The organism is Rhodococcus ruber (assembly GCF_016804345.1).
Lineage (GTDB): Bacteria > Actinomycetota > Actinomycetes > Mycobacteriales > Mycobacteriaceae > Rhodococcus > Rhodococcus ruber.
Genome location: NZ_CP044211.1, coordinates 340,352 through 398,022, shown reverse-complemented (window position 1 = coordinate 398,022; position 57,671 = coordinate 340,352). Strand labels below are relative to the sequence as shown.

Genomic DNA, 57,671 nt, shown 5'->3' with positions numbered 1-57,671 from the left:
GTCCCCGACGTTCTCGAGCGTGCCGGTCACCGTCACCACCGGCTCGCTGCTGGTGGACACCGTCGTCGGCGTCACCGAGTCGATGCGCAGTTCGAGGAAGCGCGGCGCGTCGGACCCGTCGCTGCGCGGCTGGGCGACGGACACGCCCGCCGTCGTCAGGACGAGCGCGAGCACGGCGAGAACGGCCGCCGCGGCCCGGCGAGCTGCCGACGTCATCCGAGACGGGCCTCCGGTCCGCCGGGTCCGAGCAGCATCGACGGATCCATCTCGGCGATCAACTGGTCGGCGACGTCGGCGAGCCTGCGCTCGTCCGCGTACGCCAGGCGCGAGCGCAGCTCCGGCAGCGGGACCCAGGCCACCTCGGTGACCTCGACGTCGGCGTCGGAGAGCTCGCCGTCCAGGTAGCGCAGCAGGTAGTGGTGCACGGTCTTGTGGACGCGCCGGCCCTCGGTGACGAACCAGTAGTCGATGCTGCCGAGGGTGGCGAGGACGGTGCCGTGGATGCCGGTCTCCTCGTGGACCTCGCGCATCGCCGTCTGCTCGGCGGTCTCACCCTTCTCGATGTGTCCCTTCGGCAGCGACCACAGCAGCCGGCCCCGACGGTCGGTGCGTCCGATCAACGCCGCGCACAGTTTCTCGGGGGGTCCGCCGAGGCCGTCGACCACCAGTCCCCCGGCCGAGGTCTCGCGGACCGTGCGCAGGTGAGGCTTCGACGTGTCGGAGGTGGACCGGCCACCGGACTTGGCGCCCGCGCCACGCCGCCGCGAGGTGCGGCGGTTGCGGTTGGCACGTTCTGCGGGCGACACCCCATCGATACTAGTTGGCGGGACGCGCCCGGCGGTTCAACCAGGCACGTCCGGAGCGCGCACCGGTGCGTTCGGCCACCTCGGTAAGGTTCGAAGACGTGAACTCTCCCTCCACCGACACCGAGCGGCGCGCCCGACTGCTCGCCGGGGCCGACGCGACGCTGCGTGCGCTGTCGGACATCCTGGCGCCGCTCGGTGCGCGCTTCACCGCCGCCGGTCACGAGCTCTACCTGGTGGGAGGGAGCGTCCGGGACGCGGTCCTCGGTCGCCTCGGGACCGATCTCGACTTCACCACCGATGCGCGGCCCGAGCAGGTGCAGGCGCTGCTGCGCGGCTGGGCCGACCACCAGTGGGACACCGGCATCGACTTCGGCACGATCAGCGCGGTCAAGGGACCGGAGCAGATCGAGATCACCACGTTCCGCAGCGACGCGTACGACCGCGTCACCCGCCATCCGATCGTCGAGTACGGCACCCGCCTCGAGGACGACCTCGTCCGGCGCGACTTCACCGTCAACGCGATGGCCGTGCGGATCGGCCCGACCGGCGCGGAGGACTTCGTCGATCCGCTCGGCGGAATGGATGCCCTGCTCGCCGGGGTCATCGACACGCCCGCGCTGCCGAGCGAGTCGTTCCACGACGACCCGCTGCGGATGCTGCGCGCGGCGCGGTTCGTCTCCCAGCTGGGGTTCGGGCTGGCCGAACGCGTGCACGACGCGATCGTGGCCATGGCCGACGAGATCCTGCGGATCAGCGCCGAGCGGGTGCAGGCCGAACTCGACAAGCTGATCCTCGGTGACTACCCCATCGAGGGCATCGACATCATGGTCGAGACGGGCCTCGCCGAGCGAGTGATCCCGGAGATCCCCGCGATGAAGCTCGAGATCGACGAGCACCATCAGCACAAGGACGTGTACTGGCATTCGCTGACCGTGCTCCGGCAGGCCATCGACCTCGAGGACGGCGACCCCGACCTCGTGCTGCGCTGGGCGGCCCTGCTGCACGACATCGGCAAGCCCGCGACGAAGCGCAACGAGCCGGGCGGCGGCGTCAGCTTCCACCACCACGAGGTCGTCGGCGCCAAGCTCGTCCGCAAACGGATGCGGGCCCTGAAGTACTCCAAGCAGATGATCGACGACGTCGGTCAGCTCGTGTTCCTGCACCTGCGGTTCCACGGCTACGGCAAGGGCCAGTGGACGGATTCGGCGGTCCGTCGCTACGTGCACGACGCCGGTGACCTGCTGCCCCGGCTGCACAAGCTGGTCCGGGCGGACTGCACCACCCGCAACAAGCGCCGGGCCGCGGCGCTGCAGGCCACCTACGACGATCTCGAGACGCGCATCGAGCGCATCGCCGAGCAGGAGGACCTGGCGAAGGTCCGGCCCGACCTCGACGGCAACGCCATCATGGAACTGCTCGGCCTCAGGCCCGGCCCGCAGGTGGGGCAGGCGTGGAAGTTCCTCAAGGAGCTGAGGCTCGACCGTGGGCCCCTCGATCGCGACGAGGCCGAGGCCGAGCTGCTGAAGTGGTGGTCGCAGCAACCGAAGCCCTAGCGCCCGGTAGCCGGGGCCGCCCCGCACGACCCGGTAGCCCGGACCACCCCGCCCAGCTGTGGGCGGCGCCCGGGCATGCACCCGAACTCTGATCATGCTGCGATTGCGTCAAAGTCGGGACTCATTCCAGAAAAGTGCGTCATAGTATCCCCGTGCCCTCGACGCAGGAATTCGTGGAGCAATTGCGTACGGCGGAGCTGCGCGTGACCCGGCCCCGGATCGCAGTGCTGGAGGCGGTGCACGAGCACCCGCACGCCGACACGGAGACGATCTTCGGAACCGTGCGTACCGGTCTGCCCGACGTGTCCCGGCAGACCGTGTACGACGTGCTGCACGCCCTGACCGGTGCCGGTCTGGTGCGCAGGATCCAGCCGTCCGGTTCCGTCGCACGCTACGAGTCGCGGGTCGGGGACAACCACCACCACCTCGTCTGCCGGTCCTGTGGGGCCATCGTCGACGTCGACTGTGCCGTCGGCGAGGCGCCCTGTCTGACGGCGTCCGACCACAGCGGCTTCCACGTCGACGAGGCGGAGGTCATCTACTGGGGCACGTGCCCCGACTGCTCGGCAGCTCACGCTTCGCGGTCACATCCGTGATCACCGTCAGATTCACCGCATCCGGAAGGAAGGGCCGACGTGTCCAACAGTGAAAGCGAAAATCCGGTAATCCCGTCTCCCGAGCCGAAACCGCATCGGCCCAGGACCAACCGGGACTGGTGGCCCAACCAGCTGGATCTGCAGGTCCTCCACCAGCATTCGCCCCTGTCCAATCCGATGGGACCGGACTACAACTACGCCGACGAGTTCGCAAGCCTCGACGTCGAGGCCCTCAAACAGGACATCTTCGCCCTGATGACGACGTCGCAGCCGTGGTGGCCGGCCGACTACGGCCACTACGGCCCGCTGTTCATCCGGATGAGCTGGCATGCCGCGGGCACGTACCGCATCGCCGACGGCCGGGGCGGTGGCGGCAAGGGCGCCCAGCGCTTCGCTCCCCTCAACAGCTGGCCCGACAACGCGAGCCTCGACAAGGCGCGCCGGCTGCTGTGGCCGATCAAGCAGAAGTACGGCCGCAAGCTCTCCTGGGCGGATCTGCTGATCTTCGCCGGCAACTGCGCGTACGAATCCATGGGATTCGAGACGTTCGGTTTCGCCTTCGGCCGCGAGGACATCTGGGAGCCCGACGAGGTGTTCTGGGGCCCCGAGGACACCTGGCTCGGGGACGAGCGGTACAGCGGCGAGCGGGAACTGTCCGGCCCGCTCGGCGCCGTGCAGATGGGGTTGATCTACGTCAATCCCGAAGGGCCCAACGGTAATCCGGATCCGCTCGCCGCGGCCATCGACATCCGGGAGACGTTCGGCCGGATGGCGATGAACGACATCGAGACGGCGGCACTCATCGCGGGCGGGCACACCATCGGCAAGACCCACGGTGCCGCGACCGCCGACCACGTCGGTCCCGAGCCCGAGGCCGCCCCCATCGAGCAGATGGGCCTGGGCTGGAAGAACTCCTACGGCACCGGCGTCGGCGGGGACGCGATCACCAGCGGGCTCGAGGGTGCCTGGACCCCCACCCCGCGGCAGTGGGACAACACCTACCTCGAAACCCTGTACGGCTACGAGTGGGAGAAGACCAAGAGCCCCGCCGGCGCGTGGCAGTGGATCCCGAAGGACGGGGCCGCCGCCGACGCCGTCCCCGACGCCCACGATGCGTCCAAGCGTCACACACCGGTGATGCTGACCACGGATCTGTCGCTGCGGTTCGACCCGATCTACGGGCCGATCACTCGTCGCTGGCTGGACAACCCGAAGGAGTTCGAGGAGGAGTTCGCCAAGGCCTGGTACAAGCTGCTGCATCGCGACATGGGGCCGGTCACGCGCTACCTCGGCCCGTGGGTCCCCGAGGCGCAGCTGTGGCAGGACCCGGTTCCCGCGGTCGATCACGAACTGATCGGCGCGGACGACATCGCCGCCCTGAAGACCAAGATCCTCGAGTCGGGACTGTCCATCCCGCAGCTGGTCGCCACCGCGTGGGCGTCGGCGGCGAGCTTCCGTGGCACCGACAAGCGCGGCGGGGCCAACGGTGCCCGCATCCGCCTCGAGCCGCAGAAGAACTGGGAGATCAACGAACCCGGCCGGGTGGCCGAGGTACTGCAGGCCCTCGAGCAGATCCGGCAGGACTTCGACAGCGGTCAGTCCGCGAAGAAGGTCTCGCTCGCCGATCTGATCGTCCTGGCCGGCTGCGCCGCAGTCGAACAGGCGGCGAAGAACGCCGGTGTAGAGATCACGGTCCCGTTCTCGCCGGGCCGCACCGATGCCTCGCAGGAACAGACCGATACGGAGTCGTTCGCCGTACTCGAGCCCCGGGCCGACGGGTTCCGCAACTACCTGCGCGACGGTGAGAAGCAGCCGCCGGAACGGTTGCTGCTGGACCGGGCGAACCTGTTGACGCTGACCGCTCCGGAGATGACGGTGCTCGTCGGCGGACTCCGGGCCCTGAACGCCAACTTCGGGCAATCCGCCCACGGCGTGTTCACCGATCGGCCCGAGGCACTGACCACCGACTTCTTCGTGAACCTGCTCGACATGCGCACGGAGTGGAAGGTCTCCGAGTCGACCGAGAACGTCTACGAGGGCCGCGACCGGGCCTCGGGTGAGGTCAGGTGGACAGCCACGGCCGTCGACCTGGTCTTCGGTTCGAACTCGCAGTTGCGTGGAATCGCCGAGGTCTACGGCAGCGCCGACGCGCAGCAGAAGTTCGTCCAGGACTTCGTCGCGGCATGGAACAAGGTGATGAACCTCGACCGGTTCGACCTCACCTGATCCTCGAGGATCGGCCTTCCCCGGCCGATCCTCCACACCTGGGGCGGCATCCCGCCGGCTCTGTCAGCCGGCGGGATGCCGCGCGTTCGGAGTGCGCGCGCACCCTCTCACCGGTCCGGACGGCGAATCGTGAGCCAGATGTCACCGGGGACTCACCACGGTTAATGCCCACGAAACACGGGGTCGGGAGCATGAGACCCGGCCGGAGGAACGTGGCCGACCCAGGTGAGGAGCGGTTCGATGCAGGGCGAGATCACGAAGGTCAAGACCGCCTGCTCATACTGCGGCGTGGGCTGCGGCATGGTGCTCGAGGTCGGCCTCGATCCCGCGAGCGGTGCCCGCCGCGTGCTCGACGCGTACGGCGACAAGGACCACCCCACCAACTTCGGGCGCCTCTGCACGAAGGGGGCGACCAGCGCGGAGATGATGGCCGCCGGCGGACGCATGGAGACCGCGTACCGTCGCACCGAACGCGGGGCCACCCCGGTGCCCGTGGACGTCGACGCCGCGATCGCCGAGACCGCCCGCCGGTTGCGGGGGGTGCTCGACGAGCACGGCCCCGACGCCCTGTCCTTCTACGTCTCCGGACAGATGTCGCTCGAGGCGCAGTACCTGGTGACCAAGCTCGCGAAGGGATTCGTCGGTACCAACAACATCGAGTCCAACTCCCGGTTGTGCATGGCCGGCGCCGGCACCGGCTACAAGCAGTCGCTCGGCGCGGACGGCCCGCCCGGCTCCTACCAGGACTTCGACCACGCCGACCTGTTCTTCGTCAGCGGCGCGAACATGGCCGACTGCCATCCCATCCTCTTCCTCAGGATGATGAACCGGGTCAAGGCCGGTGCCAGACTCGTCGTCGTCGACCCCCGGCGCACCCCCACCGCGGAGAAGGCGGACCTGTTCCTGCAGATCGCGCCCGGGACCGATCTGGCGCTGCTCAACGGCCTGTTGCACCTGATCGTCGAGAACGGGCACGTCGACCGGGCCTTCGTGGCGGAGTTCACCGAAGGCTGGGAGGCCATGACGGCCTTCCTCGGGGACTACACACCCGAGCGGGTCGCGGAGATCACCGGACTGGCCGAGGACGACATCCGCACGGCCGCGCGGTGGATCGGCGAGGCGGGCAACTGGATGTCGTGCTGGACGATGGGCCTGAACCAGAGCACGCACGGCACCTGGAACACCAATGCGATCTGCAACCTGCACCTGGCCACCGGCGCGATCTGCCGCACCGGCAGCGGCCCCTTCTCGCTCACCGGTCAGCCCAACGCCATGGGCGGGCGCGAGATGGGGTACATGGGACCCGGTCTGCCGGGGCAGCGGTCCGTTCTCGACGACGCCGAGCGAGCCTTCGTCGAACAGCAGTGGGGGCTGCCGGCCGGTGCCATCCCCACCACCGTCGGCAAGGGCACGATCGACATGTTCGAGCAGATGGCCGCCGGTGACATCCGGGCCTGCTGGATCATCTGCACCAATCCGGTTGCGTCCGTAGCCAATCGACGCACCGTCGTCGAAGCGCTCGAGCGGGCGGAGGTCGTCGTCGCACAGGACGTCTTCCTCGAGACCGAGACCACCGCGTACGCCGACATCCTGCTACCGGGAGCGCTGTGGGCGGAGTCGGAGGGGGTGATGGTCAACTCCGAGCGCAACCTGACGCTGTTGCGACAGGCGATCGACCCGGTCGGGCAGGCCCTGCCAGACTGGCAGATCATCGCGCGCGTCGCCTGCGCGATGGGCTACGCCGAGGCGTTCACCTACTCGTGCTCCGAGGAGATCTTCGAGGAGATCAGGCGCTTCCGGAACCCGAAGACCGGATACGACCTGCGCGGAATCAGCTACGACCGGCTGCGCGAGACCCCCGTGCAGTGGCCGTGCCCGCCCGAGGGCGCGACCGACCGGAACCCGATCCGCTATCTGAACGACGGCGTGAGCCAGACCCTGCTGAGGTCCGGGGACGGCTCCCTCCCCCGGCTGCGGTTCGCCACCGCCAGCGGCCGGGCCGTGTTCCATCCCCGCCCCCACATGCTGCCGGCCGAGATGCCCGACGACGACTTCCCCGTCGTGCTCAACACCGGCCGCGTCCAGCACCAGTGGCACACCCTCACCAAGACGGGGAAGGTCGCCAAGCTCACCAAGCTGAACCCCGGACCCTTCGTCGAGATCAATCCTGCCGACGCGCAGAGGCTCTCGATATCGGACGGCGACCAGGTGGAGGTCGCGTCCCGCCGCGGCCGGGCGGTGCTGCCGGCCGTGGTCACCGACCGGGTCCGGCCGGGATGCTGCTTCGCCCCGTTCCACTGGAACGACATGTTCGGGGAGTACCTGGCGGTCAACGCGGTCACCAACGACGCCGTCGATCCCGCGTCGCTGCAGCCGGAGTTCAAGGTGTGCGCGGTGTCGCTGACGAAGGTGGCGACGGCGGCCGGGGACGACGCGCCGGCGGACCGTCTCGCCTCCGCGCTCGGACTGGCCGACACGGCGCGGCCGGTACTCGACGAACTCGAAAAACACTATCTGACCGGATTTCTGGCGGGATTCCGGGAGTCCGGGCAGGCGGGTGTCCCCGTGCTCCCGGCGTCCGCTCCGCTGCCGGCCGCCACCCGCGCCTGGGTGGACGGGATGCTGGCGGGACACTTCTCGCACACCGCGCAGGACCGCGACGAGTCCGACGGGGTGGCGCCGGTGGTGGTGGTGTGGGCCTCGCAGACCGGCAATGCCGAGGAGTTCGCCCGGTTGTGCGCCGAGCGGCTGCGCGCCGCGGGCAGGCCCGTCACCCTGACCGGGATGGACGACGTCGACGTGTCCACGCTGACCGGGGTGCGCGATCTGCTCGTCGTCACCAGCACGTTCGGCGACGGCGACGCCCCGGACAACGGCACCGCGTTCTGGAATGCGCTCGACCGGGACGACACACCCCGCCTCCCCGACACCCGCTACGCCGTGCTGGCGTTCGGCGACTCGAGCTACGACGACTTCTGCGGCCACGGTCGCCGCATCGACGAGCGCCTCGCCGAACTCGGAGCCACCCGGCTCACGCAGCGGGTGGACTGCGAACCCGACTACGAGGGACCGGCCGGCGAATGGCTCGCCACGGTCGAGCAACTCGTGCGTCTCGACGGGGCCGTGCCGGCTCCGTCCGCGCCGGGACCGCCGGCGAAGTCCGAACCCGCCTACAGCCGGAAGGCGCCGCTCGTCACGCGCCTGACCCGGAACGTGCCGCTCAGCGGGTCCGGTTCGTCGAAGGATGTGCGCCAGTTCGGATTCGAGTTGTACGACCCGGATTTCGTGTACGAGGCGGGCGACGCGCTCGGCGTGATGCCCACCAACGGACCCGAGGCGGTCGACGAATGGCTCCAGGTCACCGCGCTCGATCCCGAAACACCCGTGGAATTCCCGGATCTGCCGACCATTCCGCTGCGCGAGGCCGTGACCCGGCACCTCGAGATCGCTCGGGTGACCCCCGAGCTGCTGCGGTTCGTCCACGAGCAGACCCAGAGCGCGGAACTGGCGAAGCTGCTGCGCCCGGGCAACAAGATCGAGTTGCAGCGGTGGTTGTGGGGCAAGCAGGCGATGGACGTGATCGCGGCGTATCCGTTCAAGGCGCCGATCGCGGAATGGCTGCCCGTGCTCAAGCGGTTGCAGCCCCGCCTGTACTCGATCTCGTCGAGCCCGCGGACCAACCCCCGCGAGGTGCAGCTGACCGTGTCGGTGGTGCGGTACAACTACGAGGGCATCGCCCGGGCGGGGGTGTGCTCGAGCTTCCTCGCCGACCACAGTCACGGCGTCGACATTCCCATCTTCGTCCAGCGCAGCACCCACTTCCGGCCGCCCCGGACTCCGGACACCCCGATGATCATGGTCGGGCCCGGCACCGGTGTCGCACCGTTCCGCGCCTTCCTGCACGATCGCCGCGAGATGGGCCACACCGGCCGGAACTGGCTGTTCTTCGGTGATCAGCGGTCGTCGACCGACTACCTGTACCGGGACGAGATCGAGGCGATGCACGCCGACGGCTTCCTGACCCGGCTCGATCTCGCCTTCTCCCGCGACCAGCGACAGAAGATCTACGTGCAGGACCGGATGCGCGAGCACGGAGCGCAGCTGTGGAAGTGGTTGCAGGACGGTGCCCACTTCTACGTGTGCGGCGACGCGAGCCGGATGGCGAAGGACGTCGACGAGACGCTGCGCGAGGTGGTTCAGGTGCACGGCCGGCTCGACGCGGTGGACGCCGAGGCGTACGTCGAGCAACTCGCCGCGGAGAAGCGCTACGTGCGCGACGTGTACTGAACCGCAGATTCGTCGATTTTCGGTTGATAGGTCCGCAGACGCGGAACTAGTGTCTGCATTGTGACGCAGATTCGCATCAAGGATGCCGCCCGGCTGCTCGGCGTCAGCGACGACACCGTGCGACGGTGGATCGACCAGGGCGCTCTGCCGGCCGGCAAGGACGGCGCCGGGCGCAAGATCGTCGAGGGAGCCGAGCTCGCCGAGTTCGCCCGGCGGCAGGCGGACGAGGCACCCGATCTGCTCGGCGTGGGCAGCTCCGCCCGCAACCGGTTCGCGGGAATCGTGACCCGGGTGGTCGCGGACACCGTCATGGCGCAGGTGGAGATGCAGTGCGGCCCGCACCGCGTCGTCTCGCTGATGAGCCGCGAGGCCGTCCGGGAACTCGGCCTCGAACCGGGCAGTCTCGCGGTCGCCGTCGTCAAGGCCACGACGGTCATCGTCGAGACCCCCGGAGGGGCATCGTGAAACCCGCTCTCGCAGTCGCCGTCGCCGCGCTCGTCCTCGCCGGATGTGCCGGGGAGGCCGGCGGCGGCCCGGGGTCGCCGTCCGGGGCCGCGGGTGAGCTCACGGTGTACGCGGCCGCGTCGCTGCAGGCGCCCTTCCGCGAGATCGGCGCGGACTTCGAGGCCCGCAATCCGGGCACCCGCGTCGTGTTCGACTTCGCGGGCTCGTCGGACCTCGTCGCCCGCCTGTCGCAGGGTGCCGAGGCGGACGTCCTCGCCACCGCCGACGCCGCCAACATGACCAGGGCCGTCGACGCCGGTGTCGTCGCGGGCGATCCCGTGGCCTTCGCGGCCAACACCCTCACCATCGTCACCGAGCCGGGCAACCCGCTCGGCATCACCGGTTTCGCGGACCTGGGCCGGCCCGGAGCCGACGTCGTCGTGTGTGCGCCGCAGGTGCCGTGCGGCGCGGCGTCGGCCCGCATCGAGCAGGCCACGGGGGTCGACCTCGCTCCGGTCAGCGAGGAGTCGTCGGTGACGGACGTCCTCGGCAAGGTGACCAGCGGCCAGGCCGACGCCGGGCTGGTGTACGTCACCGACGCCCGGCAGGCCGGGGACGCCGTGACCACCGTGCCGTTCCCCGAGTCCGCCGCGGCCGTCAACACCTACCCCGTCGCCGTCCTCGCAGAGGCGGCGGATCCCGCGGCGGCGTTCGTCGCGCACGTCACCGGGCCCGACGGGCGACGGGTCCTGGCCGAGCACGGGTTCGCGGGCCCGTGACGCGCGTCCGTCCGGCGGGGCTGCCGGCGTGGATCTACGTCCCCGCGCTCGTCGGGGGACTGTTCGTCGCCGTGCCGCTGCTGTCGCTGATCCTCGCCGTCGACTGGCGGCACTTCCCGGATCTGGTGACCTCCGAGGCGTCCCTGCAGGCCCTGGCCCTGAGCATGCGGACCGCGGGTGCCGCCACGGTGCTGTGCGTCCTGCTGGGCGTGCCGATGGCGACCGTGCTCGCGCGCAGCACCTTTCGCGGGCTTCCGGTGCTGCGCTCGCTCGTGCTGCTGCCACTCGTGCTGCCGCCCGTCGTCGGCGGCATCGCGCTGCTGTACACCTTCGGTCGCCGGGGACTGCTCGGCGAGTACCTCGAACTGCTCGGAATCCGTATCGCGTTCTCCACCACGGCAGTGGTCCTCGCGCAGACGTTCGTCGCGTTACCGTTCCTGGTGATCAGTCTCGAGGGCGCCCTGCGCACCGCCGGCACCCGGTACGAGGCGGTCGCCGCAACGCTGGGGGCACGCCCGACCATCGTCTTCCGCCGCGTCACCCTCCCCCTCGTGCTGCCGGGACTCGCGTCCGGCACCGTCCTCGCCTTCGCGCGGGCGCTCGGAGAGTTCGGCGCTACCCTCACCTTCGCCGGCAGCCTCCAGGGTGTCACCCGCACGTTGCCGCTCGAGATCTACCTCCAGCGGGAGACCGACGCCGACGCCGCGGTGGCGTTGTCGCTGCTGCTCGTCGTGGTCGCGCTCGTGATCGTCGTCGCCGTGCGGGGGCGACGGGCAGCGGGTGGGCCGTGACCGGACTGCAACTGCGGGCCCGGGTCGAGTCCCGCGACGTCGACCTCGCGGTCGCCGCGGAGTCCGGCAGCGTGCTCGCCGTCCTGGGGCCCAACGGTGCCGGGAAGTCGACCGCGTTGAACGTGATCGCGGGGTTGCTGCAGCCCGACGACGGCCGCGTCGAGGTCGACGGGCGGGTGCTCACCGACACGGCGACGGGGGTGGCGGTGCCGCCGCACCGCCGCGCGGTGGCGCTGCTCGCCCAGCAGCCGCTGCTGTTCCCGCACCTGAGCGTCCTCGACAACGTCGCATTCGCTCCCCGCAGTGCGGGACGCGGCCGATCGGCCGCCCGCGCGGCGGCGTGGCGGCACCTCGCCGCCGTCGGCGCGACGGACCTCGCCGACCGGAAACCGCGGCAGCTCTCGGGCGGTCAGGCCCAGCGCGTCGCGATCGCCCGCGCGCTGGCCGCCGACCCCCGGCTGTTGCTGCTCGACGAACCGATGGCGGCCCTCGACGTGACGGCCGCCCCGGCCGTGCGGTCGCTGCTGCGCACGGTCCTGAAGGACGCCGGGCGCACGGCACTCGTGGTCACCCACGACCCGCTCGACGCCCTCGCCCTCGCGGATCGTGCCGTCGTCGTCGACGGGGGCCGGATCGTCGAGGCAGGCACGGTGCGCGACGTGCTGTCCCGGCCGCGCAGCGCGTTCGCGGCTCGCATCGCGGGACTGAACCTGCTCGCCGGCACCCTCACCGCGGACGGCGTCGACACCGTCGTCGGCCGGGTGCGGGGGGTGCCCGACGACGACTGCGCTCCGGGGGATTCGGCGGTCGCGGTGTTCGCCCCCGCGGCCGTCGCGGTCTATCCCGACGAGCCGCACGGCAGTCCCCGCAACTCGTTCGCCGTCGTCGTCGGGGAACTCGAGGTCCGCGGTGCCACCGTCCTCGTCCGCGCCGCCGAGTCCGGGATGACCGCAGAGGTCACCACGTCCGCAGCCGCCGATCTCGCACTCGCACCCGGCGCGGCGGTGTGGTTCGTCGTCAAGGCCACCGAAGTCCGCATCCACGCCGCCCGCTGACCGAGCGAACGCATCGCTCCGTCGGGCCGCGAGGTGAACGGTACACTCGCTCGGATCCGCTGCGGCGCAGCCGGATTCAATCCAGGCGGGCGCGCATCAGGTAGACGTTGTAGCTGTCCCACTCCGACACGGTGAAGTACAGGTCCCGGCCGTCGGACCAGGGATGTATGAAGCCGCCGTAGGCCTTCGGGTAGTCGGCCGTCCGCACCAGCGGCGCGGCATCCGACCAGTGGCCCTGAGGTGAATCCGACTCGCGCAGCACGATGTTGCCGGCGATCGGATCCAGGTAGCTCATCTGCCAGCGGCCTCGCGCAGCGTCGAACCGCACCGACAGCTCGCTCGCCGCGCCGTCGGCGAGCGGGGTGGCGAGCTGCTCGAAGACCGGCATCCAGCGGTCGTGTACCCAGTACTGGTATGCGGAAGGGTTGAGCACGTCGTCGACCGGCACGCGGGCCAGGCCCACCGACCCGATGCGGCCGTTCGGGGTGCCGAACACGTAGACGTGGTCACCGTGCGGCACCATCGTCGCGACCTGGAACCGGCCCAGCCCGAACACGTTGTCCCAGCGGGCATGTGGATCCTTCACCCACGTCTGTCCGTGGTCGTCGGAGTAGGCGATGCCGCCGTGGTTCGTGTACCACATGCCCGGCACGACGCTCCACCGTCGCACGGACATGTAACTCAGGTACTGCCGGTCGCCGATCGCGAAACCGGACGTGGGGATGACGGTGGTCTCGAAGTTCTTCACATGCCGGGCGTCGAGGATCTCCGCGGCGTGGCACGGGCTGTCCTGCACCATCGCGTCGATGGTGAGGCCGTCCGACAGGTCCGCGTCGCGGCTGAACGCCAGCACGTTGCTGCGCCAGTCGCCGCCGGCCCCGCCCGGCGGGGACCACTGCGCACCGAACGTGTCGCCGAAGGCGAGGGCCACCTCCCCGGGGCGCGTCTCCCACGCGATGCCGAGATCGGTGCCGTGCACGGCCCAGCGCGCGTCGGTGCGATTCTCCGAGCCGGGACCGGTGAGCTGGGAAATCAGTTCGACGTCGCCGACGACGGGCGCGGGCGGGCGGGCGGTGACCGTGCCCGGCTCGAACGGCGGATCCTCCCGAGGCGGGGCCGGTGGGACGGGTGCACCCGGCGGGCCGGGCACGGGGATCGGGATCGTCTCCGGCTGCGGATCCAGTTCGACGCGAGGCAGGAAGCTCGAGGATCCGCTCGAGCCTGTGGAGCCGCTCGAGCCTGCGGACCCACTCGAGCCGCTCGAGCCGCTCGAGAGGGCATCGGGAGCGTCCGGCGCGAGGCCCGGAACCGGGCACGGGTCGGCACACGGATCGGCGGGTAAGGGTTCCTGCGGCACGCGGGTGACGTCGGGCTCCGGTCCGGGAACCGGGACCGGCACGATCTCGGGATACGGCAGGGGGATCTTCACGACGGGCGGGATGTCGATCCGCGGCAGCTGCGGCGCGCCGGGGTCCGGCGGCTCCACCGCCGGGTCGAAGCCCTCTTCCCCGCACGAGTTGACCGGCGGGGCGGCCGAGGCGTGGCCGGGCAGCGCGAGCAGCGGCAGCGCCAACGAGACCAGGGCGAGCGCCGACAGCGGTGTGCGGTGCCTGCGTGCCATGGCGTTCTCCTCCGGGACGGTCGGGAAAATGCCCCGCGAACCTAACAAATCCGGCGCCCGAAACCGCGCAGGCTCACATGCGCAACCGGCGAACCGCCGTCGCCGCGACGAGCCCGCCGGCATACACCGCCACTCCGGCGAGCGCGAGCAGCGGGCTGCGGCCGTCCGGCGCGACGACCAGGGCGGCCGCGACGATCGCCGCGAGAAATGCCATGTTGAACACGGTGTCCTGCAGGGCGAACACCTGTCCGCGCCGGGCGTCGTCGATCTCGATCTGCATCGCGGCGTCCCCGGTGAGCTTGACGGTCTGACCGACGAGACCCAGCAGGAACGCGGCGGCGAGCAGTGCCGTCTCGTCGAACCCGGTGACCAGGACGAGCTGGACGATGCCCGCACACGCCAGTGCCGTGACGACGGTGCGGGGCCGGCCGAGGCGGGGGATGACGAGCGGGGCGGCGACCGCCGCGACGAGCATCCCGGCGGCGGTGGCTCCGACGGCGACACCGAACCCGACGAGCCCGCCCGGCAGTGTGGCACCGTCGGCGTCGCGCAGCACCAGCACCATGATGAGCGTGTCGATGCCGAAGACGATGCGGTGCGCGCCGATGCCGATCATCGCGACGGTGACGCCCGGCGCCTCCCACACCGCCGTGGCGCCGGTGTGCAGGCCGGCGGCGACGGCGCGGATCGGGTGACGCTGCACGGCCCGGTCGGGACCGAGCGCGTGACGGGCGAAGCCGCCGGCGGCGAGCGCGGCAACCACGGATCCGCTGACGCCGAGGGCCACAGCCACCCCGGAACCGAAGTCGCCCTCCCCCACGAGACCGATCGTGGTGACCGCGACGCCGGCCCCGACCGCGGAGATTCCCGAGCCCACCGTGGCGAGCACGGAATTGACCGGCACCAGCCATGATTGACGCACCACATGCGGGACGGACGCCGAGACCCCGGCGAGCACGAAGCGACTGACACCGACGGCGGCGAGGGCGAGCAGCAGCAGTGGGGTGGAACCGCCACCGGTGAGCAGCAGCGCCGACATCGCGAGGATGAGCACGCCGCGCAGGGCGTTGGCGACGACCAGCACCAGGCGACGGTCCCACCGGTCGAGCAGGGCGCCGGCGAACGGTCCGACCACCGAGTACGGCAGCAGCAGCACCGCGAATCCGGCCGCTATCGCGGCGGGATCGGTCTGGCGCTCGGGATTGAACAGGATCGCCCCACCGAGCGCAGCCTGGAACAGCCCGTCGCCGAACTGACTGGCGAAACGGACGGTCGTCAGGCGGGCCAGTCCGGGCGACCGGCGCAGCGCCGTCGCCGTGGAGCGCCACGCCTGCCGCCTCGACTCCCGCACAGTGCCCGACACTATCGGTCCGACACTATCCGTCCGGCGCGGGTCGTCTCGCTGCGACGGTTCCGCCTCCCCCGCCACGTCCCCCGGCCTACCCTCTGCGCAACCGGCAACTTCCGGAAGGGGGGACACACCGCCATGTGCCGACTGTTCGGGCTGACCGCCGCGCCGCACCGGGTACACGCCACCTTCTGGCTGCTCGATGCGTCCGATTCGCTGGCCCGTCAGAGCCGGCGTGAACCCGACGGCACCGGGCTCGGGACGTTCGCCGACGACGGCCGCCCGGTGGTGGAGAAGCAACCGCTGGCGGCGTACGAGGACCGCGCGTTCGCCACCGAGGCGAAGGAGCGGCGGTCGCAGACGTTCGTCGCGCACATCCGGTTCGCCTCGACCGGGGGTCTCGACGTGGGCAACACGCATCCGTTCGAGCAGCGCGGGCGGCTGTTCGCCCACAACGGTGTCCTCGGCGACCTGCCGCGGCTCGAGGCCGAACTCGGCCCGTACCGCGATCTCGTGGCGGGCGAGACGGACTCGGAGCGGTTCTTCGCGCTCGTCACCCGCCGCATCGACGAGCACGGCGGCGACGTCGGTGCCGGCCTGACGGCCGCGGTCCGGTGGGCCGCCGAAAATCTGCCCGTCTACGCATTGAACGTGGTCCTGACGACCGCGACGGAGCTGTGGGCGCTGCGGTATCCGGACACCCACGACCTGTTCGTCCTCGAGCGTCCCGCCGGTGGCCCGCACGGAGGCCGCCACCTCGAGCATGCCAGCGAGGCCGGCACGGTCCGCGTGCGTTCGGGCCACCTGGCGCGGCAACCGGCGGTCGTGGTCGCCAGCGAGCGCATGGACGAGGATCCGGGTTGGTCGGACCTGCGCAGCGGGGAGTTGCTGCACGTCGACGGCGAGCTCCGGGTGACCCGCACCGTCGTCGTCGACGAGCCCCCGCGGCACCCGATCACCCTTGCGGACCTCGACGAGCGGGCGGCCGCGTCCCAGACCGGGAAGTGAGCTTCACTGCTCGCGCCACCACTGCACCGTCGCGGCCGCGGCCTCGGGCAGCGGCGTCGGGCGCAGGCCGAGGAGTTCCTCGCTGTACGTGGAGTCCATGACGAACGGATCGGTGAACTGGTAGAGCATCTCGGCCAGTTCGCGGGCGTCGCGGTTCACCAGTGCGGCGGCACGCAGCAGCCAGGTGGGGATCGTGCCCACCTTCGGAGCCGGCATCTGCGCCGCGGCGGCGAACGCGGCGACGAGTTCGCGCTGGGTGCCGGCCGGGCCGGTGGGGGCGTGCAGGACGCGGTTCCACGCCGCTGGCTTCGACGCGGCCGCGATCATGGCGGCCGCCAGGTCCGGCACGTAGGTGAACGAGTGCGGGACGTCGGGTGAGCCGAGTACGCGGGGGCTGCGCCCGGCCAGGACGGTCGGCACCATCAGCTCGCCCGCGTGGGCGTTGCGGGCGTGGGGTCCGAAGAAGTCGGACGCGACCACGCTGACGGTCGGGGTGTCGCTCTCGGCACGGCGGTCCAGCAACCGGGCCCGTACCCCCCGCTTGCCGGTGGTGCTCGCGCGCGGCGACGCCTCGGTCATGACCCGCTCGGGTTCGCTGTACGAGTACAGGCTCTCGGGGAAGACCACGACTGCGCCCGTGCGCCCGGCCGCCTCGAGAACGGTGCGCTCCGCGGCCGGCAGTTCGCGTTCCCAGGTGTCGGCGCGGTAGGCGGAGCCATGGATGCAGTGGTACACGGCCCCGGCGCCCTCGAGGGCGGGACCGAGCCGGGCGGGATCGGAGACGTCGACCCGGCTGCGCTCGACGAGCGGATGCTCCGGACCACTGCCGGACCGGGTGAGGACGCGGACGCGGTGGCCCCGGCCGGCGAGTTGTTCGGCGACGGTCCAGCCGACGGGACCGGCGCCGGTGACGACCTGCAGATTCGACATGGTGTCCAGCTCCTTCGAAATGTGAGCACTGCTCTCTGTTCGGGACAACAATGCGCGCCGCGGCGGGGAAAGTCAAGAGCGGTGCTCACTTTTGTTGACAGTGCTCACGAATCTGGCAGGGTGAAAGCCATGACCGGAACCCCCCGCGCCCGCGCCCGCCGGCAGACGATGGCCGACATCCTGCGGATCGGCCGCGAACATCTCGCCACCCACGGCGCCGCCGCCCTGTCGTTGCGCGCCGTCGCCCGCGACCTCGGCGTCGTCTCCTCGGCGGTGTACCGCTACGTCGCGAGCCGCGACGAACTGCTGACCCTCCTCGTCGTCGACGGCTACACCGAACTCGCCGACACCGTCGACGACGCGCTCGCCGACGTCGCCGTCGATGCCCACGCCGAACAGTTCCGCGTCCTCGGCCGCGCGGTGCGCACCTGGGCGCTACGCGAACCCGCGCGCTACGCCCTGCTGTTCGGCAGTCCGGTTCCCGGGTACCACGCTCCCGCAGAGCAGACCACGGGCCCGGGCACCCGCGTCGTCGTCCGGCTCCTCCGCATCCTCGACGCCGCACACGCCGCCGGCGCCCTCCACGTCCCGGCCACCGTTGCCGTCCCGGACGGCCTCACCACCGATCTCGGCCGGATCCGCGCCGCACTCGGTTCCGGTGTCCCCGACGCGGTCCTGGCCCGCGGTGTGCTGGTCTGGGCCGCCCTGTTCGGGGCCGTGAACTTCGAGGTCTTCGGCCAGTACGGCACCGACTCCTTCACCGAACCCGGGCAGTTGTTCGACCATCACCTCGCGGTGCTCGCCGAGACCGTCGGTCTCTCCTGAACGTCTCCCCGCCTTGCCGCCACGCCGCGTCGGCGACGGTGGGATGATGTCGGGGTGGCGCAGCATCAGGACGAACCCGAGGACCGCACGGCACCGGCGACACCGGCCGTCCGACCCGGAACGCTGCTCGTGTCGGCCACCGATCTCGTCGAGCCGACCTTCCGGCGAACAGTCGTCTACATCATCGAGCACGGGGACGTGGGCAGTCTCGGCGTGGTGCTCAACCGCACCAGCGACACTGCGGTCCAAGCCGTGTTGCCGCAGTGGACGGAGCTCAGCGCCGCACCCAAGGCGCTCTACGTAGGCGGTCCCGTCCGGCGGGACTCGGCTCTGTGCCTGGGTACGCTGCGCGTCGGCGTCTCGGTCGAGGGGGTGCCGGGGGTGCGCCGGATCGACGGGCGGGTGGTCATGATCGACCTCGACTCCGATCCGGCCGTCATCGGCCCGCTCGTCGAAGGCATCCGCATCTTCGCCGGCTACGCCGGGTGGAGCGCCGGGCAGCTCGACGGCGAGCTCGACAACGACGACTGGATGGTCATCTCCGCCCTCCCCCAGGACATCCTCGGGCCGCCCCGGGTCGACCTGTGGGCGCGGGTGCTGCGCCGGCAGCCGCTGCCGCTCGCGCTGCTGGCCACCCACCCCATCGAGGTCGAGCGGAACTGAGACCGGCTATCCCCGCGTCCGCACACTCAACCGTGTCCGGTCCGCGCGGAAGAGGTCGACGGAGTACTCGACAGGGCTGTCGCCCTGGTCGTACCCGATCCGCTCCAGCCTCAGCAGGGCGGTATTGACGGGTTGGTCGAGTAATCCGCCGGTCTGCGCGGTGGCGCTGGCCAACTCGATGGACTCCTCCGTCGCGGCGATTGTGATCCCGAACTCGGACCGGAGAGTCTCGTAGATCGAGGTCAGTGCCGTGCCGAGTATCGGTTGGACGCCGCGCAGGTACATGCGCTCCAGCGAGAGGGTGTCACCATCGGCGAACCGCAGGCGCAGCAGCGACACCACCGGATTCCCGGCGGGTATGCGCAGGATCTCGCGCACCTGGGGGGTCGGTGCGACCAGTTCCGCCGACAGTACCCGGGTACCGTCTTGGAATCCCTGCTCGTGCAGCATCTGAGGAACGCCCTTGACGGTATTGAGATTGCGGGCGAGTCGCCGTCCCGGTCCCGCATCGAACCCTGCTTCCCTGTCCGAGACGATCCCCACGAGATAGGCTCCACCCGTCCGGCCCCGCACACGCCGTACCAGGCCGTCTCGTTCGAGGCGGTCGATCGCCTTCCGGATCGTGGTCCGAGAGGTCCCCAACCGCGTCGCGAGTTCGCGTTCCGGGGGCAGCTTCTCGACCGAACGCTCACGCAACTCCGTGGTCAGCCGTACTAGCGCCGCGTGCGCGTGCTCCGAAACCTGCATGGCTACCTCACATGACGAAAGCGTGATCCATGGATCATCTTGCAGTCCGTGATGCACAGCAAGTCGGGTCCACGGATCGGTGCGAGCCGGCACACGACAATAAGTGATCGGGCAGATGAGCGCGCCAGGATTGCGCCTCCGAAAAGAACCAGTAATGGTACACCCCGCAAGTGTTGCCTTCGACACATTTGGCGATCTAACGTGATGCAGGACACAGGAATCGGATGATTCGGCGACGGGTGGACGGAGGGAGGCGACCGACATGGAGCCCGACATCGGCTGTCTACGGCCACCGGTCGGTCGGCAACCGTCGACGGCGACCTGTTCGCCTCGGAAGCAGGCTGCCTGCGCCGACCGATACCCGCTGTAACGGACATTCGACGCGCCGTCCGGCGGCGCGAGCAGTGATGTTACATCCGCTTCACATTCGGTGGACGGACCAGAAATGGTCCACACCGAGGATTGTCCATATCCGAACAGCGCTCCCAGGGCGTGCCGGATCCAGGTCAGTGAAGGGAACATGCGATGCACAACCATCTTTCGCCTACAGCCGAGAGCGCGCTGTCGATCACTCGGGACGCCGGCGAGGTGGCTCGGAAGTGGTTCGAGACCAGCGGAATACAGGTCGAGACGAAGTTCGATGGATCACCCGTCACCCGAGCCGACCGCGAGGTGGAGGACGTCTTCCGTTCGAGTCTGCGCGAGCTCTTCCCCGACGACGGGATCTTCGGCGAAGAGTTCGGTGAGGTCGAAGGGACCAGCGGCAATCGGTGGATCATCGATCCCATCGACGGCACCAAGTCGTTCGTCCACGCGGTTCCCCTCTACGGAAACCTGCTCGCCTACGAGCGATCCGGCGAGATCGTTTTCGGTGCAATGAACTTCCCGAGTATCGATGTGATGGTCTACGCCGAGAAGGGAAAGGGATGCTGGCGCAACGACGTCAGGGTCAACGTCTCCGAGCGCGGAAGCCTCGACGGTGCCTATCTCATGGCCACGTGGCTCGAGGACTGGAAGCCCGAGACGATCCGCGACCTCATCGATCGTGGCGTCGTCCTCCGGACGTGGGGTGACGCTTTCGGATACGCCATGGTGGCCAGTGGTCACGCCGACGTGGTCGTCGACTACACCACCCAACCGTACGACCTCGCACCTATGCCGGTGATCATATCCGAGGCCGGTGGCCGGTTCACGGCGCTCGACGGACGGCCCGGATACGACCGGGGTACGGGTATCGCATCCAACGGCCTCCTGCACGAGGCCGTCCTGAAACTGGTGAACTGAGGAATCTGAGATGAAGGACTTCATTCGAAATCTCGAACAACGGACCGTCAAGACCGTGTTCGGCGGAATTTACATAACAGCATTGGCTTTCGCATTGGTTCCGGTGCTGTATCTGTGGGGCAGCGGAGTCGATACGACGATATTCGGAATCCCGTTCAGCGTCCTGTACTGGATCGCGAACGGACTCGTTCTCGGATTCGGCCTGTGGGGCCTCTACATCGTCGAGGACATCCGTGGTGAGCTCGACGAAAGCGTAGCTCCCGCAGAGTCTTCAGTGAAGGGACAGTGACATGGCGATCATGCTCGGTATGCTGGCGGTCTTCTATGCCGTCGTCATCTACATCCTCTACCGCACCCAGCAGAAGCAGAAGCCGACCTTCGACGAGTACTCCGTGGGTGGGCGCTCGTACGGTCCGTGGTACGTCGCCATGTGCTATGTCAACTCCTGGTGGCCGGGATCGGTGTTCATCGCTTTCTTCGGCATGGCGGCCGGGGCCGGGGTCTTCGGGTTCTACGGACTCGCCTATTCGAGTCTCGGCGTGGCGATGATGTACTTCATGGCTACCCGGGCCTGGCGCTGGGGCGCGCGGTACGACCTGCGCTCACAGCCCGATCTCATGGGCCTGCGGTTCGACTCGCGTGCCGTCAAGGTCGTCGCCAGTGTGATCGGGATCGTGTCGGTGTTCCCCTGGGTGGTTCTCGGAATGCAAGCTCTCGGAGAGGTATTCGAGATCGCGAGCGAGGGACGGTGGTCCATCACCGCGTGCCTGCTCATCGGTCTCGCGGTCATCGTGATCCGTCAGTACTGGACGGTGAAGATGGGCATGCGCGGGCTGATCATGACAGACATGTTCCAGGGCGTGGTGGCTTACGTCTTCGCCGCAATCGTGTGCCTGCTCCTGCTCCTCGGCGTCGGCGACGGGCCGCTCAGCTTCTCGGCCCTGTCGAACGTGCCGGCCGAGGTGCTGCGGGTTCCCGGCGACGGAGACGGTTACGGACCCTTCTACCTGTTCAGTTTGATCTTCACCGGTGTCGTGGGATCGCTGTGCTGGCCGATGAGCTTCCAGCGGATCTATACCGCCTCGGGCGTACGCGCGGTCAAGGCCGGCACCATCCGGACTGTCCTGATCTCCGGTGTGTTCTACACGCTGCTGATGCTGCTCGGTGTCGCGGCCACCACCATGCCGGAGGTCTACTCGGATCCGCAGGCCGGATGGTTCACCATCATGGAGTCCTACGGCGGCACCTGGCTTCTCGGGCTCGGCGTGACGATGGTCTTCGCCGCATCGATGGGACACATCGACGGCAGCGTCCAGGTCTGCGGTCTGCAGATCGCCAACGACCTGATCAACTCCGAGAAGCGTCCGCTGACGGACAACCAGCTCACCTACGTCGCCAAGACCAGCATGGTCGTGTTCATGGGCCTCGCCGCGGTAGTGGCCTACCTGACCTTCGACATGACGCGGCTCCAGTTGCTCGCACAGATCTCGTACCAGGGCATCGTCCAGATCGCGATCCCGTTGTTCCTCGGCATCTTCTGGCGGGGCGGAAACAAGTACGGTGCGGTCGCCGGCATGGTGTCCGGTTTCGTGGTCGCGCTCGTGCTCACGGTGGTGTACCCGGACGACATCGCGGGCCTGGGAAGCCTCACCGGTGGTGTCGTGGGTATGGTCGTGAATCTGCTTGTCTACCTCGTTGTCTCGGCCTTCGCTGGGACCAGCGAGGCGGAGAAGCGTCGGGTCGACGAGATGTTCGCCGTCGCCACCCGGCCGGTCGCCGTCGGTGCCGAGACGCCGGAGCCCGCCCTCTCGGTGGCCTTCGAGGTACCGTCCGCCACTCCTGCGACGGGAACCGCACATGCCTGAGCACGACGACTTCCTCGACGACTTCACGGCCTGGTCTCGGTTCGGGGCGACCGCGGGGGGCGGGCTGCACCGCCTCGCCGCGAGCGAGGAGCACGCCACGGCTCGGCGGTGGCTGACCGACTGGCTCACCGCACGGGGCTTCACCGTTCGAATTGACGCCGTAGGCAACCTCTTCGGCCTCCTCGAGTGGGTGCCCGGTGCCCCGTACGTCCTCGTCGGCTCCCATTCGGACAGCCAGCCGTCTGCCGGTCGCTTCGACGGGGCTTACGGCGTCCTCGCTGCCGCGCACGCGGCCACCGGGGTCGACGGTGCGGTCGCGGCCGGCCAGTTCGCTCCCGTGGTCAACGTCGCGGTAGTGGACTGGTTCAACGAGGAAGGGGCCCGTTTCCAGCCGAGTCTGATGGGCAGTGGCGGGTACGTCGGCAGGTACACGGTCGACCAGATCCTCGAGCGCCGGGACCTGGACGGCGTATCCGTCAGGGAAGCCTTGACGAACATCGGTTTCCACGGTTCGGACGAACCGCCTGATGCGGTGGCGTACGCGGAGGTGCACATCGAGCAGGGCCGCGAGCTCGAGAAGACGGGTACCGACATCGGGGTGGTCACCGCCAACTGGGCGGTCCGGAAGTACACCGTCGTCGTCCACGGCGAGCAGGCCCACACCGGTGCGACCTCGATGGCGGATCGTCGCGATGCGCTGGTCGGCGCGGCACGGGTCGTCCTGGCGGTCCGAGCCGTCGCGTCCGGCCATGTACCGGATGCGGTGCTCTCCTCGGTGGGCCGGTTCGTCATCGAGCCCAACTCCCCCGTCGTGGTGCCGTCCCGGGTTCGTATCGACGTCGACATCCGCTCGAGCGATGCCGGCACCCTCGAGAAGGCGCACGCCGAGTTCGTGCAGGCCCTCGCCGCGATCACCGACGAGGGCGAGGTCACGGTAGAGATCGTCGCGTGCGCACTGCGGCCGTCCACGCCGTACCCGGCGGCCGGAGTCGAACTTACGGAGGCAGTGGTCGCCGAGGCCGGATACACGTCCCGGCGGATGCTCACCCGCGCGGGACACGACTCGATCAGCCTGAAGGACGTCGTTCCGACGGTGATGCTCTTCGTACCGAGTTCGAACGGCATCTCACACAACGAGTCCGAGTTCACCGAGGACGCCGACCTGCTGCGCGGCCTCGACGTCCTGAGCGCAGTGGTCCGGAACCTGACGGCCGGTGCGCTGCTGTCGGACGAAGCGAGGGAGGTGGCAGCCCGATGACCGGGGTGATTCCACAAGAAGCGGCACAGGTCCGCGCCGCGTACCGGGCAGGGGAACTGACCCCCGTCGACGTTCTCGACGCGACCCTCGCCCACATCGATCGGGTGGATCCGGTGATCAACGCCGTCGCCCACCTGGATGAGGTCGGGGCCCGGGCGTCGGCCGAGGCGTCCGCCGCCCGATGGGCGGCCGGATGCCCTCTCGGTGATCTCGACGGTATCCCGGTGACGATCAAGGACAGCATCAACGCGATCGGGATGCCGTGGCGGCACGGCTCGAAGGCCCACGCGACGGTCCCCGACGCCATGGTGGACGCCCCACCGGCCGCCCGACTGAAGGAAGCCGGCGCGGTGATCGTCGGCAAGACCACGATGCCGGACTTCGGCATGATGGCCGCGGGCGTGAGCTCCCTCTACGGGATCGTGCGCAACCCCTGGAATCCGGCACGCAACACCGGCGGCTCCAGTGCCGGTGCGGGCGCCGCGCTGGCGGCCGGCATCGGGTATGCCGCCGTCGGAACCGACATCGCGGGATCGGTACGCCTGCCCGCGGCGCACTGCGGTCTCGTGGCTCTGAAGCCCACCCAGGGGCGGATCCCGCACGCTCCGGCATCGACCATGCGATCCGCGGGTCCGATGGCCCGCACCGTCGACGAGGTCGTCGACCTGTATCGGGTGATCAGCCGCCCGGACCCGCGGGACACGTGGTCGCTCCCGCCGGAGGCCGACGACACGCTCGACGTCGAACTGTCCCCCGCCGGACTGCGGATCGGTGTCCTCACCGACATGGGACACGGGCACCCCCTCGACGAGCGGGTCCTGTCGGTCGTCGGTGACGCGGCGGCGGCATTGCAGGACGGTGGTGCCGCCGTGGCTGCGGTACCGCCACCGTTCGCCGTGGATCCCTATCCTGCCCTCGACCGCGTCTTCCAGGTTCGGGCGCGGGCCGAATGGGAGACCCTGCCCGAGGAGTGCCGGCACCTGGTCCTGCCCGCGGTCGCCGACTGGGCTGCCGCCGCGGCGGACCGCAGCGCAGTGCAGTACGCCGCCGACCTCGCGAGGGTGGATGCGTCCCAGGCGAGGCTGCAGTCCGCGCTCGCCGATTACGATTTCGTGCTCGCGCCGGTGATCCCGACACCGGGATTCGCCGCGGACGAGGTGGGCCTGTACCCGGACCGACCACTCGCACACTGCACCTATACGGCCTGGTTCAACCAGACCGGCCAGCCCGCGTCGACCCTCTGCTTCGGATTCGTCGACGAGTGTCCGGTCGCAGTCCAGATCGTCGGAGCACGCTTCGACGATCAGAGGCTGCTCCGCCTCACCCGGTGGCTCGAGCGTCACCGGCCGTTCCCGATGAGCTGGCCACGCCACGTGGTGGCTGTTCCGACAGGAGGATCCCGGTGAGTATTGCCGAACAGGTGCACGCCCTCGGGCTGTGGGAAGGGGCGGAGCTCGAACTGGACAGCTCGCCCACGATGGCCAGCCCCAGCTGGTGGGGAGCCGATTCCGAACGCTACAGCGTGCGGGCCGCTGTGGACACGCGAGCGCGTGTCACCGGCTACGTGAAGGTGATGGAACCGCACGCGCGCGGCTACGTCGATCTCGCCGCGTCCTTCGAGGCCGCGACCGCCGCGGGCGATGCCGGTCTCGGTCCTGCGGTGTACGCCGCCGATCCGGAATCGGGCCTGCTGGTGATGGAGGACTTCACGGGACGGTCCCGCACTGCAACCCTCGACCGCTTCGGCTCGGCCGAGGCGATCGCCCCACTCGTCGAGCTGCGCAAGAGGGTGCATTCTCTGGCGGCGTTCTCGCGAACCGCCAGTGTGTTCGACGACATCCGCGACGCGCTGCGGGTGGCTCGGGCCGCATCGGCGGCCCTTCCGCAGGATCTGCCGTGGATGCTGCGGACCCTGTCCGATGCCGAGCAGCGCATCGAGGCGGCGGGATACGATCTCGTCCCTGCCCACGGCGACGGCAACGTCTCCAACGTCCTCGTCCCCGAGGGTGGCGGCCTCCTTCTCGTCGACTGGGACTGCGCCGCGATGATGGATCCGCTGCAGGATCTCGGTACTCTCCTGGGGGAACTGTGTCCGCACGACCGCGACGCCCGCGTAGTGTTCGAAATGTTCTGGCGTTCCTGGGACTACAGTCTGTTCGATCGGGCCCGGGTCTACGGCATCGCGGACAGCCTCCGCTGGGCACTGATCGGTGCCTACTGCGACGCGATGCGTCCGGGCACCCACGAGTACTCGAAGTTCTCGGACTGGCAGTTCCTGAGGGCACGAGCGGGGCTGCGCGACCCCCACTTCGACGACCGCATCCGCAATCTGTGAGGAGACGACGATGACCACACTCTCCACCCCGCTCGCCCGGGACGATCGCCCCATGGGCAGCGCCCGCACCCCCGCCGAACGGGTGGTCGAGGATGCCCTGTCGTCCGTATCGCAGTGGCAGGGGCGCGGCTTGTACTACGCCCCTGTGACGGGCGGCCTCCAGAACAGTAATTGGCGGATCACTCTGGAAGGCAGTAATACCCGCTACTTCATGAAGATCCCCGGCGCGGGAAGCGAGGCGTTCGTCGACCGCACCGTTGCCAACGAAATGGGCCGCCGAGCGGGGGCACTGGGAATCGGCCCCGAGGTGGTCCGGTTCGATCCCGCTTCCGGAATCGAGATCATCGAGTTCCTGGAGGGATATCGGGCCTGCACCAACGGCGACCTCAAGCGCGACGACATACCGCTACGGATCGTGGACCTGTACCGGACGCTGCATCCGTCCGGGCTGCTGAGCCGGACGAAGACGATCTTCGACATGGTCGACGAGCATCTCGAACAGGCACACAGTCTCGGGGTGACGTTGCCGGTGGACTGGGCGGTGGTCGAGCGGGAGTACCGGGCGGCGAAATCGGCCGTGCTGGCCTCGGGTCTAGACCTGGTTCCGTGCCACAACGACCCCATGCCGGGCAACTTCCTGTACTCGGAGTCCGGGCCACTGAAGCTCGTGGACTACGAGTTCGCGTCCAACAACGATCGCGCCTACGAGATTGCCGTTCTCACCACCGAGATGTTCTTCGACGACCGTCGGATCCACGACATGGTCGAGGCCTACTACGGCACCGCGGAATGGTCGGTGGTGTCCCGCGTGCAGGTCTGCGGGGTCCTCGCCGACGTCAAGTGGGGATTGTGGGGATGTGTGAACAACAAACTCAGCGATGCATGGGACTTCGACTACCACAAGTACGGACTCTGGAAGCTCATGCGCGCCCGTACGAAGATGGCGGATCCGAGGTGGGGCCTGTGGCTGGCCTCCCTGTGAAGACTGTGTCCACCCAGCAGACCTCCCCTGTCGAGGTCAACGGCTTCGCCTTCGACGACATCCACGGCCTGCCTCCGCAGCTGCGAGGCCTCGTCCGGCGCCGGCGGCAGGTGCTCGGCAGCGCCACGCCGCTGCTGTACCGCACACCCCTGCATCCGGTTGCCGGTAGTGGAGTATGGCTCGAGGACGGCGACGGAAACCGCTTCCTCGACATGTACAACAACGTGGCGAGCGTGGGGCACTGTCACCCTCGGGTGACCGCGGCCGTCACCGAGCAGCTCCGGCTGCTGAACACCCACACCCGTTACCTGCACGACGGGATCGTCGACTACGCCGAGGATCTGCTCGGCACCTTCCCGGATCCGCTCGCGGTGGCGATGTTCACCTGTACTGGTTCCGAGGCCAACGACCTGGCGCTGCAACTGGCCCGGCAAGCCACGGGCCGGCACGGCATCGTCGTCACCGAGAGCGCCTACCACGGCAACACCACCGCCGTCGCGGCATGCTCCCCGTCGATCTCCCGGACGGTGGAACCTTGGATTCGGGTGGTCCCGGCACCGAATGCGTATCGTGTCGACACCGACGATCTCGGAGCCTGGTTTGCCGCGCAGGTCGCCGAACAGATCCACGACCTCGAGCAGTCCGGGTACGGGTTCGCCGCCCTGCTCGTCGACACCGTCTTCTCGTCCGACGGGATCCTTCCGGATCCCGCTCCCTTCCTGAAACCTGCCGCGGACGTGGTGCGCGGCGGGGGTGGGCTGCTCCTGGCCGACGAGGTGCAGCCCGGTTTCGGCCGCCTCGGTCACGGCATGTGGGGTTTCCGACGGCACGACATCGTCCCGGACATCGTCACCCTCGGCAAACCCATGGGCAACGGAATGCCCGTCGCCGCCACGATCACCTCTCGCGACGTCGTCGCGGAAACCGGATCGAAGGTCAAGTACTTCAACACCTTCGGAGGAAATCCGGTGTCGATGGCAGCCGCACAGGCCGTGCTCGACGTGATCCGCGACGAGCAGCTGATCGAGGTCGCCCACGAGCGCGGTGCCGCACTGCGCACCGGATTGCGGACGATCGAGCGCACGACCGCGTCGATCGGAGACGTCCGCGGCGCCGGCCTGTTCCTGGGTGTCGAGATCGTCGCGGACGCCGATACCCGGTATCCGGACGCCGATACGGCCCTGACGATGGTGAACCGGATGCGCGACCGCGGGATCCTGATCTCCGTAGCCGGCGCTCACGGCAACGTCCTCAAGATCCGTCCGCCGCTGCCGCTCACCTCGGCCGACGTCGACCACTTCCTCGACGTCTTCGCCCGGACCGTCGCCGAGGTGACGTCGTGACGGTGTACCGCCGACGAGCGGCCGGACGCACGTACGAATTCCACGGGCTCGTCGATCTGCTGGCGAAGGCGACCCCCCGCCGTTCGGGCGACGAGCTGGCCGGATGCGCGGCAGGATCCGACGGCGAACGCGCGGCCGCGCAGTGGGCCCTGGCCGAGCTGCCACTGACGACCTTCCTCGAGGAACCGGTCGTGCCGTACGAGACGGACGAGGTCACCCGCCTGATCCTGGACACCCACGATGCGGCAGCATTCTCCTCGATCGGCCACCTGACCGTGGGCGGCTTCCGGGACTGGTTGCTCACCACGGCGGCACGGACGGATGCCGCGGGCCGCCTTGCCGCGGTCGGTCCCGGTCTGACCCCGGAGATGGTCGCGGCGGTCTCCAAGATCATGCGCAACCAGGATCTGATCGCGGTTGCGAGGGCAGTCACCGTCGTCTCGGCGTTCCGCACCACCGTCGGACTGCCCGGCCGGCTCGCCACCCGCCTGCAACCGAACCATCCCACCGACGACCCGCGCGGCATCGCCGCCGCGACTCTCGACGGGCTCCTGCTGGGTTGCGGAGACGCCGTGATCGGCATCAATCCGGCGAGCGATTCGCCGCGTGCCGCCGCGGACCTGCTGTACCTGCTCGACGAGGTTCGACTGCGCTACGACATCCCCGTGCAATCCTGCGTGTTGACCCACGTGAGCACCACCATCGACCTGGCTGCCCGTGGTGTACCCGTCGACCTGGTGTTCCAATCGGTCGCCGGCACGGAGGGGGCCAACCGCAGCTTCGGCGTGGACCTGCAGCTACTGCGGGAGGGCAACGAGGCCGGCAAGTCTCTGCGACGTGGAACGGTCGGGAACAACGTCATGTACCTCGAGACCGGGCAGGGTTCGGCACTGTCGTCGGGCACCCATCTGGGAACCGGGGGCCGGCCCGTGGACCAGCAGACACTCGAGGCACGCGCCTATGCGGTCGCCCGGACGCTCGACCCCCTCCTGGTCAACACGGTCGTCGGCTTCATCGGACCCGAGTACCTCTACGACGGCAAGCAGATCATTCGCGCGGGGCTCGAGGATCACTTCTGCGGCAAACTGCTCGGGCTGCCCATGGGCGTGGATATCTGTTACACGAACCACGCGGAGGCGGATCAGGACGACATGGACACCCTGCTCACCTTGTTGTCCGCCGCCGGCACAGCCTTCGTCATCACGGTGCCCGGCGCCGACGACGTCATGCTCGGTTACCAGAGCCTGTCGTTCCACGACGCGCTCTACGCTCGCGAGCTCATGGGGCTGCGTCCCGCACCGGAATTCGATCGATGGTTGCGGGCGCACGGCATGGCCGACGCGACCGGCCGGATCTTGCCCGTCGACCCGCATTCTTCTCCGCTGCGAGCACTGGCATCCCCGGGAGTACGCGGATGAACGACGACTTCTGGACACCCCTGCGCGCGCTCACCCGGGCACGCATCGGGCTGGGGCGGAACGGGAACGGTCTGCCCACCCCGCGTCTGCTCGAGGTCGCGGAGGCCCACGCCCGGGCGCGCGACGCGGTCCATGCGCCGCTCGACCTCGCGGAGCTGAATCCGCAGATCTCCGCCGTCGGAATCGGTGAGCCCATCCATGTGGCGAGCCGCGCACGGGATCGGTCCGTCTACCTGCGCCGCCCCGATCTCGGCAGGACCCCGGCCGACCTGTCTCCGGTGCCGCACACCGATGCCGACATCGGTGTCGTCCTGTGCGACGGTCTGTCGTCCACGGCCCTGGCCGCACACGGGCCGGGGTTGCTCGCCGAACTGGCCACCGCGCTGACGCCCGGCCTGACGTTCGCGCCGCCCGTCGTTGCGACCCAGGCGCGGGTGGCGATCGGGGACCACGTGGGCGCTGCCCTGGGTGTGTCCACGGTGGTGGTCCTCATCGGGGAACGTCCCGGCCTGTCGGTGGCCGACAGTCTCGGGGTGTACCTGACGCATCGTCCCCGGCCGGGGCGGACCGACGCCGAGCGCAACTGCGTGTCCAACATCCATCCCCCGGACGGGCTCGATCTCGCCCATGCCGCCCGGGTCGTGGCATCCCTCGTCCAGGGAGCGCGTCGGCTCGGCAGGTCCGGGGTGCAGCTGAAGGACACCTCGCGCGAGACAGCCTTGGAGTGAGGCTCAGTGCGCGAAGTGCTGCTCGCTGGAGTGCCGGAGCGGACCCTCCTTGCGCAATTCGGTACACACCCGTTCGATGTCGGCGAACAGCTGTCGCGCGAGGTCGGCACTGAACCCCTCCCGGACCACGATCCGCAGGACCGCAACCCCCTCGGCGTCGGCCGGCATGGTGTACGCGGGCACCTGCCAGCCGCCCGCCCGCAGTTCGTGCGAGACGTCGAACACGGTGAACCCCGGATCGCCGGTCAGCTCGAATGCGATCACCGGGATGGCGGTACCGTCGGAGATCACGCGCATCCCCTCCAGCCCGGCGAGCTGCTCGGCCAGGCGGCTCGCGGTCGAGCGCAGCGTCTCCATCACCCGGCGATACCCGTCGCGGCCGAGCCGCAGGAAGTTGTAGTACTGGCCGACGATCTGGTTTCCCGGCCGTGAGAAGTTCAGGGTGAAGGTGGGCATGTCGCCGCCGAGGTAGTTGACCCGGAAGACCAGTTCCTCGGGCAGGTGTTCCTTGTCGCGCCACACCACGAATCCGATGCCCGGGTAGGTCAGTCCGTACTTGTGGCCGCTGACGTTGATCGACACCACGCGCGGCACCCGGAAGTCCCACTTCAGTTTCGGCTGCAGGAACGGCACGACGAATCCCCCGCTGGCCGCATCCACGTGCAGCGGCACGTCGGGACCGCCCGAAGTGGCCACGTCGTCGAGCGTGGCGGCGATCTCGGCGACCGGCTCGAGCTCGCCGGTGTACGTTGTGCCGAGAATCGCGACCACCCCGATCGTGTTCTCGTCCACCGCCTCTCGCACCTGTTCCGGGGTGACGACGTACCGCCCGGGTTCCATGGGCAGATACTTCGCCTCCACGTCGAAGTAGCGGCAGAACTTCTCCCACACCACCTGAACGTTGCTGCCCAGCACCAGGTTCGGGCGTGCAGTGTCCTGTCCCGCCGCCTGCCGCCGGGCCCGCCAGCGCCACTTGAGTGCCAGCCCGGCGAGCATCACCGCCTCGCTCGAGCCGATCGTGGACACACCCGTCGCCGTACCCGGGTCGACGTCGGACAGCCCCGGCGCGTGGAACAGGTCGGCGACCATCGCCACGCAGCGCTCCTCCATCGCCGACGTCGCCGGATACTCGTCCTTGTCGATGAGGTTCTTGTCGAACGTCTCGGCCATGAGCACGTCGGCCTGCGGCTCCATCCACGTGGTGACGAACGTCGCGAGATTCAGCCGCGAACTGCCGTCGAGCATCAGTTCGTCGTGGATGTACCGGTACGCCTCCGCCGGGTCCATCGAGTGCGCCGGCAGCCGCAGCGCCGGAACCGGCTCGCTGTCGATGCGCCCGGTGTACGCCGGTGCGAGGACTCCGTCCGGGTGCAACCGCTTCCGATGGCTCACGTCGGCCTCCGTACTCGTCGGCAATCGCTGTACTCGTCGGCAATCGCTCCCATTAGACCGGATCGGCCACGCACTCGCGGCGTGTTCGGGAAGCGGTATCCGCCGGCCGGTGGTCAGCGACGGTCGGCGAGCGCATTCAGCGCGCCGGCCATGCGTTCCGCCTGCGCCGCAGTGACGGTGAACTCCTGCCCACCGGCGACGGTGAGCACCAGCGCGGGACCCGTGATCGTGACGAGGCCGTACCGGCCCCGCCCCTTGGCGCGCAGTCCCCACCCGCCCCAGTCCTGGAAGGGGCGGACGTGCGCGACCCGCGCGCCGACGATTTCGTCGAGGTCGTAGTCCACCGCCGTCATTCGCAGGTTCTGCACCCGCACGCCCGTGTCGTCGACGACGACGCGGAACCGCAGCAGGCTCAGCACGAGAACGGCGACCGGCAGGAAGATCGCCAGCGGCCACCAGCTGCGCGCCGCGCCGCACACGACGACGGCCGGTGCCACCACCAGCGCCGCCAGCACCACAGTGGTGCGCGTCCCGGTGCCGACCTGTTCGACGATCGGCAGCTCGACCGGCCCGCGCGGCAGCGCCGGATCCGGGCGGGCGGCTGCCGGCCGCCGGACCCGGTGATCCCGCAACCGGGACGCGCCGAACACCCCGACGGCGACGCCGAGCGCGACGCCCGCGCCGATGCTCCACATCGGCAGCTGTGCCTGTTCGGCCGGGGTGTCCAGTTGGCTCGCGAGCACCGTCACACCCAGGGTGGACAGCAGACCGGTCACGCCGAGACCGAGCACCAGCATGTAGCGGCGCATCAGCAGCATCGCGGGGGCTAGCGCCGCGATCGCGCTGCAGCCGCCGCCGACCAGCAGGATCACCAGCGCCACCGTCCACGAGAACGAGACCGGGTCCGAGAATCCGTCCGGCCCGGACCCGGACCAGTGCGTGGCGATCCGTGGGGGCAGCCGCGATTCCCACATTCGAGTCAGCAGCAGTGTCGCCGCGGCGGCGACGAGAGGCAGGCCCAGGCCGAACAGGGCCCCGGCGGGGTCGATCACGCGGCGGGTGGTCACGGCCCCAGCGTAGGGAAACGGCATCACCGGCGACCCCCTCGAACGGGGGATTGAGGGCCGGAGCCCGGGGTTGCAGGCTCGTAGAGAGAACTCGAGCACGACAGGATCGAGGCCGACATGACCACCACCGGATCCACTGCCCTGACCGACGACGACATGGTCGTGATGACGCTGCTGCACGCGGCCTTCCGGCGCGACGTCGGACGCCTGGCGAACGTGGCACAGACCTACGGCACCGAGACCGACGAGGTCCACGACGCGCTGCTCGTCGGCTGGCACGGCTTCAGCCGGGAACTGCACCACCATCACCGGATCGAGGACACGCACATCTGGCCGCTGATGCGCCGCAGGCTCGCCGACCGGCCGGACGATCTCGCGGTGCTCGACGACATGGAGGCCGAGCACTCTCTCATCGATCCGACGCTCGCCGCACTCGAGGAAGCGTTCGACGATCGGGAGCACGGGCCGGAGCAGGTGCCTCATCGCATCGACGACCTCGTCGGACTGCTGCGGTCGCACCTCGCGCACGAGGAGCGCGACGCTTTCCCCCTCATCCGGGAGGTGATCACCACGCAGGAATGGCACGCCCTGTCCACAGCGGCGGTGAAGGAACTCTCCTACAGCGAGATCGCGCAGGTCGGCCCGTACGTCGTCGACGGCGCCACGCCCGAGCAGGCTCGTCTGGTCCTGAGTGAACTGCCGGTGCCCCTGCGGCTCGTCCACCGCTTCTGGTGGAACCCGCGCTACCAGCGTGTACGCCGCTGGGGGTGAGGCGGTCCCCGCGCGCCGGCGTCAGTTCACCGAGGCCGGCCGCGGCGGCCGCTCGAAGAAGCCGTCGGCGCCGACGGGCGTGCCCAGACGGGGCACGTACTCGGTGTGTGCGAGCTTGGCGACCAGGGTCGCGCGGCTGTTGACGCCGGTCTTGGCGAACACGGCCTTCAGATGGTCCTGCACGGTGTACGGGCTGATGCCCAGCACGCGGGCGATCTCGTGACGGGTCCTGCCGGCGAGAAGCAAAGCGAGCACCTCGGATTCGCGGCGGGTCAGTCCGTGTGCTGCCGCCACCAGGGTGACGATCTCGGGGAGCTGCGCCCGTTCCACGGTCATCAGCACCCGCCGGGGCGGATGCTCGCTGTCGAATCGTCCGACGCGGATCACGAGCCATTCCCCGTCGAGGGTGCGGGCCCGCAGGACCGTGGCATCCGCCCCCGAACGCCGCAGCCACAGTGCCGCCGACACCGCGGGCGCAGCGGCTTCGGGATTGCCGGGCGGGCCCCAGCCGAGTCGTTCGAAGTACTCGAGGGCGGCGGCGGTGATCGACTCGAACTCGTCGTCGGGTCCGACGACCGCCACCGCCGGTCCGTCCGGGCCCGGGGCCTGGGCATGTGCGCTGCTGCGGAACAACGTGGTGCGCAACCCTTCCCCGATGTCGATGAGGACGGCGCCCAGAGTGTCGAGTTCCTCGTCGGCGAACTCCGAGCCCGGTCGCCTGGCCATCGTGCACGCGCCCCAGCACGCCCCGTCGCGACCGCGGAAGAGCATGCGCACCTCGTCGTGCATGCCGCTCGGCGCAAGCACGTCGGCGTAGTGGCGGCTGCTCGTCACGTGGTCGCCCGTCACCTCCCGGAGCGTGCGGATGGGGACCGCCCGGCCCAGCAACGAGCCGAAGCCGCTCGGCACCGGATCGGGACCGTACTCGAGTTCCAGGGCCGTCGCGTACACCCGCGGGGTCTCGTAACCGCGAGTCGTCAGCGCGGTGGGGATCAGCACCGCGGGATCGGTGGTGGCCAGGCAGACACCGTCGTAGGGCACCCGGGCGCGGATCGCGTCCAGGACGACCTCCCGGAACTCGGTCGAGTCCGTCGCCGCGGCGGCCGCATCGCGGATCGTGGACCTCAATCGGGCGCCGGCCAGTGCCGGGGTCACCCTGTCAGTATCGCGTCCGAACGCGCGCTCGGGAACCCTCCCGCAGATTCCTGCGCTCGGGCGGTGACAATGCGCCCGCCGCTGCGCTCGGGCGGTGACAATGCGCCCGCCGCTGCGCTCGGGCGGTGACGTCGCGCCCGCCGCTGCGCTCGGGCGGTGACGTCGCACCCGCCGCTGCGCTCGGACGGTGACGTCGCACCCGCCGCTGCGCTCGGGCGGTGGGGGTTCGCTCAGGCGGTCGGCTCGCAGGCGCCGCGCAGGCTGCACGCCCCGCACGACGTGCCGCAGCCGGCGGTCTCGGCCGGAGCGCTGGCTGCCGCGACGCGGGCACCGATGGAACCGCCGACACCGGCGGTGAAGAAGGCGGCGATACCGGCACCCACGACGGCGATCAGGCCCGGGACCGTGTCGAGCGTGAGCGCGCCCACGCCGCCGAGGACGAGCAGGCCCGCCGCACCGAGCTGACTGGGAGCCGCGACCTTGTTGGCCAGGGCGAACGTCTCCTCGTCGCGCAGGGCCTCCGCGGTACGCACACCCGCCCACCGGTTGCGCGGCAGCCGTCCGGTCAGACCCGCGACGGCGACCCCGGCGACGACGAGAGCGAGCACGAACAGTACGAGGGCGACGATCAACACCCCTCGAGGATACGTGGGAGACGCAGCCGCTGGTCGGGCCGGGGCAGGCCACGCTCTACCCTGGTCGGAGGTAACCGACGTCAGCCAAGTAGATAGCGACCACCGTGACTCGTCCTGTGCAGCCCTCCACCTCGTCGTCCGACGCCACCCCGCAGCACCGATACACCGCCGATCTCGCCGGCCGGATCGAGCAGCGGTGGCAGGATCAGTGGCGCGAGCGTGGCACGTTCAACGCGCCGAATCCGGTCGGCCCGCTCGCCGGCGACGTCCCCGAGGACAAGCTGTTCGTGCAGGACATGTTCCCCTACCCGTCGGGGTCCGGCCTGCACGTCGGGCATCCGCTCGGCTACATCGCCACCGACGTCTACGCCCGGTACCACCGCATGCTGGGGCACAACGTCCTGCACACGCTCGGCTACGACGCGTTCGGACTGCCGGCCGAGCAGTACGCGGTGCAGACCGGCACGCACCCGCGCACCACGACCGAGGCCAACATCGAGAACATGCAGCGGCAGCTGCGCCGGCTGGGGCTGGGCCACGACGAGCGGCGCTCGGTCGCCACGACGGACGTCGACTTCTACCACTGGACCCAGTGGATCTTCCTGACGATCTACAACGCCTGGTACGACCCGGAGCAGAACCGGGCGCGCCGCATCGACGAGCTCGCCGCCGAACTCGACGCCGGCGCCCGCACGCTCGCGGACGGACGCGACTGGGCGTCGCTGTCGAAGGCCGAGCGGCTCGCCGCCCTCGACGAGTACCGGCTGGTGTACCGCTCGGATTCCCTCGTCAACTGGTGCCCGGGTCTGGGCACGGTGCTGGCCAACGAGGAGGTCACCGCCGACGGCCGCTCCGAGCGCGGCAACTTCCCGGTGTTCCGCAAGCACCTGCAGCAGTGGATGATGCGGATCACCGCCTACTCCGACCGTCTCATCGACGACCTCGAGTACCTGGACTGGCCCGAGAAGGTCAAGACCATGCAGCGCAACTGGATCGGGCGCTCGCACGGAGCGCAGGTGAAGTTCGCGGTGCGGGGCGCCGGCGATGCGGAGACCGGCCGCGACATCGAGGTGTTCACCACCCGCCCCGACACCCTGTTCGGTGCCACCTACGTCACGCTGGCGCCCGAGCACGCGCTCGTCGACGAGATCGTCGCCGGTGCGTGGCCGGAGGGGGTCGACGAGCGCTGGACCGGTGGCGCCGCCACCCCGGCCGAGGCCGTCGCCGCTTACCGGGCGTCGATCGCCGCGAAGTCGGATCTCGAGCGGCAGGAGAGCAAGGAGAAGACCGGCGTCTTCGTCGGCGCCTACGCCGTCAACCCGGTGAACGGGCAGTCGCTGCCGGTGTTCATCGCGGACTACGTGCTCACCGGGTACGGCACGGGCGCGATCATGGCCGTGCCCGGTCACGATCAGCGCGACTGGGAGTTCGCCACCGCGTTCGGCCTGCCGATCGTGGAAGTGATTGCGGGCGGTGATATCTCGCAGGAGGCGTACACCGGCGACGGAACGCTCGTGAATTCCGGCGAGCTGAACGGGCTGAGCGTCGCCGACGCGAAGAAGGCGATCATCGCGAGGCTCGAGGAGTCCGGCGCGGGCACCGGCACCATCCAGTACAAGCTGCGGGACTGGCTGTTCGCGCGGCAGCGGTACTGGGGCGAGCCGTTCCCCATCGTCTACGACGCCGACGGCAACCCGCACGCCCTGCCGGAGTCGGCTCTGCCGGTGGAACTTCCGGACGTCGAGGACTACGCGCCGGTGTCGTTCGATCCCGAGGACGCGAGTTCGGAGCCGTCGCCGCCGCTGGCCAAGGCCGAGGAGTGGGTGAACGTCGAGCTCGACCTCGGTGACGGGCTGCAGCACTACACCCGCGACACCAACGTGATGCCGCAGTGGGCCGGCAGCTCGTGGTACCAGCTCCGCTACATCGACCCGACGAACAGCGACGAGTTCTGCGCCAAGGAGAACGAGGCGTACTGGACCGGTCCGCGTCCGCAGATCCACGGCCCGCACGACCCCGGCGGGGTCGACCTGTACGTCGGCGGTGTCGAGCACGCCGTGCTGCACCTGCTGTACGCGCGGTTCTGGCACAAGGTGCTGTTCGACCTCGGCTACGTCACCTCGTCCGAGCCGTACCGGCGCCTGTTCAACCAGGGCTACATCCAGGCGTACGCCTACACCGATTCGCGTGGCGTGTACGTGCCGGCCGAGGAGGTCGAGGAGCGCGACGGGAAGTTCCTCTACCGGGGCGAGGAGGTGCACCGCGAGTACGGCAAGATGGGCAAGTCCCTGAAGAACTCCGTCGGGCCGGACCAGATCTGCGACGACTACGGCGCCGACACGCTGCGGGTGTACGAGATGTCGATGGGCCCGCTGGACCAGTCCCGGCCGTGGGCGACCAAGGACGTCGTCGGTGCGCAGCGGTTCCTGCAGCGGGTGTGGCGGGCCGCGATCGACGAGGAGGCCGGCACGCTGCGGGTCACCGACGCCGAGCCGACCGACGAGACGCGGCGTGCCCTCAACAAGGCGATCGCGGGCGTGTCCGACGACTACGCGGGCCTGCGCGACAACACTGCCATCGCCAAGCTGATCGAGTACACCAACCACCTCACCAAGGCGTACCCGGACGGGGCGCCGCGGACGGCGGTGGAACCGCTCGTGCTCATGCTGGCGCCCGTCGCCCCGCACCTCGCCGAGGAACTGTGGTCGCGGCTCGGGCACACCGAGTCGCTCGCGCACGGCCCGTTCCCCGTCGCGGACGAGAAGTGGCTCGTCGAGGACACGGTCGAGTACCCGATCCAGGTCAACGGCAAGGTGCGCAGCCGCATCACCGTGCCGGCCGACGCGGCGCGGGAAGCGATCGAGGCGGCCGCCCTCGCGGACGAGAAGATCGCCGCCCTCCTCGAGGGCGCGGCACCCCGGAAGGTGATCGTCGTACCGGGCAAGATGGTGAACGTGGTCAGGTAGTCGACCGGTCCGTTCTCGGGAGCGCACCGCGTGGCATGCCACAATGCGCGCATGAACGCACCCGATACCGAGCGGTCTCTTCCCGACCTCGCGGCCGTCCGTGCCGCTATCGACGGACTCGACGCGAAACTGGTCGAATTGCTCTGTGAGCGTGAGGCTCTGGTGCGCCGCGCAGCCGAACTGAAGTCCACCGCGGCGGAGGTCGCGGCGCCCGACCGGGCCCTGCTCGTGATCCGGCGCGCGGCCGAGGCGGCGGCCGCGCGGGGAGCAGACCCCGCTGTCGCGGAAGCGGTGTTCACGGCGATGGTGCAGTCCTTCGTCGCGCTCGAGCTGCGCGCGCACGCCGGCGAATCCTGACGGCGACCCGGTCGCGCCGGAGCGGGCCGCCGACCGCCCTCACCCGTCCGGCGAGCGGCGGCCGTCCCCGGCGGCCCGGCCGCCTTCCGCGACGTCCCGGCCGCCGTCCCGGCAACCGGCGCCGGACGAGCGCTGACGTGCCGGCGCCCGCGACCGTGTGCTCATCGGCCGCCCACCGCGATCCGTGAGTGGACGAAATCGACGACGTCGTCGAGAACCTCGTCGCGGTTGGTCTCGTTGAAGATCTCGTGCCGCGCCCCGGGGTAGACCTTCGACGTCGACTGCGGGCCGGCGAACGTCGCCCAGCCCTCGCGGCTGCCCCCGAGGGGGACGAGCCCGTCGTCCTCGCCGTGGAGCCACAGCACGGGCACGTCGCCGACGGTGCCCGCGGCGGTGATCGTGTCGAGGCAGTGTTGCAGCGCCTCGACGGTGGGGCGCTTGAAGGGACCGTGCCACACGAGTGGGTCGTCCACGTACGCGCGGCCCACCTCCGGGTCGCGTGACAGAGTCGACGGGTCGATGGGGGCCTCGGGGATCTCCTCCGCCGCGAGTATCGCTTCGAGCGCGGGCCAGCGGCCCAGCACCGGGCCGGACAGGACCACCGCGGCGAGTTCGGAGCCGTAGCGCTGCGCGTACCGGGCGGCGATCATCCCGCCCATCGAGTGCCCGACGAGCACCACCGGCAGGCCGGGATGATCGCTGCGGGCCGTGGCGTCGAGCAGGCGGAAGTCGTCGACGACCCGCTCGAAGTCCTCGATCAGGACGCGTTCGCCCTCGCTGAGCCCGTGCCCTGTGTGGTCGACGGCGTAGACCACCGCACCGTCGGCGACCAGCCGGGTGGCCACGTATTCGTAGCGTCCGGCGTGCTCGCCGTAGCCGTGGCACAGCAGCACGACGTACCGGGGGTGGTCGTGGACCCAGCACCGGGCGGCCAGGGTGCCGGCATGCCCCGGCAGGGGGAAGGTGGTGGTCTCGTTCATCGAGGCTCCTCGGGGTGTGGCCGTGTGCCAGGACAGCCAAGCACTGCCGACCGCTCCGGCGTGGTATCCGCGCCGGGTGTCGGGTTCCGGCCCGGCCGCTGTGACCGGGTCGGCGCGGCAGGCGGGAACTCGTCCGCGGCCCGGTTCGTCGTATTCTGTGACAGGAAGTCGTCGTCTATCGCAGAGAGAGCCATGAGACGCGCCAAGCGCAAACCTCGAAGACCCTCCCCGCCCCAGAGTGACGGCCCGTCCGTCACCGCCCCCCGGAGCCGACCGTGCTGACAGTCCTCGGTATCGCACTCGGCATCCTCGTGGTCCTGGCCATCACGGCCCTGACCGGCTATTTCGTGGCCCAGGAGTTCGCCTACATGGCGGTGGACCGGTCCCGGCTGAAGGCGCGTGCCGAAGCCGGTGACACCGCAGCCGCCCGCGCCCTGTCGGTCACCCGCCGCACCTCGTTCATGCTCTCCGGCGCTCAGCTGGGCATCACGGTCACCGGCCTGCTCGTCGGCTACGTCGCCGAACCGCTCATCGGCAGCGGCCTCGGCGAACTCCTCGGCGGCGTCGGGATCCCCACCGCGGTCGGGGTGGCGGTCGGCACGGTGCTGGCGGTGCTGTTCTCGACCGTGGTGCAGATGGTGTTCGGTGAGCTGTTCCCGAAGAACCTGGCGATCGCCCGGCCCGAGCCGGTCGCGCGGTGGCTGGCGCTGTCGACCACGCTGTATCTGAGGCTGTTCGGCTGGCTGATCAAGTTGTTCGACGCCTCGTCGAACCTGCTGCTGCGCGCGCTGCGGATCGAACCGGTGCACGACGTGGAGCACTCGGCCACCGTCCGCGACCTCGAGCACATCGTGGCCGAATCCCGGGAGGCCGGCGAGCTGCCCAAGGAGTTGTCGACGCTGCTCGACCGGATCCTGGACTTCCCGACCCGCACCGCCGAGCACGCCATGATTCCGCGGGCCCGGGTGGACTACGTCCGGGCCGGGGAACCGATCACGCAGGTGCTCGCGAAGATGAGCGCGGGGCACACCCGGTACCCGGTGGTCGGTGCGTCCGCCGACGATCTGCGCGGAGTCGTGCACCTCCACGATCTGCTCGCGCGTGACACCGCGACGGGCACGGCCGGGACGGTGTGCCGGCCCGCGGTGATCGTGCCCACCACCCTGCCGCTGCCGGACGTGCTGGCCCGGCTCACCGAGGGACACGAGGAGATGGCGCTGGTGGTCGACGAGTACGGCGGCTTCGCCGGCGTCGTCACCGTCGAGGACATGGCCGAGGAACTCGTCGGGGAGATCGCCGACGAACACGACACCGCCGTCGAGACGCAGGTGATCACCCGCCAGGGTGAGGGCTGGGTGATCCGCGGCGACGTGCACCTCGACGAGGTCGCCCGCACCCTGGGCCACGAACTGCCCGAGGGGGACTACGAGACCCTCGCCGGGCTGGTCATCGCCGAATTCGGCGGCCTGCCCACCGTCGGAGACACCGTCGCGATCCCACTCGAGCCCGATCCGGCGGAGCTGGCGCACGTGAACTCGCCCCCGACGCGGACGCTGATCGCGGAGGTCCGTGGGATCGACCGGCACGTGCCGGCGTCGGTGCTGGTGACCGTACGGACCGATCACGAGGTGAGCGACGATGAGTAACCCCTGGATCGTGCTCGCCGTGACGGTCGGCCTGATCGCGGCGAGTGCCTTCTTCGTCGCGGTCGAGTTCGCGCTCATCGCCGCGCGCCGGCACCGCCTCGAGGACGCCGCCCCGCACAGCCGCTCGGCCCGCGCGGCGTTGCGCAGCGCCTCGGAACTGTCGGTTCTGCTCGCCGGGTCCCAGCTCGGCATCACCGTGTGCACCCTGGCCCTCGGCGCGGTGACCAAGCCCGCCGTGCACCATTGGCTCACCCCGGCCTTCGAGAACTGGGGTGCGCCGCTGTGGCTGGCGGACGTCGCGGGGTTCGTCCTGGCGCTGATCATCGTGACGTTCCTGCACCTGGTGGTCGGCGAGATGGCTCCGAAGTCCTGGGCGATCGCGCACCCGGAGAAGTCGGCGACCATGCTCGCGATCCCGATGCGGGCGTTCATGTGGGTCACCCGCCCGGTCATCGTGCAGCTCAACCACCTGGCCAACTGGTGCCTGCGGCGGGTCGGGGTCGTCCCGGTCGACCAGGTCGGCACCGGCCAGGACCCGGACGCGTTGCGGCACCTGGTCGAGCACTCGGCCACCGTGGGCACTCTCGACGAGCGCTACCACGGGCACCTGACCAGCGCCCTCGAACTCGAGGCGCTGACCGTCGGCGACATCGTCCGCCCCAACGCCCGGCCGAGCAGTGTCCGGCCCGACGCGGACGCCGCGCAGATCCAGGACACCGCCCGGCGCACCGGGCACCTGCGTCTGCTCGTGCGCGGCAACGGGCACATCGACGGGGTGGTGCACGTGCGCGACAGCCTGCACGCCGCGGCGGGGATCACCGCCGCCGAGCTGATGCGCCCGGCGCTGACCCTCGAGGCGACGGTGCCGGTGTACGAGGCGCTGCGCACCATGCGCGAGACCCGCAACCACCTGGCCACCGTCACCGACAACGGACAGGTGGTCGGGTTGATCACCCTCGCCGACGTCCTCGAACGGCTGCTGCCGACCGCCGAGGCGGGCGTCTGAGCCGGGTGCGGACGGGTGCCCGCGAGGCGGCGGTACCGCCGGGCATTCCCAGTCCCGGCGTGCGCTGCTAACCTCCGTTGCTAGAACGCGTTCTAGCAACGGAGGTTTTCCGCATGGCTCCCACTCCCGCCGCGATCCGCGCCACCGTCGAGTCCTACATCAGGTCGGTCGCCAAAGGGACCACGGACGAGGTGCTCGCCCTCTACGCTCCCGGAGCCACGGTCGAGGACCCGGTGGGCACCGAGGTGCGCACCACCGAGGCGTCCCTGCGCGAGTTCTACTCGATGATCGAGCCTCTCACCCAGACCGGGGAACTGCTCAGCCTGAAGATCGCCGGCGGCAACGCCGCCTTCCTCTTCCGGCTGACCACCCATCTCGGCGAACAGGACCTCGTCATGGAGGTCATCGACGTCATGACGTTCGACGACGACGCCCGGATCACCGGCATGAAGGCCTACTGGAGCCAGGAGGACATGCAGACCGTCCCCGCCTCCTGAACTGTTTCACGTGGAACATCCGTCCTGAGGTGCGGCCGGTGCCCGAACAGCCGGGGCTCTCCTAGACTGGAAGTCGTATCCCGCGTCCTCCCGATGAGGTGACACGACATGGCCCACGGTCCAGGGTGGCCGCCATGACCGCGCTCGCCGACATCCTCCTGGTTCTGGTGTTCGTCCTGATCGGCGGCGTCTTCGCCGGCACCGAGCTGGCGCTGGTGTCGCTGCGTGAGAGCCAGATCCGTGCGCTCGAGGAGCGGGGCCGGCGGGCGCGGCGGACGGCCGAGCTGGCGCAGAATCCCAACCGCTTCCTGTCCGCGGTGCAGATCGGCGTCACCGTGGCCGGGTTCTTCTCCGCCGCCTACGGTGCCTCCGCGATCGCCCCCGACCTCGTCCCGGCGCTCGAGTCGTGGGGGCTGCCCGCCGCAGCGGCGAGCGCCGTCGCCTTGACCGGCACCACCCTGGTGATCGCCTACCTCTCGCTGGTCCTCGGGGAACTCGTTCCCAAGCGCATCGCCCTGCAACGGTCCACCGGGGTGTCGTTGCTGACCGCACCGACCCTGGACCGTTTCGCCACCCTGATGCGACCGGTGATCTGGTTGTTGTCGGTCTCCACGGACGGGCTCGTCCGGCTGCTGGGAGCCGACCCGGCGCGCCGGAGCGAGGAGATCACCCACGAGGAGTTGCGCGATCTGCTGCTCAGCCATTCGGCGGTGCCGGAGGACGAGCGCACGGTGCTCGCCGAGGTGTTCGACGCCGGGCAGCGATCGTTGCTCGAGGTGATGCGTCCGCGCACCGAGGTCGACTTCCTGCCCGCCGACACCCCGCTCCCGGCGGCGCGCGAACAGGCCCTGGCAGGCGCGCACAGCCGGTATCCCGTCGTCGGCACGTCGCTCGACGACGTCGTGGGCTTCGTGCACCTTCGCGACCTGCTGCTCGCCGATCCGGCGACCGCCCCGACCGTCGCGGACGTGTGCCGTCCCATCCTCGCGCTGCCCGCCTCCAAGCCGGCGCTCGCGACACTGTCGCTGATGCGACGCACCAACGACCAGATCGCCCTCGTCGTCGACGAGTACGGCGGCACCGCCGGGATCGCGACGCTCGAGGACATCGTCGAGGAGATCGTCGGCGAGATCGGCGACGAGTTCGAACCGACTGGGCAGGCCGCGTCCCCGTCCGCGCCGGCGCAGGCCGGCACGCAGCAGGTGGACGGTCTGCTGATCGTCGAGGACTTCGAACGCGACACCGGGATCGGGCTGCCGAAGGGCCCCTACGAGACCGTCGCGGGGTGCATGGTGCACCACCTCCAGCGCCTGCCACGACTCGGCGACAGCATCACCCTCGACGGTCACCGCCTCACCGTGAGCGAACTGGACGGCCACCGGATCGCTCGCGTCCGCCTGACGTCCGACGGCTGAAGCCGACCGAAACCACCCGAGGCGCGGAGGGGTTGCGCCTACCATGGGCGGGTGGCCGCCGGCACCGCTGCGCGCGGATTCGGGATGGTACTCGCGCTGACTGCGCTCGCCGTGGGGGGATGCTCCACGGACGGTCCGTCGCGAACCGAGCTGGTTCGCCTGGACCTGGCGACATCGCGGGGCGAGCATCCATGGAGCGGCCTGCTCCTGCCGGATCAGGTGCCGGTCGCCGTTCCACCGGCGCCGCAGGCCGAGCTCCCCGTGCCCGACGGAGGTCCGGTGACGGTGTCCGGAGACCGGACCGGCCTCTACGGCGGCAGCCTCGAACGTGAGCTGTGCGACCGGGAGCGGCTCGCCGGCACGCTCGAGCAGGACCCGGTCAAGCAGGCAGCCTGGCTCGACGTGTTCGACATCGCCGACGCCCGCGCATACCTGCGCACCCTGACACCGGTGCTGCTGCGGGCGGACACCCGGGTCACCGATCACGAGTACCGCGGGGGACGCGCGGTGCCCGTGCAGTCGGTCCTCGAGACCGGAACCGTCGTTCTGGTCGACGACCGCGGTGTGCCTCGCGTGCGGTGTGCGCCGGGAAGTCCCCTGATCTCCCCCGTTCTGTCCTCGGGTCAGGAGATCGAAGGAGAACGCTGGTCCGGCCTCGACGAGGAACGGTTGTTCGTCGTGCAGCCGGGAGCGGCGCCGGTCGGCGAACTGACCGTCGTCGACGTCACCACCGGGAATCTGCTGGCGGTGCCCATCGGCGCCGGTCCCAAGCAGCCGGCGCCCGGGGCCGCCGACCCGGTACCGCCGCCCGCACCGGAACCGTCACCCGCGCCGCCGGCGCCGGAGGCGGAGATCGCGGCGCCCGCGCCGCGGGCTCCGGTGCCGCCACCGCCACCGCCACCGCCTCCCCCGCCGCCGCCACCGCCTCCCCCGCCGCCGCCACCGCCGCCTCCCCCACCGCCGCCTGCGCCGGAGCCGCTTCCCCCGGCACCGGTACCGGCGCCGGCCCCACCGCCGCCGCCACCCCAGATCCGCATCCAGCTGCCGAACGGGGCGCCGGTCGTGATCCCACTGCCGTTCTGACGCCGGCGGCGCTGCCGTTCCGACGGTGCTGCCGTTCCGACGGTGCTGTCGTGTCCGGCGCCGACGGCTACCGGGGCCGCAGCACGATCTCGGTCGGGTGCGCGTCGACGGGGGTCCGAACGGCCTGCCCCACCGCCAGTGCCACGGTCGAGGCCTTCAGGAAGCGCTCCGGTTCGTAGGTCCGGCCCTCGCTCGCCACGATCGCACGCTGCATGTCGGTGTCGATCCGGCCCGGATGCACCGACGTCACCCGCAGCGCCGGCTCCTCCTGCCGCAGGACGTCGGCGAAGGCCCGCAACGCGAACTTGCTGGCGGCGTATGCGCCCCAGCCGGCCCTCGCGTTCAGGCCGGCCCCCGAATTGAGCAGCACGACATGGCCGTTCGCGGCCCGCAGCGCCGGCAGGAGCAGCCGCGTCAGTTCCACCACCGCCACCACGTTCGCCTCGAACATCTCCCGCCACTGCGCGATTCCGCCGTCGGCGATCGTCCCGAGTTCGGCGAGCCCCGCGCTGTGCACCAGCACGTCCAACCGGTCGATGCCGGAGCAGGCCGCGGCCACCGCCGCGTGGTCGAGCAGGTCGACCGGCCACGGTGCCGCCTGCGGAAGCTCCGCGCAGATCGCCCGGAGCGACTCCGCGCGGCGGCCGCCGAGCAGCAGGTCGTGACTGGGGGCGAGTTCCCGGGCGATGGCGGCGCCGACGCCGCGGCTGCCACCGGTGATCAGGGCTGAAGGTCGCATGCGACGACCCTAGGCGAGGATCCCGGCCGATGCGCCGCCCACGCCCACCGTCACCCGCGGAGGGCGCGGAAAATGCATCTCCACAAGCGCTTTCGGACGAGAGAGCACATACTCACGCAGCACGTTGCGCACCCGGGTGCGCAGCCGGCAGTCGCACTCCGCGATCACCCCGGCCAGGTCGATCCCCGCCCGCCGCCCCAGCGCGACGGCCCGCGGCAGATGGAATCCCTGGGTGGCGATCACCGCCGTCCGCACCCCGTAGACCTGCGCGGCGCGCAGACAGGTGTCGTACGTGTCGAGCCCGTACGGGTCGGTGGCGATCACTTCCCGCCCCACACCGTGTGCCACCAGATAGTCGGTCATCGCCGCGATCTCGTCCCCGGAGCGGCCTCCTGCGTCGCCCGAGACGAGCACGCGGCGGGCGCGGCCGTCCGCGAGCAGCGCGACAGCCACGTCGAGGCGTCCGCGCAGCATCGCCATGGGCCATCCGTTCCGGACGCGGGCACCCGGCACGATCACCACCGGCGCGGCCGGCGCATCGGCGACGGTGTACAACCGCCCGGCCGCGGGCGTCGCGACCCGGGCCGCGACGCCGGCCAGCACCAGCGTCCCCCCGGCCACCCCGATCGCGGTTCCGGTCAGCGTCCGTCGCCACCTCGCATTTGTGCGCATGCGCCCCACGCTACGGACCGCCGCGGCGAGAATGGACGCATGGACCCGGTGGACGCCCTGCGGGAGGTCGCGTTCTGGCTCGAACGCGACCGCGCCGAGAGCTACCGCGTGAAGGCGTACCGTCACGCCGCCGACGTCGTCGCCCGGCTCGACCCGGACCAGCGCGCCGCGCGGCGCCGGGCGGACAGTTGGACGGCTCTGTCCGGAATCGGGCCGAAGACCGCCACCGTGATCCGCGAATCCTTCGACGGCGTCCCCGCCTACCTGCGGCAACTGCGCGAGGAGGCCGAGCCGATCGGCCGCGGCGGCGCGGGCCTGCTCGAGGCCCTGCAGGGCGATCTCCACGTGCACTCGGACTGGTCGGACGGCGGCAGCCCGATCGCCGAGACGATGCGGACCGCCGCGGCGCTCGGACGCCGGTACTGCGCGCTGACCGACCACTCACCCCGGCTGAAGGTGGCCAACGGCCTCACCGCGGAGCGGCTGCGCAACCAGTTGGGAGTCGTCGCCGAGCTCGACCGGGTCTTCGCCGACAGCGGCACCCCCTTCCGCATTCTCACCGGGATCGAGGTGGACATCCTCGACGACGGCACGCTCGACCAGGACGAGGGACTGTTGGCCGAACTCGACGTCGTGGTGGCCAGCGTGCACTCGAATCTGCGGGCCGACCGGTCGATCATGACGAAGCGGATGCTGAAGGCGGTGCAGAATCCGCACGTCGACGTGCTCGGGCACTGCACGGGCCGGCTGGTGCAGGGCGGTCGCGGCACCCGCCCGGCGTCGCGTTTCGACGCCGAGGCGGTGTTCTCGGCGTGCCGCGATCACGGCACGGCGGTGGAGATCAACGCCCGCCCCGAGCGGCAGGACCCGCCGGAGCGGCTGATCGACCTGGCGCTGCATCTCGGCTGCCGCTTCGCGATCGACACCGACGCGCACGCGCCCGGTCAGCTGGACTGGATCGGGTACGGCTGTGAACGTGCCGCCGAACGCGGGGTGGAACCCGAGGACGTGGTCAACACCTGGCCCGTGGAGGACCTGCTCGCCTGGACCGCGGGCCGGTCCGGGTGACGACGTCAGCCGGCCGCGACCTCGCCACCCGGGCGGCACTCGGCGTCGAGCAGGACGCGGGCGTCGGCGGCGAACCGGCGGACCTGCGCGTCGGTCCACACCTGGGCGGGCACGCCGCCGCCGAGCAGTTCGCGGGCGAGTGCCGGTGACTCGCCGAGCGGGGCGTCGCTGCCGGCGATGACGATGTTGCCGTAGCGCCGGCCCTTGAGCATCGCGGGATCGGCGATGATCGCGGTGTGCTCGAAGACGCTGCCGATGGTGGCTGCCTCCCGCCGGGCGGTGGTCAGATCCCGGGTGTCACCGCAGTTGACGACGTAGACGCCGCCCGCGTCGAGGACCCGGCGGGCGTGCCGGGTGAACTCGACGGTGGTCAGCGCGACGGGCGTGCGGTTCACCGCGAAGACGTCGCGGACGATCACGTCACGGGTCGCGTCGGTCAGGGAGGCCAGGACCGCCCGGCCCTCCCCCACCCGAATCCGCAACAGCGGGGCGCGGGGCAGGTCGAACCAGTCCCGGACGAGTTCGGCCAGGCGCCCGTCGATCTCGACCACCACCTGCCGTGCGTTCGGGTAGGTGGCGGCGAGATAACGGGCCATCGTGCAGGCCCCACCACCGAGGTGCAGCACCCGCAGCCGTTCGTCGTGCGGCCGTTGCGATTCGAGCAGGTGAGCGATCCACCGCATGTACTCGAACTCGAGCAGCGTGGGATCGGTGAGATCGATGTGGGAGCTGGGCACCCCGTTGACCTCGAGCACCCAGCCGTCGGGCCGGTACCGATCCTTGACCAGTTCACAGGTGCCGGTGTCGATGTCGTGGATGCCCTCGGCCGGGCCGCGGCCGGACCCCGCCGCGGCCCGACGCTCCCGCTGCCTGCCCATGGCATCGAGGGTAGCCGGACCGCCGGGAACCGTCGGGGCCCGGCCGGCAGGTCCGGGTGACCGACCGTGCCGCTACGACCAGCGGGTCGGCACGATGGTTCTGCGGCTCGTGGCGCCGACCGCGACCGTGCCGGCGGCGGCCGCGACGATGAGCAGCACGGCCGGGACCGGTGACAGCCACCACGGGGACGCGAGCAGCACCGCCAGCACCAGCATCGCGATCAGCAGGGCCGTCGGGTCGGGCCGGGTACGGGTCTCCCCGAGCGTCGCGTACCGGCGGAACCGTCGTCCGTCCGTCATGTCAGTGCGTCCCCTCGAGCGTGCGAGCGGTCTGGGCGTGCGAACCCCAGCCCACGTGCGCCTCGGCGCGCATCTTCTCGCTCATGTGCGGGTAGTGCAGCTCGAACGCGGGCCGCTCGGAGCGGATGCGCGGCAGCTCGTAGAAGTTGTGCCGCGGCGGCGGGCAGCTCGTCGCCCACTCGAGGGAGTTGCCGTAGCCCCACGGGTCGTCGACCGTGACGACCTGCCCGTACCGGTAGCTCTTGAACACGTTCCACAGGAACGGCAGCGTCGAGGCGCCGAGGACGAAGGCACCGACGGTCGAGACGATGTTCAAGGTGGTGAACCCGTCCGACGGCAGGTAGTCGGCGTAGCGGCGCGGCATGCCCTCGTTGCCCACCCAGTGCTGCACCAGGAACGTGGTGTGGAAGCCGACGAAGGTCAGCCAGAAGTGCCACTTGGCGAGGCGCTCGTCGAGCATGCGCCCGGTCATCTTCGGGAACCAGAAGTAGACGCCGGCGTAGGTGGCGAAGGCGATCGTCCCGAAGAGCACGTAATGGAAATGCGCCACGACGAAATACGACTCGTGCAGCTGGAAGTCGAGCGGCGGGCTGGCGAGGATGACGCCGGACAGGCCGCCGAACAGGAAGGTGACGATGAACCCGACCGAGAACAGCATCGGCGACTCGAACGTCAGCTGCCCCTTCCACATGGTGCCGATCCAGTTGAAGAACTTCACGCCGGTGGGCACCGCGATCAGGAACGTCATGAACGAGAAGTACGGCAGCAGCACGGCGCCGGTGGCGTACATGTGGTGCGCCCACACCGCGATGGAGAGCGCCGCGATCGCCAGGGTCGCGTAGACCAGGCCGGTGTAGCCGAAGATCGGCTTGCGGGAGAAGACCGGGAAGATCTCCGAGACGATGCCGAAGAACGGCAGCGCCAGCACGTACACCTCGGGATGACCGAAGAACCAGAACAGGTGCTGCCACAGCATGACACCGCCCGTGCCGGGATCGAAGATGTGAGCGCCGAACTGCCGGTCGACGAACAGGGCGATCAGCGCCGCCGCCAGCAGCGGGAAGATCAGCAGGATCAGCAGCGAGGCGATGAAGGTGTTCCAGGTGAAGATCGGCATCCGGAACATGGTCATGCCGGGGGCGCGCAGGCACACGATGGTGGTGATGAGATTGACCGCGCCGAGGATCGTGCCCAGGCCGCCGACGGTGAGGCCGAGGATCCACAGGTCCGCGCCGACGCCGGGCGAGTGCAGCGAATTCGTCAGCGGCACATACGCCGTCCAGCCGAAGTCCGCGGCGCCCCCGGGGGTGAGGAAGCCGGCCGCGGCCATGAGGCCGCCGAAGACGTAGAGCCAGAAGCCCACCGCGTTCAGCCGGGGGAAGGCCACGTCCGGTGCCCCGATCTGCAGGGGCAGAAGATAATTGGCGAAACCGAAGAACACCGGCGTCGCATAGAGCAGCAGCATGATCGTGCCGTGCATGGTGAAGAGCTGGTTGTACTGCTCGTTCGACAGGAACTGCAGGCCGGGCACGGCGAGCTCACCCCGGATGAGCAGCGCCATGAGCCCGCCGACGAGGAACCACGCGAAGGCCGCCACGATGTACATCACACCGATCACCTTGTGGTCGGTGGAGGTGACGACCGTGAGGATCCTCGAGCCTTTCGGGCGGTGGGTCGGAGGATACGGCCGGTGCGCGTCCGGCGTCCTCAGTATCGGCGCGACATCGACCATGACCACGACTCCTGCCTTCGGGCCCGCCTCCCGGCGGGGCATCGAGTTCCGACCTGCTGCCGCGAGCGGGCGGATTCGCGGCCGCCCGCTCGACCGGCGGCGCAGACGTCCGAGCGGAGCCGCCGACCGTCGGCGCGCTGACTCTTGCACCGCCGCATCGACATCGGCAATGAGACGTGGAGCACGTCCACGGCGCGGCGTGGACTCGCCCAGGTGCGCCGGACACCGCCCGCTGCTCCGGACGGGCCGGGCCGTCGCGGACGCCGGGGTCGTCGTCGGCCGGGTCGAAAATCACTGATCAACAGGTTTTTCCACAGCTGTGGATACTCGCGTTCGCGAGCGGTCCGGGCACCCGCCGCGCACCGGCGGGACGGGAAACGCACCTCGACTCCGGCACGGCCGGAGGGACCGAGGGCCGGGAGAAAAGGGTCCGAAGACTCCCGTCGCATGCGCCCATCGGTCGGAGCAGTCCGGCGCCGAGCGGGGGACCGAGCGGCCGGGACGCGCGGGCACCTCGTCCCCGTCCGCCCCGGACGTCCGGAAAATCATTTTCCCACAAGATATCCGGTCCGGGACCTTGGTCCCGGCCGACGTCCGGCGCTCAGTCGTCGAACACGACGACCTGACGTACGGCCAGGCCGTCGGCGAGCTGGTCCATGGCCTCGTTGATGCGCGAGAGGGGGATCCGGGAGGAGATCAGTTCCTCCACCGGCAGCCGGCCCTCGCGCCACAGGCGCGCGTACTCGGGGATGTCGCGGCGCGGCACGGCCGAGCCCAGGTAGCTGCCGACGATCGTGCGGGCCTCCGCGGTCACCGTCAACGGGGAGATCACGGCCGTCGCCGTCGGGGCGGGCAGGCCGACCGTCACGGTCGTGCCGCCGGGTGCCGTGAGGGCGAACGCGGTTTCGAACGCGCGTGCGCTGCCGGCACATTCGACGACGTACCGGGCTGCGACGCCCCGCTCGAGCGCCTCGCCCGGGGTGTAGGTCTCGTGCGCCCCCAGTTCACGGGCGCGGGCGAGCTTGTCGTCGAGAGTGTCGATCGCGACGATGCGCGAGATCCCCTGCGCGACGGCCGTCAGGAGAGCGGCCATGCCGACCCCACCGAGGCCGACGATCGCGATGCTGTCCTGCGGCCGCGGCCGGGCCGCATTGAGGACGGCACCCCCGCCGGTGAGCACGGCACAGCCGAGCACCGCGGCGACGTCGGGCGGCACGTCGTCGTCGACCGCGACGGCCGACGCGCGGTCGATCACCGCGTGCGTCGCGAAACCCGAGACCCCGAGATGGTGGTGCACCGGGTGACCGTCGCGGTGCAGGCGCCGGCCGCCGTGCAGGAGTTCGCCGGCGTTGTTGGCGGCGGACCCGGCGGTGCAGGGCAACCGGCCGTCCTCGGCGCAGTTGTCGCACGCCTCGCACCGCGGCAGGAACGACATGACCACCCGCTGCCCCACCCGGAAGTCGTCGACGGCCGAACCGACCTCGACGATCCGTCCGGCCGCCTCGTGTCCGAGCAGCATCGGCACCGGACGAACCCGGTTGCCGTCCACGACGCTCAGATCGGAGTGACACACCCCGGCCGCCTCGATCCGTACCAGGAGCTCGGTCGGTCCCGGCGGATCGAGCTCGAGTTCGGACACGCTGATCGGCTTCGACTCGGCGAACGGCCGCGGCCGGCCGATCTCCTCCAGGACTGCGCCGGTGATCCTCATGTGCCGATACTCCTCGGGTCTCGGGGCGGTTCCGGAATCCACCGTAGTTCTCGTGCGGGATCGGCGTCGGCGCCGCGCGCAGGTTCCTGACATCGTCCTCGGTTTCGGACATCGACACCGGTCGGGACGTGTGTGGCTGTCCGATTTCCGGCGGCCCGGCCGGCTCTCGGCGCGCGCCCACGCCGGACCGGTCGCACAATGATGCGATGCCGGACCGCGGATTCACCCACACCCAGCTCGCCGCGCGGGCTGCCTATCTGCTGCGCGGCAACGACCTCGGCACGATGACCAGCGCCGCCCCGAAGCTGTACCCGCACATGTGGAGCTGGGACGCGGCGTTCGTCGCGGTGGGGCTGGCCCCGTTGAGCGTCGAGCGGGCCGTCGTCGAACTCGACACCCTGCTCTCCGCGCAGTGGCGAAACGGCATGATCCCGCACATCGTGTTCGCGAGCGGGGTGGACGGCTACTTTCCGGGACCGGCGCGGTGGGCCTGCACCGACCTGGCCGCCGCTGCCCCGCAGGGGCCGCAGACCTCCGGCATCACCCAGCCACCCGTGCACGCCATCGCGGTGCAGCGGATCCTCGACCACAGCCGACGGCACGGGCGCACCACCCGTGCCGTCGCCGAGGAGTTCCTGGACCGTCGCTGGCCCGACCTGGTGCGCTGGCACCGGTGGCTGGCCCGGGCCCGCGACCTCGACGGCAACGGCCGCATCGCGCTCTACCACGGCTGGGAATCCGGCATGGACAACTCGCCCCGGTGGGACGCGGCGTACGCCAACGTCGTCGCGGGGGCGGTGCCGACGTTCCGGCGCGAGGACCTCGCCCATGTCGGCGACGCGAGTCAGCGGCCCACCGACGCCGAGTACGCCCGCTACCTGTGGCTGCTCGAGGAGATGAAGGAGGTGCGCTACGACGACGACGCCCTGGCCACGGCCATGAGCTTCGCCGTCGAGGACGTGTTCGTCAGTGCCGTGTTCGCGCTGGCGTGCGAGGTGCTCGCCGTCATCGGGGAGGAGCATTCGCGCCCGAATGCGGACGTGCGTGAGCTGCACGAGTACGCGGACCGGTTCCGTCGCGGCGTGCTCGACACCACCGATCCGCGTACCGGCGCCGCCAAGGACTTCGACCTGCGCAGCGGCCGCTGGATGGCCACCGACACGATCGCGATGTTCGCGCCGTTGCTGTGCGGGGGTCTGCCCCGCGGCACCGAACGGGCCCTGTTGCGCACCTTCGAGGGCCCGAAGTTCTGCGGGCACCCCGACCTGCGCTACGCCGTGCCACCCTCGACGTCCCCCGTCTCCCGGGACTTCCGTTCGCGCGAGTACTGGCGGGGACCGGTGTGGCCGGTGATGACGTGGCTGTTCTCGTGGACGTTCGCCCGCCGCGGCTGGGCGGAGCGCGCCCATCTGCTGCGAGCGGAGGGCTTGCGGCAGGCGAGCGACGGCTCGTTCGCGGAGTACTACGAGCCGTTCACCGGCGAGCCGCTCGGCAGCATGCAGCAGTCGTGGACCGCGGCCGCGGTGCTGGACTGGCTGGGCTGAGCCGCCCGGGCCGGCAGCCGCGCGCCCGCCTGTCGGCCGCGTCGGCACTCGACGCGGCGAACGACCGAGGGTTGCGCGGCTGCCGGACGGATCACCGGTCGCTCACAACGCCCCCAGTGCCTCGCAGGCCTTGCGAACTCCCTCACCGTAGGCCGGATCGGCCTGCGTGCAGTTGGCGATGTGCCGTTCGATCGTCGTCACCGATGCCCCGGTGATCGCGCGCGCGGTGTTCTCGAACAGCACGGTCTGCTGCTCGGCGGTCATGGCGCGGAACAGGATCCCGGGCTGCTCGAAATAGTTGTCGTCGTCTGCGCGGTAGTCGAATCGGTCCGCGACGGCACCGACGGTCAGCGGCGGGTCGGCGTACCCGCGTTGCTCCTGGAATCGGCCGTACGAGTTCGGCTCGATGCTCGGGACGCTGCCCTGGTTGCCGTCCACCCGCATCGCGCCGTCGCGGTGGAAGGAGTTCACGTGGGCGGCGGCCCGGGGGCAGTTCACCGGGATCTGGTGGTGGTTGACGCCGAGCCGGTAGCGTGCGGCGTCCCCGTACGAGAAGAGCCGGCCCTGCAGCATCCGGTCGGGCGAGAACCCGATGCCCGGGACGACGTTCGCAGGGGAGAACGCGGCCTGCTCGACGTCGGCGTGGTAGTTGTCCGGGTTGCGGTTCAGCTCCAGCTCCCCCACCTCGAGGAGCGGATAGTCCTTCTTGGACCACACCTTGGTCAGGTCGAACGGGTGGTAGCGGTAGGTCGCCGCGTCGGCCTCGGGCATGATCTGCACGTACAGCGTCCATTTCGGGTGGTTCCCGGCCTCGATCGCCTCGTACAGGTCCCGCTGGGCGGATTCGCGGTCGCCGGCGATCACGGTCGCGGCCTCCTCGTCGGTGAGGTTCCGGATGCCCTGCTGGGTGCGGAAGTGGAACTTCACCCACGACCGGGCGCCCGCGGCATCGACGAACGAGAAGGTGTGTGAACCGAATCCGTGCATGTGCCGGTAGCCGTCGGGGATGCCGCGGTCGGACATCACGATCGTGATCTGGTGCAGGGCTTCCGGCAGATTGGTCCAGAAGTCCCAGTTGTTCTCGGGGTCGCGAAGGTTGGTCCGCGGATCGCGCTTCACGGCATGGTTGAGGTCGGGGAACTTGAGCGGATCGCGGAAGAAGAACACCGGGGTGTTGTTGCCGACGATGTCCCAGTTGCCCTCCTCGGTGTAGAAGCGGACGGCGAAGCCGCGGATGTCGCGTTCCGCGTCGGCGGCGCCGCGCTCGCCGGCGACGGTGGAGAACCGGACGAACACCTCGGTCTGCTTGCCGATCTCGGAGAACAGCGCGGCCCGGGTGTGCCGCGTGATGTCGTGGGTGACGCGGAAGGTGCCGAACGCGCCGGAACCCTTTGCATGCATGCGCCGTTCGGGGATCACCTCACGGTCGAAGTGCGCGAGCTTCTCGAGGAACCACACGTCCTGGAGGAGCATGGGTCCGCGGGCCCCGGCCGTGAGACTGTTCTGGTTGTCCGGCACAGGTGCGCCGGCAGCGGTGGTGAGTCCGTTGTGGTCGGTCATCGATCACTCCTGTCTGGTCACCCCGGTGGGGTGAACGTCTCTGCGCTCAGCAGTGTTTCGTGCGGAGCAGTGTCCCGTCGTCTCAATTTGACACGCACACTCGGAATCAGAGGGTGATGCCGAATTCTCGGATCTTGCGGTAGATCGTCGCCCGCGACATGCCGAGGGCCTTCGCGGCGGCCACCTTGTCGCCGCCGTGCAGCGCCAGCGCCTCCACGATCGCGTCCCGCTCGAGGGACTCGAGCCGGGTCAGACTCCGGCGGGTCGTCGCCCGGCACTCGGCGGGCAGGTCGGCCGGCTCGACGGTCCCGGATCGCCGCCGCTGGCAGAGCTCGTCGAGGACGCCGCGCAGATGGGTCACGTTGCCGCTCCACGACAGCCGCATGAGCTGGTTCGTTGCGGCCGGGGAGAGCGTGAGGCCGGAGGCGCCGGCGGCGTCGAGCAGGAACCGGACCAGGTCGGGCACGTCCTCGAGTCGATGCCGCAGCGGGGGAACGGAGATCGTCTTCGGGAAGAGGCGGAGCAGCGCGTGGGTGTCGCTCTGCCCCTGCGGCGGCTGCATGGTCAGGGCGACCCACGGCGCGGGCGCGCGCGTGTCCTGGGCGACGGCCTGCAGGAACGACTCGAGCGCCGCGAACTGGTCGTCGCCGAGGACGTGGGCGTGCAGCACGGCGAGGTCGCCACCGTCGTCGAGGGTCGCAGCCGCGCGTTCGGGCAGCTCGTCGCCGTCGAGCCGGGCCGCGTCGAGGACCGTCAGGGCGTGCCCGGACCGGACGTGGTCGTGCGCCGCCCGGATCAGGGCGGCCTTCCCGACGCCCGGCTCACCGTCGAGGACGAGCCATTCGCCGCGCCGGCACGCCTCGACAACGCCTTCGACGGTGCGCTGCCATTGGGCGCTGCGGCCGGCCAGGGCGCGCGGCGCGGGTGGGGCGACGGCCCGGGTGGACCGGCTCCGGGCGACCTGTTCCTTGATCCGCACGACCCCGCCGGCGAGCCGGTCGTCGACGAAGGTGGGCTGGTAGGACAGCCGGGCCGTGGTCCCGCTCGGCAGGTCGGCGAGCAGGGTGAACGGCTCGTGCCGTCCCCGCGCGTCGCGGGTCCGGTCGATGATCGCGGCCTGGTCGCGCGAGTCGAACCGCTGCTGGGTGAGGGCGTTCATCATCAGGACTTCGTCGCCGATCGCGATGACCGGACGGCCCGAGTGCTGGCATGCCGCGTGGTAGTCGTGCAGCAGCGCCCGGTCCAGCTCGTTGGCGTCCTCGAGGATCCGCTCCCGGATGCGGGTGGCGGCGAGCTTGGCGAACGAGAGCAGCAGCGAGTTCGTGTTCTCGGCCTCGGTGGTCAGGTCCACCACGCCGAGCAGGGCCCCGGTGACGGGATGGGTCACGAGTGCGCCCGCGCAGGAGAACTTGCGCAGATGCCCGCTGTAGTGCTCGTCGCCCCGGATGAGCAGCGGCGCGCCGACCTCGAGCGCGGTGCCGATGCCGTTGGTGCCGACCTGGGACTCGGAGTACCGGAACCCCGGTGCGAGGTGGACCCGGTCCAGCGCGCCGAGCAGGCGACGGTCGCCGCCGTAACGGCTGAGCACGGTGCCCTTGCCGTCGG

General features: G+C 70.2%; 51 protein-coding genes (2 of these 51 running past the window's edge). 31 read left to right on the top strand and 20 right to left on the bottom strand.

Going from position 1 to position 57,671, the window contains the following annotated elements:
* Positions 1 to 216 carry the 5' end (the start) of a DUF6049 family protein gene (locus tag F1734_RS01850; RefSeq protein ID WP_017681026.1) on the bottom strand. It extends 2,118 nt beyond the left edge of the window, so only the first 216 of its 2,334 coding nucleotides appear in the window; it begins with the start codon at positions 214 to 216; its stop codon lies beyond the left edge, outside the window.
* Positions 213 to 806, bottom strand: a complete 594-nt coding sequence (locus F1734_RS01845; RefSeq protein ID WP_010595422.1) for an NUDIX hydrolase — start codon at positions 804 to 806, stop codon at positions 213 to 215. The genes F1734_RS01850 and F1734_RS01845 overlap by 4 nt, the downstream gene beginning before the upstream one ends.
* A gap of 98 nt (positions 807 to 904) precedes the next feature.
* Between F1734_RS01845 and F1734_RS01840 the strand changes: the two genes are divergently transcribed.
* The 8 genes from F1734_RS01840 to F1734_RS01805 all read left to right on the top strand — a co-directional run bounded on the left by F1734_RS01840 (position 905) and on the right by F1734_RS01805 (position 12,537).
* On the top strand, positions 905 to 2,359 hold the full coding sequence (locus tag F1734_RS01840) for a CCA tRNA nucleotidyltransferase (protein WP_017681027.1): 1,455 nt from the start codon (positions 905 to 907) through the stop codon (positions 2,357 to 2,359).
* A gap of 152 nt (positions 2,360 to 2,511) precedes the next feature.
* On the top strand, positions 2,512 to 2,955 hold the full coding sequence (locus F1734_RS01835; protein ID WP_203011289.1) for a Fur family transcriptional regulator: 444 nt from the start codon (positions 2,512 to 2,514) through the stop codon (positions 2,953 to 2,955).
* 39 nt (positions 2,956 to 2,994) lie between these two features.
* Positions 2,995 to 5,181 (top strand): catalase/peroxidase HPI, encoded by a 2,187-nt coding sequence (gene katG, locus F1734_RS01830; RefSeq protein ID WP_010595419.1) that lies wholly within the window; start codon positions 2,995 to 2,997, stop codon positions 5,179 to 5,181.
* Between the two features lie 240 nt (positions 5,182 to 5,421).
* Complete coding sequence (locus F1734_RS01825) at positions 5,422 to 9,468, top strand: bifunctional nitrate reductase/sulfite reductase flavoprotein subunit alpha (protein WP_203011288.1); 4,047 nt, start codon at positions 5,422 to 5,424, stop codon at positions 9,466 to 9,468.
* Between the two features lie 60 nt (positions 9,469 to 9,528).
* Complete coding sequence (locus F1734_RS01820; RefSeq protein ID WP_059175060.1) at positions 9,529 to 9,933, top strand: TOBE domain-containing protein; 405 nt, start codon at positions 9,529 to 9,531, stop codon at positions 9,931 to 9,933.
* Positions 9,930 to 10,691, top strand: coding sequence for a molybdate ABC transporter substrate-binding protein (gene modA / locus F1734_RS01815; RefSeq protein WP_119700242.1), 762 nt, complete (start codon positions 9,930 to 9,932; stop codon positions 10,689 to 10,691). Before F1734_RS01820 ends, modA begins: the two co-directional genes overlap by 4 nt.
* Positions 10,688 to 11,482: an ABC transporter permease gene (locus F1734_RS01810; RefSeq protein ID WP_119700241.1), complete on the top strand. Its 795-nt coding sequence runs from the start codon at positions 10,688 to 10,690 to the stop codon at positions 11,480 to 11,482. The genes modA and F1734_RS01810 overlap by 4 nt, the downstream gene beginning before the upstream one ends.
* Positions 11,479 to 12,537 carry a sulfate/molybdate ABC transporter ATP-binding protein gene (locus F1734_RS01805; protein ID WP_010595414.1) on the top strand — a complete coding sequence of 353 codons (1,059 nt, stop codon included), beginning with the start codon at positions 11,479 to 11,481 and terminating at the stop codon, positions 12,535 to 12,537. The genes F1734_RS01810 and F1734_RS01805 overlap by 4 nt, the downstream gene beginning before the upstream one ends.
* A gap of 76 nt (positions 12,538 to 12,613) precedes the next feature.
* On the opposite strand, the gene F1734_RS01800 is transcribed toward F1734_RS01805, so the two are convergent.
* Both F1734_RS01800 and F1734_RS01795 read right to left on the bottom strand, forming a co-directional pair.
* Positions 12,614 to 14,158, bottom strand: a complete 1,545-nt coding sequence (locus tag F1734_RS01800; protein WP_203011287.1) for a DUF4185 domain-containing protein — start codon at positions 14,156 to 14,158, stop codon at positions 12,614 to 12,616.
* 73 nt (positions 14,159 to 14,231) lie between these two features.
* Entirely contained in the window at positions 14,232 to 15,509 is a 1,278-nt protein-coding gene (locus F1734_RS01795; protein ID WP_048771641.1) for an MFS transporter, read from the bottom strand.
* A 135-nt stretch (positions 15,510 to 15,644) separates the two neighbouring features.
* Here F1734_RS01795 and F1734_RS01790 point away from each other — a divergent pair, with 135 nt between their 5' ends.
* A complete protein-coding gene (locus F1734_RS01790) occupies positions 15,645 to 16,514 on the top strand; it encodes a class II glutamine amidotransferase (protein ID WP_003936677.1) in 870 nt (289 codons plus the stop codon).
* A gap of 3 nt (positions 16,515 to 16,517) precedes the next feature.
* On the opposite strand, the gene F1734_RS01785 is transcribed toward F1734_RS01790, so the two are convergent.
* Positions 16,518 to 17,444: an NAD-dependent epimerase/dehydratase family protein gene (locus tag F1734_RS01785; RefSeq protein WP_203011286.1), complete on the bottom strand. Its 927-nt coding sequence runs from the start codon at positions 17,442 to 17,444 to the stop codon at positions 16,518 to 16,520.
* Between the two features lie 129 nt (positions 17,445 to 17,573).
* Between F1734_RS01785 and F1734_RS01780 the strand changes: the two genes are divergently transcribed.
* Both F1734_RS01780 and F1734_RS01775 read left to right on the top strand, forming a co-directional pair.
* The gene (locus F1734_RS01780; protein WP_203011285.1) at positions 17,574 to 18,269 is read left to right on the top strand and encodes a TetR/AcrR family transcriptional regulator; all 696 of its coding nucleotides are present in this window, start codon (positions 17,574 to 17,576) and stop codon (positions 18,267 to 18,269) included.
* Between the two features lie 54 nt (positions 18,270 to 18,323).
* Positions 18,324 to 18,932, top strand: coding sequence for a YqgE/AlgH family protein (locus F1734_RS01775; protein ID WP_010595408.1), 609 nt, complete (start codon positions 18,324 to 18,326; stop codon positions 18,930 to 18,932).
* 6 nt (positions 18,933 to 18,938) lie between these two features.
* Here the strand turns inward: F1734_RS01775 and F1734_RS01770 are convergent, their stop codons facing one another.
* Positions 18,939 to 19,736, bottom strand: a complete 798-nt coding sequence (locus F1734_RS01770; protein WP_159105359.1) for a GntR family transcriptional regulator — start codon at positions 19,734 to 19,736, stop codon at positions 18,939 to 18,941.
* A 468-nt stretch (positions 19,737 to 20,204) separates the two neighbouring features.
* Here F1734_RS01770 and F1734_RS01765 point away from each other — a divergent pair, with 468 nt between their 5' ends.
* From F1734_RS01765 to eutC, 10 genes are read left to right on the top strand one after another with little or no spacing between them, the layout of a single operon-like run.
* Positions 20,205 to 20,963, top strand: a complete 759-nt coding sequence (locus F1734_RS01765) for an inositol monophosphatase family protein (RefSeq protein ID WP_064066697.1) — start codon at positions 20,205 to 20,207, stop codon at positions 20,961 to 20,963.
* A gap of 10 nt (positions 20,964 to 20,973) precedes the next feature.
* Positions 20,974 to 21,252: a hypothetical protein gene (locus tag F1734_RS01760; protein WP_064066696.1), complete on the top strand. Its 279-nt coding sequence runs from the start codon at positions 20,974 to 20,976 to the stop codon at positions 21,250 to 21,252.
* A gap of 1 nt (position 21,253) precedes the next feature.
* The gene (locus F1734_RS01755) at positions 21,254 to 22,828 is read left to right on the top strand and encodes a sodium:solute symporter family protein (protein ID WP_203011284.1); all 1,575 of its coding nucleotides are present in this window, start codon (positions 21,254 to 21,256) and stop codon (positions 22,826 to 22,828) included.
* A complete protein-coding gene (locus F1734_RS01750; protein ID WP_064066694.1) occupies positions 22,821 to 24,086 on the top strand; it encodes a M20 family metallo-hydrolase in 1,266 nt (421 codons plus the stop codon). Before F1734_RS01755 ends, F1734_RS01750 begins: the two co-directional genes overlap by 8 nt.
* Positions 24,083 to 25,492: an amidase gene (locus F1734_RS01745; RefSeq protein WP_064066693.1), complete on the top strand. Its 1,410-nt coding sequence runs from the start codon at positions 24,083 to 24,085 to the stop codon at positions 25,490 to 25,492. Before F1734_RS01750 ends, F1734_RS01745 begins: the two co-directional genes overlap by 4 nt.
* Complete coding sequence (locus tag F1734_RS01740; protein ID WP_082900332.1) at positions 25,489 to 26,421, top strand: phosphotransferase family protein; 933 nt, start codon at positions 25,489 to 25,491, stop codon at positions 26,419 to 26,421. Before F1734_RS01745 ends, F1734_RS01740 begins: the two co-directional genes overlap by 4 nt.
* 10 nt (positions 26,422 to 26,431) lie before the next feature.
* Positions 26,432 to 27,403, top strand: coding sequence for a choline kinase family protein (locus F1734_RS01735; protein ID WP_082900331.1), 972 nt, complete (start codon positions 26,432 to 26,434; stop codon positions 27,401 to 27,403).
* 59 nt (positions 27,404 to 27,462) lie between these two features.
* Complete coding sequence (locus F1734_RS01730; RefSeq protein ID WP_420803907.1) at positions 27,463 to 28,746, top strand: aspartate aminotransferase family protein; 1,284 nt, start codon at positions 27,463 to 27,465, stop codon at positions 28,744 to 28,746.
* Positions 28,743 to 30,164, top strand: coding sequence for an ethanolamine ammonia-lyase subunit EutB (locus F1734_RS01725; protein WP_064066692.1), 1,422 nt, complete (start codon positions 28,743 to 28,745; stop codon positions 30,162 to 30,164). Before F1734_RS01730 ends, F1734_RS01725 begins: the two co-directional genes overlap by 4 nt.
* The gene (eutC, locus tag F1734_RS01720; RefSeq protein WP_064066691.1) at positions 30,161 to 30,892 is read left to right on the top strand and encodes an ethanolamine ammonia-lyase subunit EutC; all 732 of its coding nucleotides are present in this window, start codon (positions 30,161 to 30,163) and stop codon (positions 30,890 to 30,892) included. Before F1734_RS01725 ends, eutC begins: the two co-directional genes overlap by 4 nt.
* Positions 30,893 to 30,895: 3 nt before the next feature.
* Here eutC and gad read toward each other — a convergent pair whose 3' ends face one another.
* Together gad and F1734_RS01710 are read right to left on the bottom strand one after the other, a co-directional pair.
* Positions 30,896 to 32,284: a glutamate decarboxylase gene (gad, locus tag F1734_RS01715; protein ID WP_203011282.1), complete on the bottom strand. Its 1,389-nt coding sequence runs from the start codon at positions 32,282 to 32,284 to the stop codon at positions 30,896 to 30,898.
* A gap of 113 nt (positions 32,285 to 32,397) precedes the next feature.
* Positions 32,398 to 33,351 carry a DUF1648 domain-containing protein gene (locus tag F1734_RS01710; RefSeq protein ID WP_203011281.1) on the bottom strand — a complete coding sequence of 318 codons (954 nt, stop codon included), beginning with the start codon at positions 33,349 to 33,351 and terminating at the stop codon, positions 32,398 to 32,400.
* A 117-nt stretch (positions 33,352 to 33,468) separates the two neighbouring features.
* Here F1734_RS01710 and F1734_RS01705 point away from each other — a divergent pair, with 117 nt between their 5' ends.
* Entirely contained in the window at positions 33,469 to 34,122 is a 654-nt protein-coding gene (locus F1734_RS01705) for a hemerythrin domain-containing protein (protein WP_048771184.1), read from the top strand.
* 21 nt (positions 34,123 to 34,143) lie between these two features.
* Here F1734_RS01705 and F1734_RS01700 read toward each other — a convergent pair whose 3' ends face one another.
* Positions 34,144 to 35,277 carry a response regulator transcription factor gene (locus F1734_RS01700; protein WP_048771186.1) on the bottom strand — a complete coding sequence of 378 codons (1,134 nt, stop codon included), beginning with the start codon at positions 35,275 to 35,277 and terminating at the stop codon, positions 34,144 to 34,146.
* A gap of 230 nt (positions 35,278 to 35,507) precedes the next feature.
* Positions 35,508 to 35,912, bottom strand: a complete 405-nt coding sequence (locus F1734_RS01695) for an SdpI family protein (protein WP_010595402.1) — start codon at positions 35,910 to 35,912, stop codon at positions 35,508 to 35,510.
* 104 nt (positions 35,913 to 36,016) lie between these two features.
* On the opposite strand from F1734_RS01695, the gene leuS reads away from it, so the two are divergent.
* Positions 36,017 to 38,878, top strand: coding sequence for a leucine--tRNA ligase (gene leuS / locus F1734_RS01690; RefSeq protein ID WP_124258699.1), 2,862 nt, complete (start codon positions 36,017 to 36,019; stop codon positions 38,876 to 38,878).
* A 51-nt stretch (positions 38,879 to 38,929) separates the two neighbouring features.
* A complete protein-coding gene (locus F1734_RS01685) occupies positions 38,930 to 39,235 on the top strand; it encodes a chorismate mutase (protein ID WP_010595400.1) in 306 nt (101 codons plus the stop codon).
* Positions 39,236 to 39,274: 39 nt separating this feature from the next.
* On the opposite strand, the gene F1734_RS26405 is transcribed toward F1734_RS01685, so the two are convergent.
* Positions 39,275 to 39,400, bottom strand: a complete 126-nt coding sequence (locus F1734_RS26405) for a hypothetical protein (RefSeq protein WP_274382440.1) — start codon at positions 39,398 to 39,400, stop codon at positions 39,275 to 39,277.
* Entirely contained in the window at positions 39,397 to 40,215 is an 819-nt protein-coding gene (locus F1734_RS01680; protein WP_203011280.1) for an alpha/beta hydrolase, read from the bottom strand. The genes F1734_RS26405 and F1734_RS01680 overlap by 4 nt, the downstream gene beginning before the upstream one ends.
* 275 nt (positions 40,216 to 40,490) lie before the next feature.
* On the opposite strand from F1734_RS01680, the gene F1734_RS01675 reads away from it, so the two are divergent.
* From F1734_RS01675 to F1734_RS26400, 5 genes are all read left to right on the top strand, one after another.
* Positions 40,491 to 41,861 (top strand): hemolysin family protein, encoded by a 1,371-nt coding sequence (locus F1734_RS01675; RefSeq protein ID WP_119700234.1) that lies wholly within the window; start codon positions 40,491 to 40,493, stop codon positions 41,859 to 41,861.
* Positions 41,854 to 42,867 carry a hemolysin family protein gene (locus F1734_RS01670; RefSeq protein WP_026137839.1) on the top strand — a complete coding sequence of 338 codons (1,014 nt, stop codon included), beginning with the start codon at positions 41,854 to 41,856 and terminating at the stop codon, positions 42,865 to 42,867. Before F1734_RS01675 ends, F1734_RS01670 begins: the two co-directional genes overlap by 8 nt.
* 113 nt (positions 42,868 to 42,980) lie before the next feature.
* Positions 42,981 to 43,364, top strand: coding sequence for a nuclear transport factor 2 family protein (locus tag F1734_RS01665; protein ID WP_017681048.1), 384 nt, complete (start codon positions 42,981 to 42,983; stop codon positions 43,362 to 43,364).
* Between the two features lie 134 nt (positions 43,365 to 43,498).
* Positions 43,499 to 44,779: a hemolysin family protein gene (locus F1734_RS01660; protein WP_203011279.1), complete on the top strand. Its 1,281-nt coding sequence runs from the start codon at positions 43,499 to 43,501 to the stop codon at positions 44,777 to 44,779.
* A 279-nt stretch (positions 44,780 to 45,058) separates the two neighbouring features.
* Entirely contained in the window at positions 45,059 to 45,862 is an 804-nt protein-coding gene (locus F1734_RS26400; protein WP_237211207.1) for a DUF6777 domain-containing protein, read from the top strand.
* Between the two features lie 67 nt (positions 45,863 to 45,929).
* Here the strand turns inward: F1734_RS26400 and F1734_RS01650 are convergent, their stop codons facing one another.
* The gene (locus F1734_RS01650) at positions 45,930 to 46,601 is read right to left on the bottom strand and encodes an SDR family oxidoreductase (protein WP_010595393.1); all 672 of its coding nucleotides are present in this window, start codon (positions 46,599 to 46,601) and stop codon (positions 45,930 to 45,932) included.
* A gap of 9 nt (positions 46,602 to 46,610) precedes the next feature.
* Positions 46,611 to 47,273, bottom strand: coding sequence for a SanA/YdcF family protein (locus tag F1734_RS01645; RefSeq protein WP_225223001.1), 663 nt, complete (start codon positions 47,271 to 47,273; stop codon positions 46,611 to 46,613).
* Positions 47,274 to 47,312: 39 nt separating this feature from the next.
* On the opposite strand from F1734_RS01645, the gene F1734_RS01640 reads away from it, so the two are divergent.
* Positions 47,313 to 48,341 (top strand): PHP domain-containing protein, encoded by a 1,029-nt coding sequence (locus F1734_RS01640; RefSeq protein ID WP_203011278.1) that lies wholly within the window; start codon positions 47,313 to 47,315, stop codon positions 48,339 to 48,341.
* A gap of 5 nt (positions 48,342 to 48,346) precedes the next feature.
* Here F1734_RS01640 and F1734_RS01635 read toward each other — a convergent pair whose 3' ends face one another.
* From F1734_RS01635 to F1734_RS01620, 4 genes are all read right to left on the bottom strand, one after another.
* Positions 48,347 to 49,219: a spermidine synthase gene (locus F1734_RS01635; protein WP_010595390.1), complete on the bottom strand. Its 873-nt coding sequence runs from the start codon at positions 49,217 to 49,219 to the stop codon at positions 48,347 to 48,349.
* Between the two features lie 72 nt (positions 49,220 to 49,291).
* Positions 49,292 to 49,519, bottom strand: coding sequence for a hypothetical protein (locus F1734_RS01630; RefSeq protein ID WP_010595389.1), 228 nt, complete (start codon positions 49,517 to 49,519; stop codon positions 49,292 to 49,294).
* Between the two features lies 1 nt (position 49,520).
* Positions 49,521 to 51,251, bottom strand: coding sequence for an aa3-type cytochrome oxidase subunit I (gene ctaD, locus F1734_RS01625; RefSeq protein ID WP_203011277.1), 1,731 nt, complete (start codon positions 51,249 to 51,251; stop codon positions 49,521 to 49,523).
* A gap of 601 nt (positions 51,252 to 51,852) precedes the next feature.
* Positions 51,853 to 52,962 carry an alcohol dehydrogenase catalytic domain-containing protein gene (locus tag F1734_RS01620; protein WP_017681903.1) on the bottom strand — a complete coding sequence of 370 codons (1,110 nt, stop codon included), beginning with the start codon at positions 52,960 to 52,962 and terminating at the stop codon, positions 51,853 to 51,855.
* Positions 52,963 to 53,168: 206 nt separating this feature from the next.
* On the opposite strand from F1734_RS01620, the gene ggh reads away from it, so the two are divergent.
* Complete coding sequence (gene ggh, locus F1734_RS01615) at positions 53,169 to 54,506, top strand: glucosylglycerate hydrolase (protein ID WP_040273051.1); 1,338 nt, start codon at positions 53,169 to 53,171, stop codon at positions 54,504 to 54,506.
* A gap of 102 nt (positions 54,507 to 54,608) precedes the next feature.
* Here the strand turns inward: ggh and F1734_RS01610 are convergent, their stop codons facing one another.
* The gene (locus tag F1734_RS01610; RefSeq protein ID WP_010596329.1) at positions 54,609 to 56,066 is read right to left on the bottom strand and encodes a catalase; all 1,458 of its coding nucleotides are present in this window, start codon (positions 56,064 to 56,066) and stop codon (positions 54,609 to 54,611) included.
* A gap of 106 nt (positions 56,067 to 56,172) precedes the next feature.
* Positions 56,173 to 57,671 carry the 3' portion of a sigma-54-dependent Fis family transcriptional regulator gene (locus tag F1734_RS01605; RefSeq protein WP_119700230.1) on the bottom strand. It continues 313 nt past the right edge of the window, so the window shows 1,499 of its 1,812 coding nt (coding positions 314–1,812); the start codon falls outside the window, past its right edge; the stop codon is at positions 56,173 to 56,175.

What these genes read in the sequence shown, in the direction of transcription:
- F1734_RS01825 (WP_203011288.1), top strand. Translation starts at nt 5,422, where the DNA reads ATGCAGGGCGAGATCACGAAGGTCAAGACCGCCTGCTCATACTGCGGC.
- F1734_RS01800 (WP_203011287.1), bottom strand. Translation starts at nt 14,158, where the DNA reads ATGGCACGCAGGCACCGCACACCGCTGTCGGCGCTCGCCCTGGTCTCG.
- F1734_RS01790 (WP_003936677.1), top strand. Translation starts at nt 15,645, where the DNA reads ATGTGCCGACTGTTCGGGCTGACCGCCGCGCCGCACCGGGTACACGCC.
- F1734_RS01785 (WP_203011286.1), bottom strand. Translation starts at nt 17,444, where the DNA reads ATGTCGAATCTGCAGGTCGTCACCGGCGCCGGTCCCGTCGGCTGGACC.
- F1734_RS01780 (WP_203011285.1), top strand. Translation starts at nt 17,574, where the DNA reads ATGACCGGAACCCCCCGCGCCCGCGCCCGCCGGCAGACGATGGCCGAC.
- F1734_RS01765 (WP_064066697.1), top strand. Translation starts at nt 20,205, where the DNA reads ATGCACAACCATCTTTCGCCTACAGCCGAGAGCGCGCTGTCGATCACT.
- F1734_RS01760 (WP_064066696.1), top strand. Translation starts at nt 20,974, where the DNA reads ATGAAGGACTTCATTCGAAATCTCGAACAACGGACCGTCAAGACCGTG.
- F1734_RS01755 (WP_203011284.1), top strand. Translation starts at nt 21,254, where the DNA reads ATGGCGATCATGCTCGGTATGCTGGCGGTCTTCTATGCCGTCGTCATC.
- F1734_RS01750 (WP_064066694.1), top strand. Translation starts at nt 22,821, where the DNA reads ATGCCTGAGCACGACGACTTCCTCGACGACTTCACGGCCTGGTCTCGG.
- F1734_RS01745 (WP_064066693.1), top strand. Translation starts at nt 24,083, where the DNA reads ATGACCGGGGTGATTCCACAAGAAGCGGCACAGGTCCGCGCCGCGTAC.
- F1734_RS01735 (WP_082900331.1), top strand. Translation starts at nt 26,432, where the DNA reads ATGACCACACTCTCCACCCCGCTCGCCCGGGACGATCGCCCCATGGGC.
- eutC (WP_064066691.1), top strand. Translation starts at nt 30,161, where the DNA reads ATGAACGACGACTTCTGGACACCCCTGCGCGCGCTCACCCGGGCACGC.
- F1734_RS01705 (WP_048771184.1), top strand. Translation starts at nt 33,469, where the DNA reads ATGACCACCACCGGATCCACTGCCCTGACCGACGACGACATGGTCGTG.
- F1734_RS01685 (WP_010595400.1), top strand. Translation starts at nt 38,930, where the DNA reads ATGAACGCACCCGATACCGAGCGGTCTCTTCCCGACCTCGCGGCCGTC.
- F1734_RS26405 (WP_274382440.1), bottom strand. Translation starts at nt 39,400, where the DNA reads ATGAGCACACGGTCGCGGGCGCCGGCACGTCAGCGCTCGTCCGGCGCC.
- F1734_RS01680 (WP_203011280.1), bottom strand. Translation starts at nt 40,215, where the DNA reads ATGAACGAGACCACCACCTTCCCCCTGCCGGGGCATGCCGGCACCCTG.
- F1734_RS01670 (WP_026137839.1), top strand. Translation starts at nt 41,854, where the DNA reads ATGAGTAACCCCTGGATCGTGCTCGCCGTGACGGTCGGCCTGATCGCG.
- F1734_RS01665 (WP_017681048.1), top strand. Translation starts at nt 42,981, where the DNA reads ATGGCTCCCACTCCCGCCGCGATCCGCGCCACCGTCGAGTCCTACATC.
- F1734_RS01660 (WP_203011279.1), top strand. Translation starts at nt 43,499, where the DNA reads ATGACCGCGCTCGCCGACATCCTCCTGGTTCTGGTGTTCGTCCTGATC.
- F1734_RS01650 (WP_010595393.1), bottom strand. Translation starts at nt 46,601, where the DNA reads ATGCGACCTTCAGCCCTGATCACCGGTGGCAGCCGCGGCGTCGGCGCC.
- F1734_RS01645 (WP_225223001.1), bottom strand. Translation starts at nt 47,273, where the DNA reads ATGCGCACAAATGCGAGGTGGCGACGGACGCTGACCGGAACCGCGATC.
- F1734_RS01640 (WP_203011278.1), top strand. Translation starts at nt 47,313, where the DNA reads ATGGACCCGGTGGACGCCCTGCGGGAGGTCGCGTTCTGGCTCGAACGC.
- F1734_RS01635 (WP_010595390.1), bottom strand. Translation starts at nt 49,219, where the DNA reads ATGGGCAGGCAGCGGGAGCGTCGGGCCGCGGCGGGGTCCGGCCGCGGC.
- F1734_RS01630 (WP_010595389.1), bottom strand. Translation starts at nt 49,519, where the DNA reads ATGACGGACGGACGACGGTTCCGCCGGTACGCGACGCTCGGGGAGACC.
- ctaD (WP_203011277.1), bottom strand. Translation starts at nt 51,251, where the DNA reads ATGGTCGATGTCGCGCCGATACTGAGGACGCCGGACGCGCACCGGCCG.
- F1734_RS01620 (WP_017681903.1), bottom strand. Translation starts at nt 52,962, where the DNA reads ATGAGGATCACCGGCGCAGTCCTGGAGGAGATCGGCCGGCCGCGGCCG.
- ggh (WP_040273051.1), top strand. Translation starts at nt 53,169, where the DNA reads ATGCCGGACCGCGGATTCACCCACACCCAGCTCGCCGCGCGGGCTGCC.
- F1734_RS01610 (WP_010596329.1), bottom strand. Translation starts at nt 56,066, where the DNA reads ATGACCGACCACAACGGACTCACCACCGCTGCCGGCGCACCTGTGCCG.